This window comes from Bacillus sp. 1780r2a1, from assembly GCA_024134725.1.
Classification (GTDB): Bacteria; Bacillota; Bacilli; order Bacillales; family Bacillaceae_H; genus Priestia; species Priestia aryabhattai_A.
The window spans coordinates 3,907,107-3,964,777 of the sequence record CP099863.1 but is presented as its reverse complement, the minus strand read 5'-3'; the positions used below and the strand labels follow the sequence as shown (position 1 = coordinate 3,964,777).

Sequence of the window (57,671 nt, the reverse complement as noted above, 5' to 3'; positions counted from 1 at the left end):
GCTGGCACAGTTGTACATAGAAACGTAGAGCCTGGCTCTTTTGTTGGAGGAAATCCAATGAGGGTCATTTATACAAAAGAAGAAATGCAAAAGCGCACAGAAGAAAACAAATCAGCCACGACTTATCGCTAAGGAGTGGCTTTTTCTGTAAGAAAATAGCGCTATATGAGTTGACGATTACCTATAAGGGGTGTAAACTACTAATAACTTTAATTTATTATTTCGCTAATACATTAGTGTGGTAAAGTAAAAACCTTTTATGATTAAAAGTAGTGGTTTATATAGAGATAGATGCAAACAAGTTGAGAAAAGGAAGTGTCATAATGTCAAAGCTGTTTATGTTTGAAAAACCCTTAGGGATGAGAGATACATTACCATCTCTTTTTGAAAAGAAAAAGCAAGTTCGAAATCAGTTAGCAGAAGAAATTAGTAGCTGGGGCTATCAATATATGGCGACTCCTACTCTTGAATACTTTGAAACAGTTGGAAGCGCATCGGCCATTTTAGATCAACAATTATTTAAATTATTAGATAAAGAAGGTCATACGCTTGTTTTACGCCCTGATATGACGACGCCCTTTGCACGCGTGGCCGCTTCAAAACTTTTGAATAACTCACCGCTTCGCCTGGCGTATGAAGCAAATGTATTTCGAGCTCAGCAGCGTGAAGGTGGTCGACCGGCAGAGTTTGAGCAAATCGGTGTTGAGTTAATTGGTGATGCAACAATGAGTAGCGATGCAGAAGTGATTGCGCTGATGATTAATGCATTAAAACGTGCTGGGCTAAAATCGTTTAAAGTAGCCATCGGCCACATTGGATTTGTGAACTCATTGTTCTTAGAAATTGTCGGGAACGAAGAACGTGCCAATGTTTTACGCCGCTTTTTATATGAGAAAAATTATGTTGGTTATCGTAACCATGTGAAGAGTTTAAACCTTTCTTCCATTGACAAGCAGCGCCTTTTACAACTTTTAAATTTACGTGGCGGAGAAGAAAAAATTAAAGAAGCCATTGAGCTTGTTGAAAATAAAGAAGGTAAAAAGCTTGCTGAGGATCTTCAGAGCCTTTGGAACATGCTGGCTGCTTATGGCGTAACGGAAGAAATTAAAATTGACTTCAACCTTGTAAGTCACATGAGCTATTATACTGGCATTCTATTTGAAGTGTTTGCTGAGCACGTAGGTTTTCATATCGGAAACGGTGGGCGTTATGATCAATTATTAGAACAATTTTCAACGAAAACACCGGCAACTGGATTTGGCATTCAGCTTGACCGTTTAATTGAAGCACTAGATGAAGAAGTATACGAAGAAGTACCTGTTTACGGTGTTTTATATAGTCAAGAACGGTTATCAGAAGCGTTAGCACTTGCGGCTGAACAAAGACGTGCAGGCAAACGCGTCGTTGTGCAAGACATTGTAGGCGTTGATGATGTCGATGTGTTTACAGCTGGTTTTGAAGAAGTATCGTTTCTTATTGGTAAACGTGGCAAGGGGGGACAATAATGACTGAACTACTAACAATTGCGATGCCAAAAGGAAGAATATTTGAAGAAGCTGCCCAGCTTTTGCGTCAAGCAGGTTTTCAACTTCCGCCAGAGTTTGATGACTCACGTAAATTAATTGTTGATATTCCAGAAGAGAATATGCGCTTTATTTTAGCAAAGCCAATGGACGTAACGACTTATGTAGAATACGGCGTAGCTGATTTAGGTATTGCAGGAAAAGACGTAATGCTTGAAGAAGAAAGAGATGTCTATGAACTCTTAGACTTACAAATTAGCAAATGTCATCTTGCTGTGGCTGGCTTACCCAATACGAAAAATTCAGAGATTGCTCAAAAAGTAGCGACAAAATATCCGAACGTTGCTTCCACTTACTTTCGAGAGCAAGGAGAGCAGGTTGAAATTATTAAGCTAAATGGATCAATTGAGTTAGCACCGCTTATCGGCTTAGCTGATCGTATTGTTGATATCGTTTCAACAGGAAGAACGCTACAGGAAAACGGCTTGGTTGAACTAGAGCATATCGGTGATATTACGTCTCGATTAATTGTAAACCCAGTTAGCTACCGGTTAAAAGATGAACGAATTGATGATTTAGTCAACCGACTATCAAAAGTTGTCGAAGCATCATGAATGAGGTGAATTTGATGAAGATTACACGCGTGACGGAAAGCGTTAGTTTAAAACGTACGATTGATCAGGGGACAGGAGCACAGCGTGAAGCCGTGCTTACCATTCTTAAAGACGTTAAAGATACAGGAGATCAAGCTCTGTTTTCATATACAGAAAAATTTGACGGTGTATCGTTAGAAGCGTTGAAAGTGTCGGATGCAGAGCGTAAGCATGCGTACGAAGCTATTGATAATGAAACCATTCAGATTATTAACGAGGCTGCGGCTAATATCCGTGACTACCATGAGCGCATGATTACGCAATCTTGGATGGTAACAAAAGAAGATGGCACGATCCTGGGGCAGAAGGTGACCCCTTTAGATGCCGTTGGTGTCTACGTTCCGGGCGGTTTAGCTGCGTATCCATCATCCGTGTTGATGAACGTTATTCCTGCTCAGGTAGCGGGTGTTAAGCGTATTGTCATGGTATCACCTGTGCAAAAAGACGGTTCATTACCGGCTGGTGTTCTTGTTGCTGCTACGGAACTAGGTGTAGAAGAAATTTATAAAGTTGGCGGAGCACAAGCCATCGGAGCATTGGCATATGGAACAGAAACAATTGAAGCGGTCGATAAAATTGTGGGCCCAGGAAACATTTATGTGGCTTTAGCCAAAAGAGAAGTATACGGATTAGTTGATATTGATTCGATTGCTGGACCGAGTGAAATTGTTGTATTAGCAGACGATACAGCAAGACCAAATGAAGTGGCAGCTGATTTGTTATCACAAGCAGAACATGATCGGTTGGCATCTAGCGTTTTGGTAACACCTTCTTTAAATCTAGCAGAAGCCGTAGCACAAGAGGTTCAAAAACAGCTTGAAACGCTACCTCGAAAAGCAATTGCTGAAGCATCTATTCAAGAGTATGGTGCAATTTATGTCACAGAAGAGCTTAATCAAGCGATTGATGTAGTTAATAAATTGGCTCCGGAACATCTTGAAATTATGACAGATGAACCGATGACGATACTCGGGAAAATTCGTCATGCTGGAGCTATCTTTCTAGGTAGATATAGCTCAGAGCCCGTAGGAGATTATTTTGCTGGCCCAAACCATGTACTACCAACGAACGGAACGGCTAAGTTTTCAAGTCCGCTATCCGTTGATTCATTTGTAAAAAAATCAAGCATCATTTCATATAGCGAGCAGGCGCTCAAAGATAATAGTTCGAAAATTGCCGCTTTTGCAAGGTTAGAAGGATTAGAGGCACACGCTCGAGCAGTCGAAGAACGATTCAAAAAATAAAGCAAAGAGAGGGTTACATGATGAGAGAAGCTAGTATTAAACGCACAACAAATGAGACGGATATTTCACTGGCCATTGGCATTGATGGAGAAGGGGAAGCAGGAATTGATACGGGTGTTCCGTTTTTAAACCACATGCTGGATTTATTCACAAAGCATGGTCAGTTTAACTTAGATGTAAAAGCTGTAGGGGACATTGAAATTGATGATCACCACACAACAGAAGATATTGGCATCTGTTTAGGACATGCGTTTAAAGAAGCACTTGGTGATAAAAAAGGGATTAAGCGCTACGGAAATGCATTTGTTCCAATGGATGATGCGTTAGCACAAGTCGTAGTTGATTTAAGTAACCGACCTCATTTTGAATTTAAAGGCGATATTCCAGCATCACGCGTGGGTACCTTTGATACGGAACTAGTATATGAATTTTTATGGAAGTTTGCGCTTGAATCACGCATGAACCTGCACGTTATCGTTCACTATGGCCAAAATACACATCATATCATTGAAGCGGTATTCAAAGCATTGGCGAGAGCATTAGATGAAGCAACAACGGTTGATCCTCGCGTCAAAGGAGTACCATCAACGAAAGGAATGTTGTAAATGATTGGTATTATTGACTATGGGATGGGGAACTTGTATAGCGTAAGCAAAGCACTTGAACGTTTAGACTATGACTACTTTATTTCATCTGAGCCAAGCGAATTGCGTAAAGCAAAAGGGTATATCTTGCCTGGTGTTGGATCATTTAAAGATGCAATGGAACAGCTGAATGAAACAAACCTTACAGCTTTTATAAAAGAAGAAGTGAAAAGTGGCAAGCCACTCTTAGGGATTTGTTTGGGAATGCAGCTTCTGTTTGAGGAAAGTGATGAAAATGGTAAGACGACGGGCCTTGGTTTCTTAAAAGGACGTGTTGAACTGCTGCCTGGAGTGACTCCAGAAGGTGAAGCTTATAAAGTCCCTCATATGGGATGGAATTCCTTACATATGCATGTAAACTCACCTTTGCTAGCAGGCATTGAGGAAGGCCACGTATATTTCGTGCATTCTTATTATGTAAAGACAGATGATCAAGACGTGCTTCTAGCAACAAGCTCATATGATGTTGACGTTCCAGCAGTTGTTGGAAAAGAAAACGTATTTGGCACGCAGTTTCACCCTGAGAAGAGCAGTGAAATTGGCATGGCGATTTTACAAAACTATGCAAACTTTGTAGAAGGAAGAGGTTGAACTCATGAATAACTTTTCAATTTATCCAGCAATCGATATGCGTGGCGGAAAATGCGTTCGTCTTTTGCAAGGAGATTATGATAAAGAAACGGTATACGGAGATTCACCAGTCGATATGGCAGCACAATTTGCTGGTGAAGGTGCGAAGTGGATTCACATGGTGGACTTAGACGGTGCCAAAGCAGCAAAACGAGTAAACAATGAGTTTGTTCTTGAGGTTAAGAAAAAGCTTGGAGTCAATGTACAGATTGGTGGCGGGATTCGTTCTGAAGAAGACGTAGCGTACTACTTGGAAAACGGAATTGACCGAGTGATTTTAGGAAGCGCAGCGATTTCTAATCCTGAGTTTGTTAAAAAGATGCTTCGTCAATACGGTGAAAAAATTGCAATTGGAATTGATGCTCGTGATGGCTATGTAGCAACGGAAGGCTGGCTTGAAACGTCAACCGTAAAAGCAACGGAGCTTGGAAAAGAGCTTGCAGAAGCAGGTGCTGAAACGTTTATTTTCACGGATATTTCAACAGACGGTATGCTTTCAGGTCCAAACATTGAAGGTATTGTCAGCATGGCGAAAGCAACAGGTAAAAGCGTTATCGCATCAGGAGGCGTAAGTAAATTAGAAGATTTAAAAGCACTACAAGCGTATGAAAAAGACGGAGTGGTGGGTGCGATTGTTGGGAAAGCACTGTACACAAATCAATTTACGGTAAGCCAAGCGCTTGAAGAGGTGACATCATGATTACGAAGCGTATTATTCCTTGCTTAGACGTAAAGGAAGGGCGCGTAGTAAAGGGTGTTCAGTTTGTAGAGCTAAAAGATGCTGGTGATCCTGTAGAATTGGCAAAATTCTATGATGAAGAAGGCGCAGATGAGCTTGTTTTCTTAGATATTTCAGCATCTCACGAAGGGCGTAAAACGATGGTTCACGTAGTAGAAGAAGTAGCGGCACAGCTGGCCATTCCGTTTACAGTAGGTGGAGGGATTAATGCGGTTGAGGATATGAAGCGAATGCTGCGAGCAGGTGCAGATAAAGTATCGTTAAACACCGCTGCCGTCTTAAATCCAGACCTTATTACGGAAGGGTCAAACTTCTTTGGAGCACAGTGCATTGTAGTAGCTATTGATGCAAAATATGATGAAGAATTAGGCTCTTGGCGCGTGTATACGCACGGTGGACGCAACGCAACAGAATGGGAAGTGGTTGCTTGGGCGCAAGAAGTTGTCAAACGCGGTGCCGGTGAGATCCTGTTAACAAGTATGGACCAAGACGGTGCCAAGTCCGGCTTTAACTTAGCATTAACAAAAGCTGTAAGTGAAGCGGTAAGCATCCCTGTTATTGCTTCAGGAGGCGCAGGAAATGGTCAAGATTTCGTGGATGTATTTACGGAAGGGAAAGCGGATGCAGGCCTAGCAGCATCTATTTTTCACTATAAAGAAACGTCTGTTAAAGAAATTAAAACCTATGCAAAACAACAAGGAGTGAGCATTCGATGAAGGTGGAAAACGTTAAATTCAATGAAGATGGATTAGTCCCAGCAATTGTCCAGGACGCGGTTAGTAAAGAAGTGCTGACTCTAGCTTATATGAATGAAGAATCGCTAAAAAAATCTATTGAAACAAAAGAAACGTGGTTTTTCAGCCGCTCTCGTCAAGAACTTTGGCACAAGGGAGCAACATCTGGAAATACACAGCAAATCGTCGCGATGACATATGATTGTGATGCGGATTCGATTGTTGTAAAAGTAAATCCAAATGGGCCTGCTTGTCATACAGGTGCGTACAGCTGCTTTAATGAAAACTTGTTAGAAGATGAAAGTGCGTCTCCTCAATCAGGGCGTTTTGATATTATTAATGAATTGGAATCAGTAATCGCGAAGCGCGAAGCGGAAATGCCAGAAGGTGCATACACAACTTATTTATTTGATAAAGGTGTCGATAAAATCTTGAAAAAAGTCGGTGAGGAAGCAGGCGAAGTAATTATTGCTGCCAAAAACCGTGATCATGAAGAATTAAAATGGGAAGTAGCGGACTTGTTCTATCACGTATTGGTACTTCTTCGTGAGCAAAAGCTTCCGCTTGATGATGTCTTAGCAGTATTAAAAGAAAGACATGCGAAGTAATAGGAAAGCTGACCTTTCAGGTCAGCTTTCCTTTATTTATGTCCATGTTTTTGTTATAAGTGCTATATAGTAAATCCTATAAAATGTTTAATAGAACATAAAGTTTTAATCTAAGTATATATTTACTGATTTTTTAAAATTCTTACTATTGCATACGAAAGTGTAGAAAATAATTAAATATTCCTTAAATGCTTGGCGCTAAAGCCTTTGAATTTATAATTATTTTAGCATTTGTTTAAAACATGTTTCGTCTTTTTTTAGGAAATTTATTATTTAATTTATCAATTTAAACTCCGGCTTTAAATATTTAGTTCATTAGTAGAATGGTTTACTAATATTCTTTTAAATTATAGAAATTCCTCAACGATTATCCTTATTATGGATTAGGCTTAATTATTTATTTTTATTCTATTTATTCAAGATAACCAGTAAAACAGCTATAAATATAAGGTTTTATATTATAATTGCAAAGAAATATAACTGAATATTTTAAAAAATATTGACTGGATTTATCCGTAGGTAATATAATGAAAATAAGAAACCGGTATACTAAAAAATGAAATGTAAGGGATTACAATTTTTTATTCTAGAAGATGATTAACCAGAGGAGGTAGTTTCTATGCTTATGTATACTAAAGGAAATTGGAATGGCAGCAAGGATGGAAAGACGACAGAAGTTTTTAATCCAGCAACAAAAGAAGTAATTGGTACAATCCCTCAAGCAAGTTTACAAGACATTGAAGAGGTATTAGAAGCAGCGCAAAAAGCAAAAAAGGGTTGGGCTAGGACTCCTGTATGGAAAAGAACAGAAATATTACAAAGATTTGCAGATTTGGTAGAACAAAGACGTGATGAATTAGCTACTCTTTTAAGTAAAGAAATTGGAAAGCCAATTGAACAAGCAGGGTGGGAGATTGATACTGCAGCACGGTTATTCCGCTCTTTTTCAGAACATGCCAAGTCACTATATGGGCTTAATATTCCATTGGACCATCAAGCGGGAATTGAAAACGATGTTTACTTAACGAGAAAAGAGCCTTTGGGTGTTGTTGTAGGAATTATTCCTTTTAACTTTCCTGTAGATCTTTTCTCTCATAAAGTAGCCCCAGCATTAGCAACGGGAAATGTAATGATCGTGAAGCCAGCAAATACAGCTCCACTAACCATTTTATCTTTAACAGAATTACTTTATGAAGCGGGGCTTCCAGAAAATGTGTTACAAATTGTCACGGGATCAGGAAGGTTGATAGGTGATGTGTTAGCTCAAAGCCCTAAAATAGATGCTATAAGTTTAACGGGGAGCACAGAGACTGGTATTAAAGTAGCTACAGGAGCAGCCAAAAATTTAAATAGGGTAATGCTTGAATTAGGTGGTAATGACCCATTTATTGTATTTGAAGATGCGGATATTGATTTAGCAGTGGATGATGCAATTTTTGGAAGAACTCTTATGAATGGACAAGTTTGTTGTTCGAATAAAAGGATGCTTATACATCATTCGAAAAAAGAGGAGTTCACTTCTTTATTGATTAATAGATTAAGAGAACTTAAGTATGGAAATCCTTTAGATAGAAGTATAAATATTGGTCCGCTAATCGATGAATATGCACTGCAAACAGTAGACCAGCAAGTACGAAAGACAGTTGAGCAGGGAGCTAAAGTAGCTTTGGGAGGGGAGATTGTCGATAATACTTGGTATTTACCAACGGTTCTAACTGATGTTAAGCCTGAGTATGATATCGCTCGTGATATGGAGATATTTGGACCTGTATTCCCGATTATAACATTCCATTCCGAAGAGGAAGCTGTAGAGATTGCTAATAGTTCTATATATGGTTTAAATGCTGCCGTATTTACAAGAGATGTAAATCGTGCTATAAACATGAGTTATCAAATTGAGTCTGGAATCGTTTCGGTTAATGGCCCAGGTGTCTATAGACCAGATGTAGCATTCTTTGGTGGATATAAAATGAGTGGTCATGGTGGAAGAGAAGGCCTTATTGGTGCATTAGAGGAGCTAACACAAGTTAAGAGCATTGCCTTAAGGAATTGTTTAAACATATATAATTAATTATTAGGGGGAGGAATCATTGATGGTTGAACAAACTTTTACATTTCATCTAGGAACAAAAATCGTATTTGGAAAAAATGCTGCCAGTTTAGCTGGTGAGGAGTTAAGCTTTAGAGGGCATAAGAGAGTGCTGATAGTAACGGATAAAGGCATTATTAATGCCGGCCTTCTTAATGTGATTTTAAAATCTTTAGATAAACATAATATTGATTACGTTATTTTTGATGAAGTTCCGCCAAATCCACCTTCTGCTACAGTTGTAAAAGGCATAGAGGTTTTTAATTCAAATCACTGTGACTCCTTTATTGCAGTAGGGGGAGGCAGTGCTATGGATTGTTGTAAAGCTATTAGCATGATGATAGTTAATACCGGCGATATTAATGAGTATGATATCGGTGGTAAAGAATTTACTAAAAAAGGACCAGATGTAATTACTATCCCAACTACATCTGGGACAGGTAGTGAAGTCACTCAATGGGCAGTTATTACTAATGAGGAAACACACTGGAAGGCTAGTATAGGAAGCCCTCATATGGCACCAGCTGTAGCTTTAGTAGACCCACTTTTAACTATGGGATTACCACCTACTCTTACTGCTGCCACTGGAATTGATGCTCTTACTCATGCGATTGAAGCCTATACGACCAAAGGAGCATTGAATGGTACTTCGCCTATTACAGATGCTTTAAGTTTACAGGCTATTAAACTAATTGGTGAAAATCTTAGACAGGCTTATTCTCAAGGGGAGAATTATGAAGCAAGAAAAAATACTATGCTTGGAAGTATGATTGCTGGTATGGCCTTCCCGCAAATAGGATTAGGGAATGTACATGCCTTAGCACATCCGCTTGGCGGGTACTATGATGTTCCTCATGGAGTAGCAAATGCTATTTTGCTTCCTTACGTAATGAAATTTAACCTTGTTGCTTGTCCGGAACGATTTGCAGATATTGCGGTGGCAATGGGTGAAAATATTACTGGGTTATCTGTTATGAAGGCTGCAGAAAAAGCAGTAGAAGCAGTAGAAAGGCTAATAAAAGATACTAATATTCCTACATTAAGCAGCTTCAATATTAAAGATGCAGATCTTGAACGCTTAGCAGAAGATGCTTTAAAAGACGGTAATTGTAGTGCAAATCCAAGAAAAACAACACTACAAAATCTAATCGACATTTATAAACAAGCAAATAATATCAAACTAGAAAGTACAAGTGAGTTACAAACAGTCTAAAAGCAAATTAAAAAACACTATACCAATAAAGGTGTAATCCTTATTGGTATAGTGTTTTTTATTTCTTTAGATTGCGACATGATTCTCGAACTATGAGAGAAGGATGAAGCATAATTTGTTGTAAGGGTTGTTCCTTATTTTCAATTCTTTGAAGCAAGAGTTGGACAGCTTCTCTTCCTAGATCATTTAACTGTCCATCAATTGTAGTAAGCGGTACTCTAGCCAGGCGAGAAAAGAAAATATTATCAAACCCAATGACAGATAACTCTTCTGGGATTTGCCAACCATAATCTCGTGCAGCATCAAGAATGCCTAAAGCAAGCATATCACTAGTAGCAAAAATTGCTGTAGGAGGAACAGTACTAGTCATTAGTTTTTCTGCGGCTTGATAGCCACTTTCAAGATTTTGTCCTCCCATTATGGTTGTGAGTTCATTGTTTAGATTATGTTCTTCAAGAACAGCGGTAAAGCCTCGAATACGATCAAGATATGGATAAATTTTTTGAGGACCTGAAATAGCTGCAATCCTTCTGTGGCCCATACGTATTAGGTACTCTGCAGCAAGTCTGCCCCCAATATAATTATCAACAACTACGTAATCGACAATGTCGTTAGGAATATGACGATGAACTAATACTATATGCTCAAATGTTTTATTCAATTCCGATAAGTCAACGCCATCCTCTCTTATATTTGCCAGAATTAAGCCATCAACATGTTGATAACGTTCAGCTAGAATTTTGTTAAGATTTTGCTCTTTTTGCTCTTCATCATTAGTATTTACTAAAACTATATCGTACCCGTGCTGAGCTGCTGCGTTTTCAACGGATTTAATTAAATTAGAATTAATTAGTAGCTCCACATCTGAAATAACCAAGGCGATAAGCTTTATGGATTTACTCACCAATCCACGAGCTAAACTATTAGGATGATAATCAAGCTCTTTAATAGCCTCTTCTATCCGATTCTTAGTAACTGGTGAAACATAAGGTGTATTATTTAAATATTTGGATACGGTTGCTTTGGAAACTCCGGCTAGAGTCGCTACATCTTGAATAGTAGGGTTTCTTTTCATAGGACACTCCAAACTAACAGAATATTTTCAAATGATTGTATAAAAGTACGTTTGTATTTGTTAAATAATAAAATAAGATGGTAAATAAAGTAATTAAAAATTTAAAAAATTTTTAGGAAACCGGTATGTTAATTAGTTTAAATTAATTTATCAAAAATAACAATGCTTAAAAACATTAATTGACATATTACATATATTCATAAGAAAGGTGTATCATATTCTTCTTAGATCCTCACGATAAAAAGGCCAAAATGTTTTTAAATATTCTTTGAGATTAGAAATATTAATAATCAAAAAGGATAGGGATAGTATAAAAAAATATTTTATTGAAAAAATTATTAAATAAATATTTTTTTATCAATCGTAAAATAATAACTTTTACAGCGGAAGTTATTATAATAGTAGAAGCGTTTAATTTATATATTATTCATACAACAGGAGTATACTGCTCTAGGGTCATTATTATGGTCTTAAATTAGATCGGAAAATAGACGTTTGCTTTAACTAATATTGTTAAAGTGAAGAGAAGTATTTAAAAGGTAAAGTTCCATCTGTGTATTTTTGTTTATTTAGAGAGAAGAATTATTCATTTTTATTCAATAAAAATGAGGTTATGAGGCTACAAAATGCTGTTAAATTAAGGTTTGTAGTCTTTTCACATCGTGAAACCTTGTACTGTCACATTAAACTACCAACCACCCTACTTATTCTATGATAGTGGAAGGATAGAAGTGATGCGCAGTATAACAAGGACAACGTGTTTTAGAGGGCAATTCTGTCCAAAATTAATTGAATTAAATTGTATTAATTAATTATTAAGAGTTGGTACAATACTCTATTTAACTAAATGTAATTTTTACATAAGGAAAAAATATATATTGACTTTATATATAGACGATTAATATAATCATATTAGTAAACCGGTATCCTAAAGTTGGAAGGAGGAGTAGATTTTACTTTAAAATTTTCACAAATATGAAGGCTGAATCTGATTCTATTGTTAGAGCTCGTTCTTATTAATGAGTAGTTTAGTGAATTTAAATAGTAAGAAGGAGTAAATCTTCATTAGGAATGTAGTTAGTGACCCGGAATTAGCAATTTTTGAAGTGTGTTTTATAGTAATCATTAGAAAAAGGCAAAGAGTTGTAATCAATAAAATGCTGTTCTAGTGTTTAATCTCTTTTAACTAAAACTATTTTTGTAAGCGTTTTATAAATAGGTGAAAAAAAACGTTTGATTGCATGAGTATATCCTAGTTTTTAAATGAAATGTAAGGTTATATAAAAACGTAGTTTATCTAATAAAGGAGTGAAAGCTTTGCAGAATTCATTAATTGTTCCACGTCTTTCAACAATGATGTTTCTCCAATATTTTGTTCTTGGTACATGGTTTTCCACATTAGGTTACATTCTAAGCCAGTATGGATTAGGGTCTATAATTGGGACAGCTTATGCTGTAGGCGGGATTGCAGCAATTATTTCTCCGATTTTTTTAGGTATGCTTGCTGATCGCTTTTTTTCTTCACAAAAAGTTTTAGGGGTAGTGAATATTGTAGGTGGGATTATATTGTTTTTACTACCTGCACAAATCTATGCTGGTAATGGAATAGCCTTTTTATGGTTAATGTTTCTTTACATGCTTTGTTATAATCCTACGTATTCTTTAACAAATAATATAAGTTTTCATAATGTTCAAGATTCAATCAAGACTTTTCCTTTAATACGTTTATTTGGGACAATTGGATTTATGGTATCCGGAGTTTTGGTTGGAACATTGGGATTCTCAGGGAGTCCAGTTTCTATTCAAATTGGTGCGGTTGTTTCCATTCTTTTAGGTGCTTATTCATTTACATTACCTAATACACCTGCACCTGCAAAAGGAAGACCATTTTCTATTCGTGATCTTCTCTTTTTAGATGCGTTAGGTTTATTAAAAAATAGGTTTTTCTTAGTATTTATTATTTGTACTATCATCCTCTTCATAGACCATGCTGCTTATACCTCTTTTGCATCGGTATTTTTAGGAGACGCAGGAATAAATAACATTGCATCAATGTTAACAATTGGTCAACTTTCAGAGATGGTATTTATATTACTTATTCCTTTATTTTTCCGTTTGTTTGGATTTAAGTACATCTTTCTAATTGGCATGTTTGCTTGGATCATAAGAATGACTTTGTTTTCTCTATTTGGAATGAATCCTTCATCTACAACGTTCGTTATTATTGCCATAGCTTTACATGGTCTATGTTGGGACTTTTTCTTTGTGGGTGGATATATGTACACTAACAAAATGGCACCTAAGCATATAAAAGGTCAAGCGCAAGGTTTAATTATAATGGCAACACAAGGAATTGGAATGTTTTTAGGTTCTTTTGTAATGGGTTCTATATATAATCAAGTTGTTACAAGTAAAGGAGTACAGGCATTGCCACAATGGTCTGCTTTTTGGCTTTACCCAGCATTTATTGCTTTAGCTGTAGCAATTGTATTTATTTTATTCTTTAAAGATACCACTCGGAAATTAGAAAAAAAGAACAAAATGCAAAAGGAATCAGTTGCTAAGGAGGCACATGGGGAAATAAAGTACGATAGTTAATATTGATGATTTTAGCCCAAAGAAAGATTATTTTGCTTATGTATCTATTTCTGGCATTAAAAGTCAGAAAATTTAAAATAAAAACTTTCAATATTGTATGATGATTATTTTACTATAGAATGCAAATTTATAATCTTATGGTTAAATAATAGCTTGTTTCTTGATACGCTTAATAACTTTATCCAATGAGGTAAATCTATTAAGCAATAGAGGAGATTTTTATATAGGAAACCGATATACTATTTTTCTGAAATGATTTATTGAAAATTAAACTATTCAACAAAAATCATTGACAAAATAGTCTGTTATTTTTATTATATAAAATAAGATACCGGTTTACTATTGATCCCTTAGGAGGTTAAAAATGAACATTTTAGTACTAGTGAAACAGACGTTTGATACAGAGGAAAAAATTAACATAATAAATGAAAGAATCGTGGAAGAAGAAGCTGAATTTGTTGTTAATCCGTATGATGAATATGCAGTTGAAGAAGCAGTTAGGTTAAAAGAACAACACGGAGGTGAAGTCACTGTCATAACATTGGGTCCAGAGCGCGCAGAGAGTGCCCTTCGCACAGCTCTTGCAATGGGAGCTGACAAAGCAGTATTAGTAAACAGCGGCGACGTTGCGTTAGATGAATTCAGCGTTGGGAAAATCCTAGCAGCTGTAATAAAAGACCGTGAGTATGACATTATTCTTTGTGGGAATATGGCTGTTGATAATGGATCTGGTCAGATAGGTCCGCGTTTAGCAGAAGAACTTAAGATTGCCCAGGTGACTGCAATTACCAACTTGGAAATCAATGATAAAAAGGCATACATTAAACGTGATGTAGAAGGTGATATTGAAAGTATTGAAGTTTTATTGCCTTTACTTGTATCTACACAACAAGGGCTAAATGAACCCCGATACCCATCTTTGCCCGGTATCATGAAAGCCAAGAAAAAGCCATTGGAACACCTAGAGCTAGAAGACCTAAATTTCAATAACGAATTGCCAAGAACTGTTGTCACCACAACTTTTTTACCTCCTAAAAAAGAAGCTGGTTATATCCTGAGTGGAGAGATTGAAGAACAGGTTAAACAGATTGTAAATATTCTTAATAATAAAGAAAAAGTTATTTAATGTAAGGGGGAGAAAAATATGAGCAAAAAAGTATTAGCAATAGTAGAGACAAAAGACAACAAATTACGCAATGTATCTCTAGAAGTTTTAACTGCTGCAAACCGTATTACTGATAGACAAGAAGTAGTTACTGTCGCTTTTGGCAATGATATGGAAAAGCATACGGAAGAGCTTGGTAAGTATGGAGCAAGTGAAATATACACAGTAACCAATGAAGAATTAGATGTTTATACTACAGATGCCTATTTTCAGGCTTTATGTCAAGTAATTGAGGAGATAAAGCCTGATGTAATCTTAATGCCACATACTGCAATTGGTAAAGATCTTTCACCTCGTATCGCCTCTTTCTTTAGTCTGGGACTTGTATCTGATGTTATTGATGTGCAAAGGGAAGGTGAGGATATTACTTTTACACGGCCCATTTATGCTGGAAAAGCACTTGAGCGAAGAAAATTTGTAGAAGGTATTCAATTTGCAACCATTCGTCCTAATAACATCATTCCTTTACAAAACGAAGGGAGTATAAAAAAAGTAGATTTCAAGGTAGAGGTTAATAATCTTCGTACAGTTATAAAAGAAGTGATACGTAAAACCTCAGAAGGAGTAGACCTTACTGAAGCAAAAGTAGTAATTGCAGGAGGGCGTGGTTTAAAATCACCAGAAGGGTTTAATTTACTTCAAAATCTTGCAGATGTATTAGGCGGTGCGATAGGTGCATCAAGGGGAGCATGCGATGCTGAATATTGCGATTATTCTTTACAAATCGGGCAAACAGGTAAAGTAGTGACGCCAGACTTATATATCGCCTGTGGTATTTCTGGGGCTATTCAGCACTTAGCAGGTATGTCAAATTCTAAAATAATTGTAGCGATAAATAAAGACCCAGAAGCGCCAATTTTTGATATAGCTGACTATGGCATTGTAGGGGACTTATTCGATGTAGTTCCAATGTTAACCGAAGAATTCAAAAAGATTACAATAGCTGCAGTATAATAAATAGATAACGTTAATTATTAAAGATGTCTTAAATTATACTCAGATCCCAATGAAAAAAACGGCTAAGAATCAATAAGGAGGGATAAAAAGATGTTTTTATTATTAAATTTGCTTGTTTTTCTCGCTGTGACTGGGTATGTAATATATTTGTTTTTTAACCTCGTATACACTAGATATTTGTTTATAAAACTAGGAGAAAAAACAGAGTTTAAACCTAACCTTAAAGAGCGATTAAACACGGTATTAGTAAATATTTTTGGTCACAGAAAATTATTTAAAGATAAGAAAAGCGGTTATATGCATCTCATATTATTTTACGGCTTTTTTATTATCCAAATAGGACTCATAGAACTTATTATAAAGGGATTTATAAAAGGGTATGAGTTTCCTTTGGGAGAAGCACACAAGTATTTTAGCTTTCTTCAGGAATGGACGACATTCCTCATGATGTTAGCTGTCATATATGCTTTTTATCGTCGGTATGTTGAAAAATTAAAGCGATTACAATGGAAACGTGATGGAAAAGCAGCCTTTGTTATTATTGCTTTATTTGTTTTAACTATATCTATATTACTTTGCTTAGGTTTTGAAGCAATTATGCTAGGGCATCAACCAAATCTCGCTTATGCTCCATTTTCAGGGATTATCTTATTAACTTTTGCTGGAATTGGGGCAACCGCAGGAACTGTATTATTTCATATTTTTTGGTGGATTCACATGATAACCGTCTTCTCTTTTATGTTATTTGTTCCACAATCGAAACAGGCTCATGAACTATTCGCCATGCTTAATGTCTTTCTGAAGAAAAGTGGACCTGGTAGGAAATTAAAAAAAATTGATTTTGAAGCTACAAATATTGAAGAGTTTGGTGTTGGAAAGATTGAAAATTTTACTCAAAATCAATTAGTTGATTTATATGCGTGTGCTGAATGTGGACGTTGTACTAATATGTGCCCAGCCTCAGAAACTGGAAAAACATTATCTCCTATGCATCTTATACTGAAGATGAGAGATCATCTAACAGAAAAGGGAGCTGCTATTACATCTCGGGATCCATGGGTACCAGCCTTTGCTTTTAATAAATCGATGAAAAGCCCATTAAATTCTAAAGGGCATAGTTTCCTAGAGGTAGCTGCAACTAAAGAGAATGTTAGCTTAATAGGCGATATTATTACAGAAGAAGAAATTTGGGCATGTACTACTTGTCGCAATTGTGAGGATCAATGCCCTGTAATGAATGAGCACGTTGACAAAATTATTGACTTGCGTCGTTACCTTGTTCTAACAGAAGGGAAAATGAACTCTGATGCCCAGCGTGCAATGACTAATATTGAACGTCAAGGAAATCCATGGGGGATTAATCGTAATGAAAGAATGAATTGGCGTGAAAGCATAGCTAATTCAATAAAGATTCCAACCGTAAGCGAATTGAAAAAGAATGGAGAAGAGTTTGATTATTTATTCTTTGTTGGATCGATGGGGTCTTATGATAAACGTAGTCAAAACATTACAAAATCTTTCGCTCGCGTTCTAAATAAAGCTAATGTTAAGGTAGCCATTCTTGGAAATGAAGAAAAAAATTCTGGAGATACGCCTCGTCGTCTAGGAAATGAATTTTTATATCAAGAATTAGCAGTTGCAAATATTGAATCCTTTAAAAAGTATCAAGTAAAGAAAATTGTTACAACTGACCCACATGCTTTTAACACATTTAAAAATGAATATCCCGAGTTTGGTCTGGAAGCAGAAGTATATCATCATACCGAATTATTGGCTAAATTAATCGAATCAGGAAAATTAACACCGAAGAATAAAGTAAATGAAGTGGTTACTTATCATGATTCTTGTTACTTAGGGCGCTACAACAATGTGTATGATGCGCCACGCAAAATTTTAAAATCGATTCCAGGTTTAAAGGTCATTGAACCTGAGAGGAACAGAGAAAATTCAATGTGCTGCGGTGCAGGTGGGGGACTCATGTGGATGGAGGAAGATAAAGGGACTCGTATCAATATAGCGAGAACTGAACAACTTCTTGAAATTAACCCGACACTTATTAGTACAGGCTGTTCTTACTGCTCAACGATGATCAATGACGGTATAAAAGCAAAAGAAATGGAACATCAGGTTCAAACGCTCGACTTAGTTGAGATTTTAGAAAGGTCCTTATAAATTTAAGTAATACTTGCTACAAGTACGTTATATGCAAAACTTTAGTATAGTGAATGTCAATATCTATGATAACTATTAAATATCCCATAAAAGAGGTGCTAATAATGGATTTTCAACTTACAGATTCCATGAAAGAAATTCGTCAACTAGTAAAAACATTTGCAACGGAAGTGGTAGCTCCTAGAGCTAAAGAAATTGAAGAGAAAGATGAATTTTTCCCTGATATTATTCAAAAAGCTGGTGAACTTGGAATATTAGGAATGGAACTACCGGAAGAAGTAGGAGGAATTAATAGTGGTACTTTAACGGCTGTTATGAGTAATGAAGAGATTGCAAAAGTCAGTGCAGCTGTATGTAATGTAATTGGTGCTGTTCGACTCCATCTTGCTTTAATTCATCAATTTGGAACAGAAGAGCAAAAGGATAAGTGGTTACCAACCTTAAGTAGTGGTAGAAAAATTGGATCGTTTTCTATTACAGAACCAGGAGCAGGTTCAGATGCAGCAAATATTAAAACAACTGCTGTAAAGAAAGGTGATAATTGGATTTTGAATGGTACAAAATCTTTTATTACTCTGGGTCCTGTTGCAGATATGACGATTGTTTTAACCGTAACGGATAAGTCAAAAGGTGTGCATGGATTAACGTGTTTCATCGTTGAAAAAGATATGCCTGGTTTTTCAGCTGGCCCAAAAGATTATATGATGGGACAGCATGGAGTTCCTATTAGTCAGCTATTCTTTGATAATTGTGTTGTACCAGAAGAAAACATGCTTGGTGAAGAAGGACAGGGCTTTAAAATTATGATGGCAGGGTTAGATGGAACCCGCTTAGACATTGCAGCTTTATCTTTGGGGCTTTCACGGGCTGCGTTTGAGGCTGCTGCATCTTATGCAGCAAACAGGGAGCAATTTGGAAAGCCAATTGGTAACTTTCAAGGGGTAGGTTTTATGCTTGCAGAAATGGAAACTGAAATTGATGCTGGACGTCTACTGCTTTATCGTGCTGCGCAGCTAAGAGATTCAGGGTTACCTTTTACAAAACAATCTTCTATGGCTAAATATTTCTGCTCTGATAACGCAATGCGTCATACAACGAATGCTGTCCAAATTTTTGGCGGATATGGATACAGCAAGGAATACTCAGTAGAAAGGTTTATGAGAGATGCTAAAATATGTCAAATTTATGACGGTACGTCTCAAATTCATAGAATGATTGTTAGTCGAAGCATTATGAAAGAATATAAAGAGAAAGCGATGATAATGAATTAAAACATGGTTTAGAATAGCAGTAATAGATCGTCTCATTTCAAAGAGATACCGATATACTATTTTAAATAATAATTATTAAAATATATAAGTGAATAAAGATTAAAATAATAGTAAAACGGTTTCAGTTTATAAGATATAAGCTTCATTTTAAGGCTATAACAAGAAGATGGAAGTGAATGAGGGAGATATAATGTCGAAAATTGTAAATGTTGGAGTAATAGGGTGCGGTACAATTTCAAAAGCACACTTTGAAGCAATTCAAGCTAATCATCTTATGAAGTTAATTGGTGTAGCAGACCATGATTCTAAAAAAGCCAAAAGTGTGTCTCAACAATATGGATGTAAGGTATATAGTAACAATCTAGAGCTAATTTCTGACCCGGACATACAAGTTGTAGTTTTACTAACACCGCCTGGGTATCATAATGATTTAATACAATTATGTGTGCGATATAAAAAAAATATTTTGGCAGAAAAACCAATTGGTACAAGTTTAGAAAAAATTGATACTTACATTAAATTATGTGAGCAAAGTGGAATACTTTTTTCAGTTATATCCCAACATCGTTTTGATCAAGCTACTACTTTTTTAAGAGATAAAATTAAAGGTGGGAAACTTGGAAGAGTTATTGGTACTAATTGTATCGTAAACTGGTACCGAGATCCTAATTACTATGATTCGTGGAGAGGGTTTAGAGAATTAGCAGGCGGAGGAGTACTTGCTATCCAAGCTATTCATACAATTGATCTTATGCTTTGGATAATGGGGGAAGTAGACTCAGTAAAAGCCTATACTGACCGAATTTTTCATCAAACGATTGATGTAGAGGATACGGCAATGGCTTGTCTTAAGTTTCAGAGTGGGAGCTTAGGAGTTATTAGTGCCACTACAAGTGCTTTCCCTGGTTACCCAGCAAGATTGGATATCCTTGGTACAGAAGGGTCATTAACAATTGAAGGTGATGAAGTAGTGTTTTATCAATCAAAGTTAGACAAACATGAGAAGGTATTAGTTACAGATAAAAAAGAAACAGTTGCTGATCCTGGACAGGTTTCTATTCAATCGATTGGAGCTCAATATCAAGATTTTCTAGAAGCTCTTGACCAAGGAAGAAAGCCCCTTGTGACAAGTGAAGAAGCAAGAAAAGCATTTCAGCTTCTTCATGCAATTAATAAGTCTTCCGAATCTGGAGAGGAAGTCAAATTGCATGAGTTGATAAAGGGAGTATAGGGAGGTTCTGCTAGTGGCAGAAATATCGTTCTCATTCAACTTGGAAAATAAGGGAGATGAGGATATGAAAACAATGAAGGCTGCGAAGGTAATAGCACCACATTCAATAAAAATGACTGAAATGCCAATCCCAATTCCAACTGAAAATGAGGTGCTCATTAAGGTTAAATATGCTGGAATATGTGGAACAGACTTGAAAATTTATGATGGCAGCATCTCCTATATAAAAGAAGGAAATCTATCTTTTCCTATTATTCCTGGGCACGAATGGTCTGGAGAAGTAGTAAGAGTAGGCGGAAAAGTTAAAAAGGTAAAGGTTGGAGATCGTGTTACAGGAGAATGTCATATCGGATGTGGTGTATGTAACTTTTGCTTACAGGGAAAGAATAACTTGTGCCCTGATCGTATTAGAGTGGGGATTATAGGGAAGTCAGGGGCGTTTGCGGAGTACTTGACTATACCTGAAAGGGGAGTTCATCTTCTTCCCTCCTCTATGTCTTATAGAGAAGGGGCTTTAGTGGAACCACTCACTATTGCGCTTTACTCTCTGGATAAGATTGAGAATATTACGGGTGCAAGTGTTCTTGTCTTTGGATTAGGACCTATCGGATTAATGGTATGCCAATTAGCAAAAAGCATGGGAGCCACAACCATTATTGGAGTAGATACAAACCATGGCCGTCTGCGTGAAGGAATTATCGGAGGGTGTGACGATGTTACTTCCTTAACAGGTGAGGATTTAGAGAAATATATCTTTAATAAGACTAAAGGGAAAGGTGTGAATGCTGTAATTGAAGCTGCAGGTGTACCATCACTACTTAACCTCTCTATTAAGTTAGCTAGTTTAGGTGGGCAAATTTCTCTTTTAGGATTATATCACGAGAATGCAGAAGTACCTACCTCTCAGATTATTGCAAAGGATTTAAGGATTTACGGAAATATAGCAAGTGCAAGAGTCTGGGAGCGCGCTATTAATCTAATTGCGACTAAAAGGTTTAAACTAGACTCAATAACTAACCATATTGTACCTTTCAAAGAGATTCAAGAAGCAATGAAGATAGCTTACAGCAAAGAAAGTAAAGCCAACAAAATTACGATAGAGTTTTAATTTCGAGCATTTAATAGATAGTTAAATAAGTAGAAATGGAGAGTAAATAACGTGCATTTAATTAAGTTAGAAGATATTGAAGGTGAAATTTTCCCAGCGGGACGTCATTCAAAGGTACTTGTAGGGAAGGGTGATTTAAAAGCACAGCACTTTGTTACGGGTCACTCAGTTATTTTTCCTGATGGGAAAATCCCGTTGCACTCACATTCGAATGAAGAAATTTATATTATCTTATCAGGAAAAGGTATCATAACGGTTGGGCAAGAAACAAAAAATGTGGAAGGCTTTAGTGTAGTATATATCCCGCCCAATATTGAACACAGTCTTGTAAATATAGGAACAGAAGATTTAACTATTCTCTATGTATATGCTCCTGCTGGTATCGTAGATCATTGGGAACAAGAGCGTACAGGGAAGTTAAAGTAAAACATACAAAGAGATATTGGAAATAATAAGAGAGTGAAACTAATAATAAAATATGCGTCAGTAAAAAAATCCATTAGCAATGTCGCACAATAGCAAAGAAGACCAATATTGAGGGGGCAACTATGATTAAGTTAATGTTACCAGATGAAAATGGACAAGTTTATAATTACCAGACTAGTGAACCTAAATTTTATCCAAAGCCAACTAGTCCATTAAAGAGTAGAGTTGTGTATTCAGCTGCACACGTAGTATGTGATCCGTTTATTGATAATAGTCCTATGGAAGAAGCAGCGATTGATTGGGAAGGAACTCTTAATTATCGTAGATACCTTTGGTCACTTGGTTTAGGAGTAGCAGAGGCCATGGATACAGCACAACGTGGAATGGGTCTTGGCTGGAATAATACAAGAGAATTAATTACTCGTTCTCTTCAAGAGGCAAAGTCAGTTAGAGGGGGAATTGCTTGCGGCGCGGGAACAGATCAGCTTCAAAATATTTCAAGGATTACATTGTCTCAAGTAAAGGAAGCATATCTAGAACAATGTGAGTTTATTGAAAAGTATGAGGGACAAGTTATATTAATGGCGAGTCGAGCTCTTGCTGCATGTGCAACTAGCCCAGATGATTATTATGATGTATATAGTGATATCTTAAAACAAGTTAAAAAACCAGTAATTCTTCATTGGTTGGGAGAGGCATTTGATCCTTCACTTTCAGGCTATTGGGGCTATAAGAATTTAAATAGTGCGATGGAGGTGTGCCTAAATGTCATTAGAGATAATAAAGAAAAAGTGGACGGTATTAAAATATCTCTACTTGATGCCCAGCGTGAAATTGAAATGCGTCGTATCTTGCCTAAAGGAGTTAAAATGTATACAGGAGACGACTTTAATTATCCAGAGTTAATCCAGGGAGATGAAACTGGATATAGTCATGCATTGTTAGGTATTTTTGATGCGATTGCTCCGGCAGCATCGACCGCAATTCAGGCTCTGGATCGAGGTAATAAACAAGAGTATAGAGCTATTTTGGATAGTACATTACCTTTATCACGCCACATTTTCCAAGCGCCTACCTACTACTATAAGACCGGCATTGTGTTTTTAGCCTATTTGAACGGGCACCAGAAACATTTCCGTATGTTGGGAGGACTGGAGAGTGCCAGATCTGTACCACATTTAGCAAAATTATTTGTTCTTGCAGATCAAGCTGGATTATTAATGGATCCAGAATTTGCTGTATACCGAATGAATTCATTCCTTAACCTTGCTGGTGTGTCGAATTCTGTATAAAGGTTTCTGTTGAACAACAGAATATATTCTCTTTCATAATTAAACATATTAAATAGAGTAAAAAGGTGATGAGTTAATGATTATAAAGAGAGCATTAGATTTAATGGAGAGTATAGATGAGTGCCGTCAAAATATGTATGAATTAGCGAAGAAAAGAGATTTATCTGACCCAGAAATGATTGATATTAGTCAACAACTGGATATAAAAATCGCAATATTCCAAAATATAATTTATGAAATTCCTATTTTTTCCTCTAGAAATAAATGAACTTTTTCCTTATAAGTGAGGCAAATGCGGTTATATTAGTTACATTTATTTCTAGAGTGTAACTAACATAAACTTTGTACAGATTTAGTGGAACCATGATATGTATCAAGCTAGTCGGCGAGACGCTCATTATTTAAATGTCGGTGATATAGCTATATCACCAATTCTCCAAGTATAACTATTTATATTCAGACTCAAACCCTAGTTACATTTTTAAACATTAGTATCAATACCTTATGACTAATTCACAAATTAGGCTGCTAGGCATTATTTTTGTTAGATATTTTATTAATATAATGTTTTATTTTGAGATTTTATTCGAATGAAAAGTCAATGAAATGTTTGTTAATGAAAATATATTTTGAGGGGATAACAATATGTTGCAAAATGTTAAAGTTTTAAGCTTTACGCATTTCTTACAGGGGCCGTCTGCAGTACAATTCTTAGCTGATATGGGAGCAGATGTTATTAAAATAGAATCACCTAAAGGAGCTTATGAACGACATTGGTCAGGAATTAATGCTTTTCTGAATGAAGAAAGTGTATTTTATTTATTAGCGGGTAGGAATCAACGTAGTTTAAGCCTTGATATTCGTACGGATGAAGGTAAGGAAATTATTTTTAAGATGATACGTGAGGCTGATGTAATTGTAGAAAATTTTCGACCGGGTGTTATGGAAAGGCTAGGGTTTGGGTATGAAGATGTTTTAAAAATAAATCCTTCCATAATTTATGCTTCGTTCTCAGGTTTTGGTTCTACCGGTCCTTATCGAGATCGTCCAGGCCAAGATCTTCTTCTTCAGGCAATGAGTGGTTTAGCTCAATTGAATGGTGGAAAAGATCAGCCTCCTACTTTGGTTGGTAGTGCTATTATTGATCAACATGCAGCAGTTCTAGGAGCATTGGGAATAGTTGGTGCACTCTACGAGCGTACCTTTACAAGCAAAGGAAAAAAAGTAGAGAGCAACCTTTTAAATGCTGCATTAGATCTACAGATTGAACCATTTAATTATCATTTAAACGGCTTTAATCTATACGATAGAAGTCAGTCAGGAATTTCATCGAGGTTTCATCAAGCACCTTATGGTATTTTTGAGACTCAAAATGGTTATATTTGCTTGTCTTTAACACCAACAGATAAACTAGCTAAAGTGTTTAATGATGAAAAGTTTTTAGAATGGGACAGGAATGACCAATTTGATAAACGTGAAGAAATTAATGCTAGAACAGCTCAACATATAAAGAAACATACAACAGAATATTGGTATGAATTGTTTCAAATAAATGAAATTTGGTGTTCATTAGTTAATGATTATGAACAGGTTGAGTCTGATCCACAATTACAATGGAATAAGAGTATTATTGATTTTAATCATCCTACCGCAGGGAAAGTAAGGTTACTTGCGCATCCAGTGAGATATAATGGCGAAACTTTAGAGTTAAGAAAATTACCACCACGACTTGGCGAACATACAGAAGAAATTTTAAAGGAACTTGGTTACGATCAAGAAACAATTGAAGAATACAGTAAAAAAGGGTTTATACGAGAATGTGAAAAATTACAGAGCAAGTTCTAAAAATACAAATTCATCTGAAAATATTAGTATTTAATTTTTAGTAAACTTAAACGAAAAAGACGACAAATATTTTAGATTAACCAAAAATATTAGACTTTTGTATAAATCAAAATAACGTAAAGAAGCAAAAGGAAGTAACAGTTAAATTAATGTATTTGGATACTAATAAAATCAATTATTATCTGAAGGAATAACTTGTCAAATTCTTAATTTTAAGACTTTGGTGTAGCTTAACGAATCCATCAAGTCATAAAATTTATAAAATGGCAAGTTATTCGAGTTTAAAATCCTTTTAAATTAGAGGTTTCTATATGTATTTTATAGTTCAATTGTTTTATAGGGAGGGATTTTATGAAAAAAATTTTTTTGTTAATTCTCATTATGATAGCGCTTACAGGTTGCGGTGAAAAAAACCTTAAGGATTCAGATGTCACAGTCCTAAAGTTAGCTCATGCTCATAATGAAGATCACCCTGTGCATAGAGCGTTGATTGAATTCTCAAAAGATCTAGAAGAGAAAACAAACGGATCTCTAAAAGTTCAAATATATCCAAATAGTCAGCTTGGTTCAGAGCGTGAGGTTATTGAATTAACGCAATCTGGTGCCATTGACATAGTTAAAATAGGAGGAGGTTCGTTAGAAAGTTTCGCAGAAGCGTATTCTATTTTTAGCCTACCCTATTTATTTGATAATAAAGAACACTTTTTTAGAGTAATGGATAGCAATATTGCCAAAGAATTGTATCAAGTTACTAAAAAAGTTGGGTTCATAGGCTTAACTTATTATGATGCTGGCGCAAGAAGTATATATACAAGCAATAAACCTATTATGCATCCAAACGATTTAAAAGGTTTAAAAATACGGGTACAATCAAGTGCCACTCAAATTAAAATGCTTGAATTACTAAAAGGTTCACCTACTCCTATTGCTTACGGTGAGGTGTACGCAGCACTCCAACAAGGTGTTATTGATGGTGCAGAAAATAGTGAATTAAATTTAATAAGTACCAATCATAGTGAAGTAGCAAAAGAGTTCACTTATACTGAGCATACAATTGTACCAGATATTTTAATTATTAGTTTAAACACATGGGAAAAGTTAAATCAAGAACAGAAAGAGGCAATAAGTGAGGCTGCAAAACAATCTACAGAATTTCAAAAGAAAATCTGGGCTAAAGAAACTGAAAAAGCTATTGAACAAGCCAGAAAAGATGGTGTTCACTTTAATAAACCTGACCTAACTTCTTTCCGAAAAGCTGTTCAACCCTTGCATATAGAATTTCAGAGAAAAGAATCTACAAGAAAATACTATAAGAAGATAAGGGAAGTTGCTGAGAAGTAGAAGATTGATTTTTGTCTTTGAATCAACTTACGTTATCCATTCTTCAATATAGTTTTTAAATTCTTTGATTTAGGGGGATAAAATGCAAAAAATAAAGAAAATATTGGATGGATCAATCACATTTTTTACATGTTCCTTAATGTTAATAATGGTTCTTTTAGTGATATGGCAAGTTTTTTCAAGGTATATTTTAAATTCACCTAGTACATTTTCGGAAGAATTGTTGCGTTATTTGTTAATATGGGTATCTATGTTGGGAACAGCATATGTTTTTGGAAGAAAAGGACATCTAGCAATTGGGTTCTTTGTGAAGAGACTCCCAAATAAAGCTCATTATGCAGTCAATGTTTTTATAGAACTTGTTTTAATATTATTTGCTGCCATAGTTATGGTTTTAGGAGGTACAAAAGTAGTCATGATGACATTGGGGCAAATTTCTCCAGTATTAGGGATTTCTATGGGGTATGTATACCTTTCATTACCTTTATCGGGAGCGTTGACAATTGTATATAGCATTATAAGTTTGTACGAGTTCATTAATAAACAGAAATCAAAAGATATACAGAAGGATAAAATTAATAATCTGAATATTTAAAAAGTATTTTATATTTTCTTTCAATTTAAAAAGGAGTGAATGGATATGGCTTTAGAAGTAGGCGTTATATTATTAGTAACTTCCTTTCTTCTCATATTTTTAGGGGTCCCCATTTCAATTAGCATTGCAGCTTCCTCAATTATAACAATGTTAGTAATCTTTCCTTTTGAAGTAACCATTTTTACAGCTGCTCAAAAAATGGTTACGGGACTTGATATCTTTTCATTATTAGCTATTCCTTTTTTTGTATTATCAGGTATTATTATGAATTCAGGAGGTATTGCTCTACGGTTAATTAATTTTGCAAAGTTGCTTAGTGGTCGATTACCTGGTTCATTAGCTCATACAAATATTTTTGGTAATATGTTATTCGGTGCAATTTCAGGATCCTCTACCGCTTCTGCCGCCGCTATTGGCAGGGTTATGACGCCGTTACAAGAAAAGGAAGGGTATAATCGAGCATATTCGGCAGCTGTAAATATTGCTTCCTCTGGAACAGGCATGATTATTCCACCAAGCAGCCTCATGATTATTTACTCTTTAGTTAGTGGTGGAACATCGATAGCAGCATTATTTATGGCAGGTTACATACCAGGGATTTTATGGGGATTATCTTTAATACTTGTTGCCTACTTTATTGCCAAAAAGAATAACTATCCAATTGCTTCAAAAGTAAAATTTAGTGAAAAGTTTAAAGTGTTTCTTGACGCAATACCAAGTTTATTACTGGTTATTATTGTACTTGGCGGTATTACTGCAGGTGTATTTACAGCAACTGAAGGAGCAGCGATAGCAGTAGCATATGCTTGGTTTTTATCTGTGTGTTATAAAAATTTTCAAATTAAACAGCTTCCTAAAATGCTAATAGAAACGGTAGAAATAACAGCTGTTATTATGTTAATGATAGGAACTTCTGCAGTCTTGTCTATAGTACTTACTTTTGCAGGTATTCCATCAGCAATTACTGATGGAATTTTACAAATTACCGATAACCCTATTCTTGTCTTACTTATTATAAACTTAATCTTGATAATTGTGGGAACTGGAATAGATGTTACACCAGCAATTTTAATTTTCACCCCAATTCTATTACCGGTTGTAGAGAACATTGGTATGGATCCTGTTCATTTTGGAATTGTGATGGTGTTTAATCTTTGTATTGGGAGTATTACTCCTCCGGTGGGAAGTCCACTCTTTGTAGGATGTAAGGTCGCCAAAGTAGAAATCGAAGAAGTGATAAAACCACTTATGCCATTTTATGCATCAATATTTATTATTCTTTTGTTAGTTACTTACTTTCCACAAATCAGCTTGTTTTTGCCTAGATTTTTCAATTTATAATATTAAAGAATTTAACATGATGCGCTAAAATTAGAATAAGGACTAATCTAATTAATGAGATAAATAATAATTAACATAAACACTAGGGAAAGAAAAATTCTCTATTATCTATTCAGTAGCTTAAAACGTTAGAGAATAGGTAAAATTAGTAATTAGAAAGCCTCTCAACTTTATACAATAATAGCCATTCACTTTATGTCAGCAATGATTAAGTTAATTTCTTTTAATGCATTAAATAAAAAATGACGAAAAATATAGATAAGTAAGAAGAGACATTAAGAAATAAGCGCTACATGATATTACTTTATTTTAGAAGATAGCTTTTTTGCTATCTTCTTTTGAGCTTTTAGAGGTGTAATAAACTGTTGATCTTTTATTAAAGTTTGTAATAGTGCCTTTAAAAGTTTGAGAATACAGGTGTTACCGTAAGCTCCAAACTATGATATACTACCAACGTTGAAATCATGGACTTATCGGAGGACTTAATGAGAAAAAACTCAAAAGTGCACGAGAAGAAAGCAAAGGTAATTCCGTTTTTCAAAACGGGAGAAGAATATTTTGAAAAAGCACTTAAAGCATATCAATACAAAGATTTATATAAAGCAAAACGATACCTTCAACGAGCATCAGAGTTGGACCGAGATGAGCCGTTAATTTTATATCAGCTAGCCACTATTTTAAATGAGTTAGGTGACTATAAAGAATCAAATGAATTATTACTTCATATTATCAACGATTTGGATTCTACAATGGTCAATTGTTACTATGTAATTGCGAACAATTTTGCGCATCTTGGATTATTTCAAGAAGCCTATAAATACGTTCAATGTTATTTACAAGAAGATGAAACTGGGGAGCTCCTAGAGGAAGCGGAAGAGCTTGAAGACCTCCTTTCCATTGACTTAGAATCAGATGAAGAATATGAGGAAGATGCGCTTATTTTAAAACAGGAGCAGGCAAAACAGTTGCTGCAAGATGCTCAGTTTGAAAAAGCCATTCATCTACTAGAAGAAATTATTCGGGACTATCCTGAGTTTTGGTCAGCTTACAATAATTTAGCATTAGCTCATTTTTATCTTAATCAAACAAATAAAGCTATTAGCTTATTAGATGAAGTGTTAGAAAGAAATCCTGGAAATCTACATGCTTTGTGTAATCAATTGGTGTTTCATTATTACGGACATAATCAGGCCGCTGTGAATCATTTGATTAAACAATTAAGCTGCGTGTACCCTTTATCTCTTGAGCATCAATATAAACTAGGATCGACGTTTGCTCTTGTTGGAGAATACAAGTTGGCATATAGGTGGTTAAAGGGGCTATATAAAAAAGGGTTTCAAGCAGACTCTTCTTTTCACTATTGGCTTTCTTACGCTGCTTATCATGTAGGATTTGAACAGTTTGCTAAGGATATATGGAAAAATGTTGGAGATTCAGGTTCGACAGTAAAGTTGGAAGCTCCTTGGCAATTTAACGAGAAGAATAATCGTCGTTTTTATTCTGAAATCGATGTTGTTGCTCAAGAGAAATGTGAAAGTACACATATTCATGATCAGCTGTATAGCCTGTACATGGCCAAGAAACTTCCCGATAAAGAACGGCTGCTTCTATTAGAAAAAATTAAACCATACATACATACAAGTTCGTTACTTGATGAAGTATATACGTATGTATGGCAGAACAAGCAGCATGTCATGTTTGAAATTGCAGATTTAATCCAAGCTGAAATTGAATCCGAAGTAGAGGCAGCTGGTATCATTCAGTTTTGGTTTAACATATATGTAGAGTTGAACAATACAAAGGCTGCTAAATGGGACCATGTTAATGTAAATGGATGGGCATCTGCAGCGACTTATTGTTACCAAAAGCAAGAGCAACAAGCTGTTTCTCAGGCAAAGATAGCTCACCTATATAGTATTTCTTTATCAACGGTACGCAAATACGTTAAAATCGTAAATAACCTGCTGAGTTGAGCAAAAAAATAGACGGTAGTGTCGTTAGCGTATTAGGATAAAATTAATCAAAAAAATATGAATAGATTCCTAAAAGGAGTGTTACTCAATGACAGAAGAAAAAATCTATGATGTCATTATTATTGGAGCTGGTCCAGCAGGAATGACTGCTGCTGTATATACGTCTCGTGCGGATTTATCAACATTAATGATTGAACGAGGAATTCCTGGTGGTCAAATGGCAAATACAGAAGACGTAGAAAACTACCCTGGATATGACCATATTCTAGGTCCAGATCTTTCAAATAAAATGTTTGAACATGCGAAAAAATTCGGTGCTGAATATGCATATGGTGACATTAAAGAAATTATTGAAGGTGAAGAATATAAGACGGTTGTAGCTGGCAAAAAAGAATACAAAGCGCGCGCTATTATTATCGCAACAGGTGCAGAGTACAAAAAATTAGGTGCTCCTGGTGAAAAAGAATTAGGCGGACGCGGTGTTTCTTACTGTGCAGTATGTGACGGAGCTTTCTTTAAAGGAAAAGAGCTTGTCGTTGTTGGTGGAGGAGACTCTGCTGTTGAAGAGGGCGTTTATTTAACACGCTTTGCAACAAAAGTAACGATTGTTCACCGTCGCGAGGAGCTTCGTGCTCAAAAAATCTTACAACAGCGTGCATTTGATAATGAGAAAGTAGACTTTATCTGGAATCACACTGTAAAAGAAGTGAACGAAAAAGACGGTAAAGTAGGCAGCGTAACGCTTGTGAATACCCAAACTGGTGAAGAACAAGAATTTGGAGCTGACGGCGTATTCATTTATATTGGCATGGTTCCTTTAACAAAGCCGTTTGAAGGCTTAAACATCACAAATGCTGAAGGTTATATTGAAACGAACGAGCAAATGGAAACGCGTGTCCCAGGAATTTTTGCTGCTGGTGATGTTCGTGAAAAAGCACTTCGTCAAATCGTTACAGCAACAGGTGATGGAAGTATTGCTGCCCAAGCAGCTCAACACTATATTGAAGAACTGAAAGAAAAGTTAAAAGCCGTTAACTAATTTGTTACGTGCATCTTTACAAAAAGTTATTCTGTTTTAAAGTATTTGTAACGTACGTGCAATGTTTATGGGGTATTATATAAATAGTAATTGACCCCCTTTTATAAAAAAGTAAATTTGACGGGCGTAGGACTTGTTCCTAGGCCTTTTTTTTTGGACTATTTTTTGCACTATCGACATATATTTTCAGAAAATTTAGTATTAAATAAGTGTCTTCGTTGTGAGGGTTGTTTGTTTCGTAGTATAATGATAGACAGAAAAGTGAAGAGAAGAAGAGGTGGAAAGATGCAACGAGTTACGAATTGTGTATTAGTGAAAGATGGAAAAGTGCTATTACTTCAAAAGCCAAGGCGGAATTGGTGGGTAGCTCCCGGTGGAAAAATGGAACAAGGGGAATCTGTAAAGGATTCTGTTGTTCGAGAATTTCGTGAAGAAACAGGCATCTACCTGAAGAATCCAACTGTAAAAGGTATTTTTACATTTACAATGAAAGAAAATGATAAAATTGCATCCGAGTGGATGATGTTTACTTTTTTTGCTACCGACTTTGATGGGACAAATGTGCTAGAATCAGAAGAAGGAAAGCTAGGTTGGCATAATTTAAATGATGTTAGTGAATTACCAATGGCACCAGGAGATCACCATATTATTGATTACGTGGCAAAAGGGTCTGGTGTAATCTATGGTAATTTTACATACACGACTGATTTTGAATTATTGTCTTATCGAATCGATCCTTGCTAATGATTTATTTGGATAAACAATGAAAAATTTCGGTTTTAATAGGGGGTAAACAAATGAGTACTGGATCTGTAAGCGATATTCAATTAGTTATTATTACTGGAATGTCAGGTGCAGGAAAAACAGTGGCGATTCAAAGTTTTGAAGATTTAGGTTTTTTTTGCGTGGACAATCTTCCCCCAACGCTATTACCTAAGTTCCTTGAACTTATGAAAGAATCTGGAAATAAGATGAACAAAGTAGCGCTTGTTATGGATTTAAGAGGACGAGAATTCTTTGATAGCTTATTTGAAGCTCTAGATAATATGAGTGAAACAACATGGGTTATGCCTCAAATCCTCTTTTTAGATGCCAAAGACTCTGTTCTTGTAACAAGATACAAAGAAACAAGGCGTTCACATCCTCTTGCTCCTTCTGGATTACCGTTAGAAGGTATTAGTATGGAACGTGAGCTATTAGAGGAGCTAAAAGGACGTGCTCAGTTAATTTATGAAACCTCTGACTTAAAACCAAGAGAACTGCGAGAGAAAATTCTTACGCAGTTTGCTTCACATGCTTCACCTGTTTTTACAGTGAACGTTATGTCATTTGGATTTAAGTATGGGGTGCCAATCGATGCGGACCTTGTTTTTGATGTTCGCTTTCTGCCAAACCCGCACTATATTGATCATATGAGGCCAAAAACAGGACTTGAAGAAGAAGTTTCTTCTTATGTGTTGAAATGGAGCGAAACGCAGAAGTTTGTTGAAAAAGTGCTTGATCTTTTAACATTTATGCTACCGCAGTATAAACGTGAAGGGAAAAGTCAACTTGTCATCGCGATTGGCTGTACGGGTGGTCAACACCGCTCGGTTACTTTGGCTGAACATATCGGCCATCACTTTGAAAAAGACTATAAAACACATATTTCTCATCGAGACATCGAGAAGAGGAAGGAAAAATATAGATGAATAGTGAACAGCCTGCAAAAGTCGTTGTCATTGGAGGAGGAACAGGGTTGCCTGTATTATTAAGGGGATTGAAAGAATATCCTCTTGATATTACAGCAATTGTAACGGTTGCTGACGACGGCGGAAGTTCTGGGAGGCTTCGAGATGAGCTAGAGATTCCCGCTCCTGGTGATATTCGAAATGTGTTAGCGGCATTATCTGATGTTGAGCCGTTGGTAGAAGAGCTGTTTCAACATCGTTTTGAAACTGGAAATGAATTGATTGGTCACTCACTGGGGAATTTGCTTTTAGCTGCAATGACATCTATTACAGGTGATTTTGTGCATGCGATTCGTGAGATGAGCAAAGTGCTAAATGTTCGTGGTAAAGTATTACCTTCAGCTAATCGGAGCGTAGTGCTACATGCAGAAATGGAAGACGGAGTAATTGTCACAGGAGAGTCTAAGATTCCGGAGTATGGAAAAAGAATTAAGCGCGTATTTTTATCTCCAGAAGATATCAAGCCTTCTGCTGAAGCGTTAAAAGCAATTCGTAAAGCTGACTTAATTATATTAGGTCCAGGTAGCTTATATACAAGCATCTTACCTAATTTACTTGTTCCAGATATCCGAGATGAGCTGTGTACGACAAAAGCGAGAAAAGTGTATGTGTGTAATGTGATGACGCAGCAAGGCGAAACATTAGGCTTTAAAGCAAGTGATCACGTAAAGGCTTTATATGATCATATGCCTTGTGCATTCTTAGACGCAATTATTGTCAATAATGCGCCAATTCCTGCGCCGTTAAAAAAGCGCTATGAAGTTGAACAGGCACAGCCTGTAGAGTATGACAGAGAAGTGCTGACTGAATTAGGGCTAGAAGTGTTGGAAGAACAAATTATTCAATACGATGGTAGCGTTATTCGTCATGATACGAAAAAAGTAGCACGCCTTATCTTTAATATGTTGGCGTAACATCAATTGATCCAGCTTATTATGACAAAAGAACGGAGGTGAGAACGGTGTCGTTTGCTTCAGAAACAAAAAAAGAACTTACTAATTTAGAAGTGAAAGACTGCTGTGCAAAAGCAGAGCTTTCAGCTTTAATTCGAATGAATGGATCTTTAGCATTTTCCAATCGTAACTTGACAGTGGATGTGCAAACCGAAAATGCAGCCATTGCTAGAAGAATTTATGTCCTTTTAAAAAAATCGTATAACGTAACGGTGGAGCTATTAGTTCGTAAAAAAATGAGACTAAAAAAGAACAATGTTTATATTGTTCGCCTTGTAGAAAAAGCTCGATTTCTATTGGAGGACTTAAAAATTCTAAATGAAGGCTTCACATTTACTCATAATATCTCAGAGGAGCTCGTCAAAAAGAAGTGTTGTAAGCGTTCATATTTAAGAGGAGCATTCTTAGCTGGAGGATCGATTAATAATCCAGAGACATCCTCTTATCATTTAGAAATCTTTTCTCTTTATAAAGAGCATAACGAAGCGCTTTGTGAATTAATGAATACGTTTGGCCTAAACAGTAAAACACTTGAGCGGAAAAAAGGATATATTAATTATTTAAAAGAAGCAGAGAAAATTACAGAATTCTTAAGTATTGTTGGTGCACATAGCGCCTTGTTACGCTTTGAAGACGTTCGTATTGTACGAGATATGCGTAACTCTGTTAATCGACTCGTCAATTGTGAAACAGCGAACTTAAACAAAACCATTGGTGCTGCGATTCGGCAGGTAGAAAATATTCGTTATATTCAAGAGACGGTCGGGCTTGAAGTGCTGCCTGAAAAACTTCGAGAAATTGCGCGCTTACGAGTAGAATATCAAGATGTAACGTTAAAAGAGCTAGGGGAAATGGTATCTGGCGGGCAAATTAGCAAATCTGGAATTAATCATCGTCTACGCAAGATTGATGAAATTGCTGATAAACTGCGTGCTGGACAACCGGTTACGTAAAGCAAGGGACATGGGAGGGAAACGTAGTGGAAAAACAAGTAGAAATCAAATTGAGAACAGGCTTACAAGCAAGAGTGGCAGCCATGTTTGTTCAAGAGGCTAATCGTTTTACATCGGACGTATTTTTAAAGAAAGATGAAAAAGTAGTAAATGCTAAGAGTATTATGGGGTTGATGAGCTTAGCACTAAACCGTGGCACCGTTATTACGTTAATTGCTGAAGGTAGCGATGAAGAGGAAGCAGTTGAAGCTCTTTGTGCTTACGTAGAAAATGATGCATAAAAAAACCGTCCCTACTCGGGGACGGTTTTTCCTATTACTTCGGATCATTTGTTAAAATTTTATCAATTAATCCGTATTCAAGAGCACGTTCAGCAGTCATAAAGTTATCGCGATCTGTATCACGTTGAAGAACTTCTAATGGTTGACCAGTGCGCTCAGCTAAAATGTGATTTAATTTCTCACGTAAGAAAAGAATACGTTTAGCAGCAATTTCAATTTCTGTTGCTTGACCTTGCGCTCCACCTAAAGGTTGGTGAATCATTACTTCACTATTTGGTAATGCAAAACGTTTGCCTTTTTCACCTGCAGCAAGTAAGAAAGCACCCATTGAAGCAGCCATTCCGATACAAATTGTTGATACTTTTGGCTTGATAAATTGCATTGTATCGTAAATCGCCATACCTGCTGTAATTGATCCACCAGGACTGTTAATGTAAAGTGAAATATCTTTTTCTGGGTCTTCTGCTGCTAAGAATAGAAGCTGTGATACAATTGAGTTTGCAACGTTATCATCAATTGCACTTCCAAGCATAATGATACGGTCTTTTAACAGACGTGAATAAATGTCGTATGCACGCTCGCCGCGGTTTGTTTGTTCAATAACTGTAGGAATTAGATTCATATAAAATTCCTCCTTAACAAGAATAATTTGTTATGTACCTTATAATACATGTAAGGTCAATAAAGGTCAAACAAAAGAACTGTTCTTTACACATATTCGCTTTATCTCGTATGTATTCCTCTTCTGTACTCTATAAATTTTTCCCGATTGCTCTAAAAATAAACGTTGTATACTTGAAAAGATTGGTTTTCTTTCCTATAATAAAAGCAGTCATCATAGGAATAATGATTTATTTTATGCCCTCGTAGTGTAGTGGATAGCACAAGAGATTCCGGTTCTCTTAGGGTGGGTTCGAATCCTGTCGAGGGCGTCTTAAAGCGTTGCAAACTTGCAACGCTTTTTTGTTTGTTCTGTAAAAACTGTATATTTTATATGTGGATAGACCTAATAATTCCTAAGTTAATTCGTTTGTCACGGTTGCCAATTTTGGCAGAATACTATAAAACAAGTATATAAGGAAAAGTAAAACTAAGGAGGAAAAATTGTGAAATCCCTTAACAAGTTTTTTATTGTCAGTGCATCTCTTGCGTTGTTGCTTTCCGCATGTGGTTCGAATGAAGAAGCATCAACACAAGAAAAGTCTCAGCAAGTTCAACAAGAAGATGAAGCATCAGTGTCAGAGGAGCAGTCTGACAGTAAAGATTCTCAGGCGAATAAAGAGCCAGAAGAGACTGAAAGTAATGACGTGGAGTCAAAAGGCGAAGTAACACCAGATAAAGAAGAGCCAGTAGTCGAAGAGAAAACAAATGAGAATGTAAAAGAAAAGCCTTCCAACGAAAAGTCTTCAACCGAGTCACCTGAAGATAAGGAACAAACAGAAGTAACGAAAGAAGAGCAAGAAGCAAAGCCAGCAGAAGAACAAAAGGATGCTGTATCAAATGAAAAGCCAAAAGAAGAGCAACCGGTAGAAAATCCTGAAGTTCAAGACAAAGAATTAGTTCAAAGTGATAATCAAGAGTATGCAATTAAAGTACTGGAAGGCTACGAACTAGCTGGAGAAGAGCCTGGTCGTGATACGGTAATGTATAAAGAAGATGGCTCTCAATTTATGCGTATTGAACTTTTATCAGATATCTCCGAAAAACAAGCAGTAGAAGTAGTAAAGCAAACCGCAATGGCAGTTGACCCTAACGCTTCACAAAAAGCAAGCGTTCCAGCTGAAGGAAAGCTTGCGAATGCAGAGTGGTATGAAGCAAAGTCTAATGACATGAATGTACAAGTTATTGTAACGAAAGGAACAAAGCCTGTTAAGATTACAATCTTTTCTAAATCAGCTGAGCAAACGGATAAATTTATTGAAATGGCAAATACGATTCAATAAACCGTTAGAAAAAGGCTGAAGGGTAAGCGTTTCAGCTAATTATACATCCGAACCATCAGCAGTAGTAGCTGTTGATAGTTGGGGTGTTTTTTGTTAGTTCGGAAAGCAAACAAAAAATAACGGAGCGCAATGAAACGAACTTATTCTTACACCCTAACTACTGTAGAAAAGTCAGTATTTGTCTTTAGGGAAGAAACCATTTAGTAATTTTTCAGCCTCTCTTTGTTTCGAGATATTTCTTCTTCTAACTCTTCTTGTAAGCGTTGCTAAGTGACAAAGTTCAAAGTAGAATAAACAGTGGGAGGGAGAAACAATGGAGGTAGGTTTATTTCAACAGCAGTCTTTAAAGCTTTCCATGTCGAAAGAGTTATCGCAGGCAATTTCTCTTTTACAATATTCATCGCTGGATATTGCATCATTTATACAAGAGCAAGCGATGCAAAACCCACTTATTGATTTTGGTGATGCCCCGTTATTTACAAGTAGACCTTCAGTTTATAAGCAAAGTGTTAATGATGATAAAGACTTACTAAACTCAATTGCTTCTAAGCAAGAAACATTAACTGAGCATTTGCTAAGTCAACTTGTTTTTTTGGAATTAACGATGAAGGAACAAGATATCATTTGCTATATGATTGAGAACTTGGATGAGCATGGGTACCTAAAGGAGGACTTAGTGCTTGTAGCACAAGCATGTAGTTGCACCTTGGAAGAAGTGGAAATAGTGCTAAATTCCCTTCAACAGCTAGATCCTATAGGGGTAGGAGCAAGAAATCTTCAGGAATGTTTACTGATACAGCTAGAGCAAAGCGGACAGCTTTCTGATGACTTAGAAATAATTTTGACAGAATATTTTCAAGAGTTTGCGTATAAAAAGTGGAATAAAATTTCAAAAGAGTGCGGCATATCGCTTGAGCAAGTTCAGAAATACCATGATCAAATTAAGCGTTTGAATCCTCGTCCAGGATTACTATATGCCACTCAAGCAGAGCGCTTTATCATTCCCGATTATATTATAAAGAAAGAGGGCGATGAGCTAGTCGCTTACGCCAATGAAGAGCTGGACTTCCGGTTATCGGTTAATGATGCGTATAGACAAAGTTTAACGCTTCAAGATAATCATGCGGTTAAGCCATACTTGCAAGAAAAATACCGAGAGTTTCAATGGATTTTAAAAGGACTTCAGACCCGGAAACAGACGCTAAACGCAATTGTTCATGGACTACTAGAAAAGCAGCAAAGGTTTTTTCAACATGGGCCATCTTTTTTACAACCATTAACGATGAAGGAACTAGCAGACTATATTAACGTTCACGAGTCAACGGTGAGTCGAGCGACAACGCATAAGTATATTCAAACACCTTTTGGAACTTTTTCTATGAAGTCGTTTTTTACAGCGAGCTTAAAACAGGGTAACACTGAAGAAACCTCCGTCGTGACGGTAAAAGAGCTTATTAAACAGTTAGTAGAAAAAGAAGATAAAAAGAAGCCTTTATCTGATCAACAGCTCACGAATCAGTTATTAACACAGTATGATGTGAAAATATCAAGAAGAACGGTAGCTAAATACCGTGAACAGCTAAACATTGCTTCATCTAGTCAAAGAAAGGTTTATGTATAATCCGATTAAAAAGAAGGTGATGTCGATGCAGGTTGTTTTATATACAAGAAAAACATGTCCTTTATGTGAAGAAGCTAAAGAAATGTTAACTGCTTTACAGCATGACCTTGATTTTAGGGTGATTGAAAAGGATATTTACTTAGATGAACGTTTGCTAGAACAATTTCACCTTATGATTCCGGTTATAGAAATTGATGGTGAGGTTGTTATGTATGGCAAAATTCAAAGAGAAAATATAAGAAAGCGTTTACTTTTGAAAAAGGCCATCAGATGAGTTGAATAAAGGATTCACTCCTGTTAGAATAAAAAATGTAACAGGGTGAATTTTTTTTTGCGTAGGTGGGACAAAATATGTCTATGTGGGACTTTGATTGTCCAACGAGCTTGCACCTTAAGGAGATTTAAACATGCGTTCATTAATAGAAGTACAACGAAAATTATTGCCTGAACTTCTATCTGTTATGCAAAAGCGATATCAAATCTTGCAGTACATACGTCTAATGCAACCAATCGGTAGACGCAACTTAGCTGTTAGTTTAGGATTAACAGAGCGTGTGTTACGCAGTGAGGTTACATTCTTGAAAGAGCAAGATTTAATCGATGTGCAGACAACTGGAATGACACTTACCACAGAAGGTGAGCTACTGCTACACGATTTAGAAATCGTAATGAAAGAAGTTTCAGGACTTCGATTATTGGAAACAACATTAAAAGAGACTTTTTCTTTAGCAGAAGTCGTTGTTGTTTCTGGAGATAGCGATTCTTCACTTTTTGTTAAAAACGAAATGGGTAGAGCTGCTGTGTCGTGCATCAAAGAGCGCCTTGTTGATTCCAAAAAGATTGTCGCTGTTACAGGTGGTACAACGCTTGCCGCTGTTGCTAATATGATGACACCCGATATTAAGCACCCTGATGTTCTATTTGTGCCAGCTCGTGGTGGGCTTGGTGAAAATGTTCAAAACCAAGCGAACACTATTTGCGCAAAAATGGCTGAAAAATCGATAGGTCAGTATCGTCTTCTTCATGTGCCAGACCAGCTAAGTGACGAAGCCTACAAGTCAATTGTAGGTGAACCTTCCATTCGGGAGATGATTCAATTAATTAAGTCAGCAAGTATGGTTGTTCATGGAATAGGAGACGCTATGACAATGGCGGAGCGTCGAAGGACATCTTCAGAAGACTTAGAAAAAGTCAAAAAAGGACATGCTGTTGGTGAAGCTTTTGGATACTACTTCAATCAAAAAGGAGAAGTTGTTCATAAAGTGAAAACAGTTGGCATACAACTCGATGATTTAAAGAACAATAAATGTGTCATCGCAGTAGCAGGTGGTTCTTCGAAGGCAAAGGCAATTCGAGCATTTATGCAACAAGCACATCATTCGATTCTCATTACAGATGAAGGTGCTGCAAAAGAGTTAGTAAGGGATTTTAATTAATCCCTGATTATAAAAAATACTTTTTACATTCAAGGAGGAAATACCCATGGTAGTAAAAATTGGTATTAACGGATTTGGTCGTATCGGCCGTAACGTATTCCGCGCAGCTTTAAAAAACGATAACGTTGAGGTAGTAGCAATTAACGACTTAACTGACGCTAACATGCTTGCTCATCTTTTAAAATATGATTCTGTACACGGTAAATTAGATGCAGAAGTAGTAGTAGATGGCAACAATTTAGTAGTAAATGGTAAAACAATCGAAATCTCTGCTGAGCGTGACCCAGCTCAATTATCTTGGGGTAAACAAGGCGTAGATATCGTTGTTGAATCTACTGGATTCTTCACTAAACGCGCTGACGCTGCTAAGCACTTAGAAGCAGGAGCTAAAAAAGTAATCATCTCTGCTCCAGCAAGCGATGAAGACATCACAATCGTAATGGGTGTTAACGAAGACAAATACGATGCAGCTAACCATAACGTAATTTCAAACGCTTCTTGTACAACTAACTGCTTAGCGCCATTCGCTAAAGTATTAAACGACAAGTTCGGTCTTAAACGTGGAATGATGACAACAGTTCACTCTTACACAAATGACCAACAAATCTTAGACTTACCACATAAAGATTACCGTCGTGCTCGTGCAGCAGCTGAGAACATCATCCCAACTTCAACTGGTGCTGCTAAAGCTGTATCTCTAGTGTTACCTGAATTAAAAGGTAAATTAAACGGTGGAGCTATGCGTGTTCCAACTCCAAACGTTTCTCTAGTAGACCTAGTTGCTGAACTTGACAAAGAAGTAACTGTTGAAGATGTAAACAACGCTCTTAAAGAAGCTGCTGAAGGCGATCTTAAAGGTATCCTTGGTTACAGCGAAGAGCCACTAGTATCTGGTGACTACAACGGTAACATCAACTCTTCTACAATCGACGCATTATCTACAATGGTAATGGAAGGTAACATGGTAAAAGTTATCTCTTGGTACGATAACGAGAGCGGATACTCTAACCGTGTAGTAGACTTAGCTCAATACATCGCTGCTAAAGGACTATAAGAAAAGCGAAAGCGACTCTTTAGTCATAGTTGGATAGATATCCCATAAGGTACTATTTTGTTTTTTATTGGATATCTTAAATGAGAAATACTATAATAAGACTTGCTAAGGAAGAGAGGGGAACCCCCCCTCTTCCTTGATTTATGTATCGGCTTCTAAAGCATAAACATCATCTTATTGCTAGTTGCGGAATTTTTCATATTGTAAGGCGCCAATGTATGAAAAATTACTGCAGCCAGCTATATTATGATTTACATAGAAGCCTACTTGCTTAGTACCCATAATACTTAAGGAGGCCTTTTGACGATGAACAAAAAAACGTTGAAAGACATCGATGTAAAAGGAAAGCGAGTATTTTGTCGCGTAGACTTTAACGTACCAATGAAAGACGGAAAAGTAACAGATGAAACTCGTATTCGTGCAGCTCTTCCTACTATTCAACACCTAGTAGAACAAGGTGCAAAAGTAATTTTAGCTAGCCATCTTGGACGTCCAAAAGGCGAAGTAGTTGAAGAATTACGTTTAACTGCTGTTGCAGAGCGTTTACAGGCTCTTTTAGGTAAAGACGTAGCAAAAGCTGACGAAGCTTTTGGCGAAAATGTACAAAAAACAATCGACGGCATGAACGAAGGCGATGTTTTAGTACTTGAAAACGTACGTTTCTACCCAGGTGAAGAGAAAAATGATGCTGAGTTAGCAAAAGCATTTGCTGAATTAGCAGACGTTTACGTAAATGATGCATTCGGTGCTGCTCACCGTGCACATGCTTCAACTGAAGGAATTGCTCACCATATCCCAGCAGTAGCAGGTTTCTTAATGGAAAAAGAACTTGATGTGCTTTCTAAAGCATTATCAAATCCAGAACGTCCATTCACTGCAATTGTTGGTGGAGCAAAAGTTAAAGACAAAATCGATGTAATTGATAATCTGCTTGATAAAGTAGATAACCTAATTATCGGTGGAGGACTTTCTTACACATTTATTAAGGCACTAGGCCATGAAGTAGGTAAATCTCTTCTTGAAGAAGATAAGATTGATCTTGCAAAATCGTTCATGGATAAAGCAAAGAAAAATGGTGTTAACTTCTACATGCCAGTAGACGTGGTAGTAGCAGATGACTTCTCAAATGATGCAAACACTCAAGTGGTATCAATTGAGAACATTCCAAGCGATTGGGAAGGTTTAGATGCGGGACCAAAAACGCGTGAAATCTATGCTGACGTAATCAAAAATTCTAAGCTAGTTATCTGGAATGGACCAATGGGTGTATTTGAACTAGATGCATTCGCTAATGGTACAAAAGCAGTAGCGGAAGCTTTAGCTGAAGCAACTGACACATATTCAGTAATCGGTGGAGGAGACTCTGCTGCAGCTGTTGAGAAATTTGGTTTAGCTGATAAAATGAGCCATATTTCTACAGGTGGCGGTGCGTCACTAGAGTTTATGGAAGGTAAAGAACTTCCAGGCGTAGTTGCTCTAAACGATAAGTAAGTTGAACGTAACAGTTGGATGGAGGACCGACCTGAAAACTGATGCTAAAAACGAACATCAAAAGAGTAACGAGTAGGAAATAAAAGAGATAAAAAGAGTGTGGACCGACCTCTTTTTAACAGCACCCTCTTTTTGATCCAACGTGAGTGAAGGGAAACCAACAATAAACAAAGGACGGTGTTACACATGCGTAAACCAATCATTGCAGGAAACTGGAAAATGAACAAAGTGCTTTCAGAAGCAACAAGCTTTGTAGAAGAAGTAAAAGGAGCAGTACCATCTCCTGAGAGCGTAGAATCAGTAGTATGTGCTCCAGCATTATTTTTAGATCGCTTAGTAGAAGCAACTAAAGGTACAGACTTAAAAATTGGTGCACAAAACATGCACTTTGAAGAAAGCGGAGCATTCACTGGAGAAGTAAGCCCAGTTGCACTAGCTGACTTAGGCGTGAACTATGTAATCTTAGGTCACTCTGAGCGTCGCGAAATGTTCGCTGAAACTGACGAAACAGTAAATCAAAAAACGATCGCTTCATTCAAACATGGTTTAACACCAATCGTTTGTTGCGGTGAAACAAATGAAGAGTATGAGCAAGATCAAACAAAAACAGTTGTAGCTAACCAAGTACAAAAAGCGTTAGCTGGTTTAACTGACGAGCAAGCGAAACAAGTTGTTATTGCTTATGAGCCAATCTGGGCAATCGGTACAGGGAAATCTTCAACTGCAGAAGGTGCAAACGAAGTTTGTGCTTATATCCGCAGCGTAGTAGCAGAGCAATTCTCTCAAGACGTAGCAGATGCAGTTCGTATTCAATACGGCGGAAGCGTAAAGCCTGCTAATATTAAAGAATACATGTCTCAATCAGACATCGACGGTGCTTTAGTAGGTGGAGCAAGCTTAGAAGCTTCTTCATTCTTACAGCTTTTGGAGGCTGGTAAGTAATGAGCAAGAAACCAACAGCATTAATCATCTTAGATGGTTTTGCATTACGTGATGAAGAAAAAGGTAATGCAGTTAAACATGCAAAAAAACCAAACTTCGATCGTTACTGGAACGAGTTTCCACATGCGACGCTTCAAGCATCAGGTGAAGCTGTAGGTCTACCAGAAGGCCAAATGGGTAACTCGGAAGTAGGACACTTAAATATCGGTGCAGGTCGTATTGTTTATCAAAGCTTAACACGCGTGAATGTAGCAATTCGCGAAGGTGAGTTTGAGAAAAACGAAACGCTTGTAGCTGCGGTGAAGCACGCAAAAGAAAAAGGTACAAGCCTTCATCTTTTCGGACTTTTATCGGACGGTGGTGTTCACAGTCACATCGAGCATCTATATGCTCTTCTTCGCTTAGCGAAAAAAGAAGGTCTAGAGAAAGTGTATATCCACGGTTTCTTAGATGGTCGTGACGTAGCACCTCAATCTGCCGAGCAGTATTTAAAAGAATTAAATGAAAAAATTGAAGAGTACGGCGTTGGGGAAATTGCAACACTTTCAGGACGTTACTACTCAATGGACCGTGACAAACGCTGGGAGCGCGTTGAAAAAGCTTATCGCGCAATGGTTTACGGTGAAGGTCCATCTTATACAAGCCCAGAAGAGTGCGTAAAAGACTCTTACGAAAACGGCGTATACGACGAATTCGTCTTACCTTCTGTTATTACAAAAGAAGACGGTTCACCTGTTGCGACAATCAAAGACGAAGATGCAGTTATTTTCTATAACTTCCGTCCTGATCGTGCAATTCAAATTTCAAATACGTTTGCAAACGAAGACTTCCGCTCGTTTGATCGCGGTGAAAAACATCCGAAAAACTTACATTTCGTATGCTTAACTCACTTTAGTGAAACAGTTAACGGATATGTAGCTTTCAAGCCTGTTAACTTGGATAATACGCTTGGTGAAGTATTATCTCAAAACAACTTAAAGCAGCTTCGTATTGCAGAAACAGAAAAATACCCACACGTAACGTTCTTTATGAGCGGTGGACGTGAAGCAGAGTTTCCTGGTGAAAAGCGAATCTTAATCGATTCACCAAAAGTAGCAACATACGATTTAAAACCTGAGATGAGTGCTTATGAGGTGACGGACGCGTTGCTTGCAGAAATCGAAGGGGACAAGCAAGATGCTATTATTTTAAACTTTGCAAACCCAGATATGGTTGGACACTCTGGTATGTTAGAGCCAACAGTTAAAGCAATTGAGACAGTCGATGAATGCCTAGGTAAAATTGTGGATGCGATTTTAGCTAAAGGTGGTACAGCAATCATCACAGCAGACCATGGTAACTCTGATGAAGTTGTAACGCTTGAAGGTAACCCAATGACGGCTCATACAACAAATCCAGTTCCAGTTATCGTAACAAAGCAAGGCGTAGAGCTTCGTGAAGATGGTATTCTAGGTGACTTAGCTCCTACAATGCTTAACCTTTTAGATGTAGCTCAGCCAAAAGAAATGACAGGTAAAACATTAATTAAATAATTGATTTTTAAAGGAGAGTTTTAAAATGCCAACAATTCTTGACATTTATGCACGCGAAGTATTAGATTCTCGCGGTAACCCAACAGTTGAAGTTGAAGTATACACTGAGTCAGGCGCTTTCGGACGCGCAATCGTACCAAGTGGTGCTTCTACTGGTGAACACGAAGCAGTAGAACTACGTGATGGTGACAAATCTCGTTACCTAGGTAAAGGTGTATTAAAAGCAGTTGAAAACGTAAACGAAATCATCGCTCCTGAATTAGTAGGTATGGACGCAACTGACCAAATCGGTATCGACCGCCTTATGATCGAGCTAGATGGTACTGAAAATAAAGGTAAACTAGGTGCTAACGCTATCCTTGGTGTATCTATGGCAGTAGCTCATGCAGCAGCTGACTTCGTAGGTCTTCCATTATACCGTTACCTTGGTGGATTCAACGCTAAGCAATTACCAACTCCAATGATGAACATCATCAACGGCGGTTCTCATGCTGATAACAACGTTGACTTCCAAGAATTCATGATCTTACCTGTAGGAGCTCCTACATTTAAAGAAGCAATCCGTATGGGTGCTGAAGTATTCCACGCGTTAAAAGCTGTATTATCTGCAAAAGGCTTAAACACAGCTGTAGGTGACGAAGGTGGATTCGCTCCAAACCTTGGTTCTAACCGTGAAGCATTAGAAGTAATCGTTGAAGCAATCGAAAAAGCTGGCTACAAAGCTGGTCAAGACATCCAATTAGGTATGGACGTTGCTTCTTCTGAATTCTTCAACAAAGAAACTGGTAAATACGATTTAGCTGGAGAAGGCCGCAACGGTTTAACTTCTGCTGAAATGGTAGACTTCTACGAAGAATTAGTTAACGAATTCCCAATCGTTTCAATCGAAGACGGTTTAGACGAAAATGACTGGGATGGTCACAAACTTTTAACTGATCGTATCGGTGGTAAAGTACAACTTGTTGGTGACGATTTATTCGTAACAAATACGAAGAAGCTTGCTCAAGGTATCGAACAAGGTGTAGGTAACTCTATCCTTATCAAAGTTAACCAAATCGGTACATTAACTGAAACATTTGAAGCAATTGAAATGGCTAAACGCGCTGGTTACACAGCTGTAGTTTCTCACCGTTCTGGTGAAACTGAAGATGCAACAATCGCTGATATCGCTGTTGCAACAAACGCTGGCCAAATCAAAACTGGTTCTATGTCTCGTACAGACCGTATTGCGAAATACAACCAATTACTACGTATTGAAGACGAGTTAGGTGCTCTAGCTGTATACGATGGTGCTAAATCTTTCTATAACTTAAAGAAATAAGTTATATGATTGATAAAAAAGATGGATGAAAGCTTTCATCCATCTTTTTTTATTGTACTGACTTGTACCAATAGTCATTTTATGATAAATTTACTTTAAAGTAGTCTGATTTTTAGCATATAAAAATATTTTGTATAGATAGCAACAATTTATTTTCCTTATCTACAGGAGGTAGCATATGCATCCATTTCTTATCACGCTGCTAGTTATTGTTTCAATTGCGCTAATCGTGGTTGTTGTTCTTCAAACAAGCAAATCCACTGGCTTATCTGGAGCAATTTCAGGTGGTGCTGAAACATTATTCGGTAAGCAAAAAGCGCGTGGACTTGATTTAGTACTGCACCGTTTAACGGTTGTATTATCCGTGCTGTTTTTCTTATTAACGCTTGCGGTATCATATTTTCAACTGTAAGTTCGTTTGTAAATACCACCTGATGTATACGAATTTGGTATGTGCCAAGTTGTATACATCAGGTGGTATTTTTCATAAGTGTTCAATTCTTTAACTTTAAATTCATGTAATGATATAATGGATGTTTAATGAAAAAGATTCCATTTTGCTTGAGCAAATGGCATTACATAGACAAGCACAATGATTAGGTCACGTTGTGTGAGACATATCACATAAAAAAATGACTGATTCCTTCCTAGTTGTAGACATTATAGAAAAAAGGAGTTAATTGAAATGAAAATTGCACAACCAAAACCATTTACTTTTGAAGGTGGAGAGAAAGCCGTATTGTTACTGCACGGCTTTACAGGTAATTCAGCAGATGTTCGTATGCTTGGACGTTTCTTGGAAAAGAAAGGATATACGTGCCATGCACCTCATTATAAAGGACATGGAGTAGCACCTGAAGAATTAGTACATACAGGCCCTGAAGATTGGTGGAAAGACGTAATGGATGGCTACCAGTTCTTAAAAGATCGTGGTCATGAAAGCATTGCAGCGGTTGGGTTATCACTTGGTGGCGTATTTTCGCTTAAATTAGGTTACACTGTACCTATAAAGGGTATTGTTCCAATGTGTGCGCCTATGTATATCAAAAGTGAAGAAATTATGTATGAAGGTGTTTTAGAGTACGCTCGCGAATATAAAAAGCGTGAAGGGAAATCTGAAGATCAAATCCAGCAAGAGATGGAAGAATTCAAGAAAACACCAATGAATACGTTAAACGCACTACAAGGACTAATTTCCGAAGTTAGGGACTCTGTTGATATGATTTATGCACCAACATTTGTTGTACAAGCGCGTAATGATCATATGATTAATACAGATAGTGCAAATATTATTTATAATAATGTTGAGTCACCTGTGAAAAATATTAAATGGTATGAAGAATCAGGTCATGCTATTACGTTAGATAAGGAAAGAGATCAGCTGCATGAAGATGTTTATCAATTCTTAGAAGCATTAGATTGGTAAAAGGCTAATTAAAAAATGAAGATGCATAAATGCTATTTTCAATAAATGGTGTTATTGATAAGCACAACGAAAAGGAGGGAAAGACATGGAACAAGAAATCCAACAGTACATTGACCGTTTGTTGACGTTCATGAAAGAAGAAACGTATAAACCTTTAACGGTCCAAGAATTAGAGAAAGAATTTGGGATTGAAGATTCGGCTGAGTTTAAAGATTTTGTAAAAGCTCTTGTGATTATGGAAGAACAAGGTCTTATAATTCGAGCAAGAAACAATCGATATGGTGTACCCGAAAGAATGAATTTCGTTAAAGGAAAAGTAACGGGGCATGCCAAAGGGTTTGCGTTTGTTGTTCCAGAAGAGCAAGGAGCAGATGATATTTTCATTCCACCCACGGAGACAAATAATGCAATGCATGGAGACATTGTATTGGCTCGTGTGCTGTCAGAGTCCTCTGGTAATCGCCGTGAAGGAACCATTGTTAAAATTATTGAACGTGGTACACAACAGATTGTTGGAACGTACACAGAAAGTAAAAACTTTGGGTTTGTTATTGCAGATGATAAAAAGGTTGCCGGAGATATCTTTATTCCTAAGGGTGCACGCAACGGAGCGGCAGAAGGACACAAAGTTGTGGTAGAGCTAACAAGCTATCCTGAGGGCCGCATGAATGCTGAAGGGAAAATTGTACAGATTTTAGGTCATAAAAATGATCCTGGTGTCGACATTATCTCAGTTATTCATAAATATGGTCTTCCACAAGAATTTCCTGGAGATGCTTTAGAACAAGCAATTAGTACACCTGAAACGATTTCAGAAGACGAAATAAAAGGTCGTCGAGATCTACGAGATCAAGTGATTGTTACCATTGATGGCGCAGATGCTAAAGACTTAGATGACGCCGTAACGGTGACAGAGCTTGAAAACGGCAACTATAAGTTAGGTGTTCATATTGCAGACGTTAGTCACTATGTAACAGAAGGTTCACCCATTGATGTAGAAGCAGCTGAACGTGGAACAAGTATCTACTTAGTGGACCGCGTAATTCCAATGATTCCACACCGATTATCAAACGGAATTTGTTCCTTGAATCCAAAAGTAAATCGGTTAACACTTTCCTGTGAAATGGAAATCACGCCAGCCGGAGAAGTTGTTAATCATGAAATTTTTGAAAGTGTAATCAAAACAACTGAGCGAATGACGTACTCCGATGTTAATAAAATTTTAACAGACAAAGATGAAGCTGTTCGTGCTCGCTATGAAGAACTGATTCCAATGTTTGAACGAATGGAAAAATTGGCAGAAATTCTTCGTAAAAAGCGTATGGACCGAGGGGCCATCGACTTTGACTTTAAAGAGGCAAAAGTATTAGTTGATGATGATGGTCACCCAACTGATGTGGTATTGCGTGAGCGCTCTGTATCAGAAAGATTGATTGAAGAGTTTATGTTAGCAGCAAATGAAACAGTGGCTGAGCATTTTCACTGGATGAACGTTCCATTTATGTATCGTATTCATGAAGATCCAAAAGAAGAAAAGCTTAATCGATTTTTAGAATTTGTTACGAATTTTGGATATGCTGTAAAAGGAACTGGAAATGACATTCATCCTCGTGCGCTACAGGACATTTTAGAAGCCGTGGCGGGAACACCAGAAGAGATGGTCGTCTCTAAAGTAATGTTACGCTCGATGCAGCAAGCCAAATATCAAGCTGATAATCTTGGTCACTTTGGACTATCAGCCGAGTTCTACACGCATTTTACGTCTCCAATTCGTCGTTATCCAGATTTAATTGTTCATCGCTTAATTCGTACGTATTTAATCAACAATCAAGTCGATGAAGCAACGCAAGAAAAATGGAGCGAAAAGCTTCCTGAAATTGCGGATCATTCTTCAAGTATGGAAAGAAGATCAGTTGACGCAGAGCGTGAAACAGATGATATGAAAAAAGCCGAGTTTATGGCAGATAAAATTGGTGAAACGTTTGACGGAATTATCAGCTCAGTAACAAACTTTGGAATGTTCGTTGAGCTATCAAATACAATTGAAGGTCTTGTGCATGTTAGCGATTTAACGGATGACTATTACCGCTACGATGAACGCCATTATGCAATGATTGGTGAGAGAACAGGAAAAGTGTTCCGTATCGGGGACGAGATCGAAATTAAAGTTGCTGATGTAAATAAAGACGAGCGTGCGATTGACTTTGTTATTGTCGGCATGAAGACTAGTCAAAAGCGTTTGTCCAAAGACCGTCCAAAAGTGATTAACATGAAACAAAAATCACGTAAGGACGATAAAGGAAACCGTAGAGGTCGTCGTAAAGATAAAGCGGACGATTCAAAGGGCGAATGGACAACACAAAAGCCGAAAAAGAAGAAAAAGAAAAGATTCTTTGAAGGCGCACCAAATCTTAAAAAGAAAAAGAAGAAGCGTAAATAAGTGAATGGAAGCAGCCTTAACGGCTGCTTCTAAACACGCGCAGAGTGATTAAAGGGGGAAGAAGTTAGGATGCCAAAAGGTGAAGGGAAAGTAGTTGCTCAAAATAAAAAAGCAAGGCATGACTATTTTATTGAAGAAACGTACGAAACAGGGATTGTCCTACAAGGAACGGAAATAAAATCGATTCGTAACGGACGCGTAAACTTAAAAGATTCATTTGCACGCGTTCAAAATGGTGAAGTATTCTTACATAATATGCACGTTAGTCCATATGAACAAGGAAACCGTTACAATCACGAGCCGTTGCGTACGCGTAAGCTTTTACTTCATAAGCGTGAAATCAATAAATTAATTGGCTATACTAAAGAAACAGGGTATTCACTCGTACCTTTAAAAATTTATTTGAAAAATGGCTTTGCTAAAGTTTTGCTAGGTCTTGGTAAGGGTAAAAAGAAATATGACAAGCGTGAAGATTTAAAGCGCAAAGAAGCAAAGCGCGATATAGAGCGAGCTTTCCGCGATCGTCAAAAAGAATAGTTACATTATTTTACAATTGCAAAATACTTGTTTTGTGCTATAATAAAAATAGTTATTCGTTAGATGACTTTTTGCAAACACAAGTCGCTATCTGCTGTAAGTGAAAAATCTTACGCATTCCGACTCCCTTTTCATAATGGGGACGTTACGGATTCGACAGGGATAGTTCGAGCTTAGGTTGCGAGTCGAGGAGATGGCCTCGTTAAAACATCAACGCCAATAATAACTGGCAAATCTAACAATAACTTCGCTTTAGCTGCCTAATAACAGCTTAGCGGTTCCTCCCTCCATCGCCCATGTGGTAGGGTAAGGGACTCACTTGAAGTGGGCTACGCCGGAGTTCGCCGTCTGAGGACGAAGGAAGAGATTAATCAGACTAGCTCTTTGGGCGCCTGTCAGCAGGCAGATAAATGAGCGAAATGCGAATATGCTGACTACACTCGTAGACGCTTAAGTGGCGATATTTCTGGACGTGGGTTCGACTCCCACCGTCTCCACCAAATACATAATTTTGGTGGCTAACCTTACTTATAACAAGAACCATAAAGCTGCACTTGCTGCAACTTTATGGTTCTTTTTTATTTTAGATTTAGTTAACTGGCTTCGTGTTACAAATTAAATTTTTTTATCATTACGCTATTAGAAACGCATTTAATTTTTATTTAACAATGCAATATCTATATTAAGCGCAACATCATACAAGAAAAATATAAAAGTAAATGTTATTTTAAAACTTTCATTACACTATAGGAGGGTAGCTACATGTCAAATGAGATTCGAACTGCTTATCTTGATCCGGATTTAAATATTGAAGCCTATCAGTTTAAAGGAATTATGCAAAAGTTTCCGGCGCACTTTCATGAGTATTATGTCATCGGCTTTATTGAAAAAGGACAGCGTCACCTGGAGTGTAGAGGGAATGAATATACCATTAATCCTGGAGACTTATTGTTATTCAATCCTTATGACACACATAGCTGCGAACAAATAGATAACAAAACGTTGGACTATCGCTGTATTAATGTAAAGTCAGAAGTTATGAGCAAAGCAATGCTCGAGATTACTGGTAGCGAGCGTCTTCCAATCTTCAATCAAAGCGTTTTATTTCAAAGCGAGATTGTACACAGTTTAAAAGAGTTACACCTGAAGATTCTAGAGGGAGAAACGGAATTTAAAAAAGAAGAGTTACTTTTTCATTTATTAGAAGAAATAATCCAAGCATATTCTGACCTTGAAGTTGTTGCACCTAATCATGAAATCTCTCATGAAATTAAAGATGTATGTGACTATTTAGAGGAAAATTATGAAAAGGCAATAACTCTTAATGATTTAAGTGCGTTAATAGGTTGGAGCAAATATCACTTACTGAGATCTTTCATTAAACAAAAGAAAATTTCTCCTTATAGATATCTAGAAACTATTCGAGTAAATGAAGCAAAGCACATGTTAGAACAAGGCATTAAGCCCATTGAGACTGCTGTTTTAACTGGCTTTAGTGATCAGAGTCATTTAACAAAGTGTTTTAAAAAGCTAATTGGCCTTACGCCAAAGCAGTATATGAAAATCTTTAGAAGTAGAGGAGACAGGTAATGAGTCATTGTGAAAAAAAGTGTGTGCTTGTCATTGATGAGAATTTACCCTTAGGTTTAATTGCTAATACCGCAGCAATATTAGGGGTCACACTGGGAGCTAAAGTAGCGGATATGATAGGGGATAATGTGGTAGATGGCTCGGGTATTGAACATTTAGGTATTGTGAAGGCGCCTATTCCCATTTTAAAAGGAACTACAGAACTCCTCAGTAACCTAAAAGATAAGACAATGACAGAGCCATTCTTAGACTTAATAGTGGTAGATTTCTCGGATGCTGCGCAACGTTGTAAAACATATGAAGATTATATTACTAAGCTACAAACAATGTCTAAAGTCGATTATCGCTATTTTGGTTTAGGCATATACGGAGATAAAAAAAAGGTAAACAGCCTAACAGGGGATATTGCTCTACTAAGATAGTAAGCAATGAAGAAAGTAAGGAGGAGTAAAATGGATAATTTAGTTGCTTATATCTTAATGGCGCTTGTTATGTCTATGATTCCAGGTGCAGATACAATTCTTATTATGAAAAATACGCTTAATCACGGAGCAAAAGCTGGACGCTATACAATATTAGGAATGGCAACAGGACTTACTTTCTGGACGACTGTTGCAGTTCTAGGTTTGTCAGTTGTTATTGCCCAATCCGTATTTCTATTCAATGCAATTAAATATTTAGGAGCGGCATATTTATTTTATTTAGGCGTGAAGGCGTTTGTAGATAAAGATATTGTCTCACTAAAATCAATTCAGGTTGAAGATGATGCTCAAACTCATCATTCATTACACCGTTATTATAGAGATTCCTATTTGCAAGGAGCAATTAGCAATATTCTTAATCCAAAGACGATCTTAGTCTATATAACATTTATGCCTCAGTTCATTAACATTAATGAAAATGTAAATCAGCAACTAATAGTTTTAGGTCTAATTCTGACTGGAATAGCGGTGATTTGGTTTTTAGTTGTCGTTTATATCATAGAGTATGTGAAAAGGTGGTTAGAAAAACCACGAGTTCAAAAGGTATTTCAAAAATCTACAGGATTAATGCTGATTGGTGTAGGAATAAAAACGATTATATGATGTTCATAAACTACTGCTGTTTGAACATATGAAAAAGAACCATAAACTTACTTTATGGTTCTTTTTCGATGCTTTCATGTGCAACTAAATCATGCACCAGACCAAACATCTTGGTTATAGCGGCCGTTTACCTGTAAGTTACTCAGCCATTCTCTAGCATTTTGCTCGCTTACGTTATGAACGCTTTGATAAGCCTCGCAAAGTGTTTGTTCAACGTCAGGAGCCATCTTGCTTCCATCTCCACAAACGTAGAGGTAAGCACCTTGGTCAAGCAGTGAAATTAAGTAATCTCCATCTTTCTTGATAAGGTCCTGTACATATGTTTTCTTTTGATTCTCTAAGCGAGAAAATGCTGTATGGACCGATACAAGATGTTCTTGTTCAGATTGTTCCAGCTCTTCTTGATAAAGATAGTCAAGCTCTGGATGACGGCATCCGAAGTAAAGGTGAGCTTCCCCAAGGTTCGTTCCTTGTTGTTTCAACATGCGACGTTGCTGTAAGAATCCTCTAAATGGTGCAATGCCAGTTCCAGGACCGACCATAATAACAGGCGTTTCTTTGTTTTCTGGCAGCTGGAAGTTCGATTGAGGTGTACGGATAAAGCATGTAATTTCTTTACCTTCTCTACATTCAGCTAAATAAGTTGAAGCAATACCTTTATAGTAGCCGTTACCACTCCAAGCAGGTGAATCAACAACACCAACCGTAATACTAAGCGTATCTTTTTTTACAAGTGGCGAACTTGAAATAGAGTAGTAGCGTGGTTTGAGCGCTGGGAGTTGTTCTAAAAAACGTTCAAACGGCATTTCGCACGCTTCATACTTCTCTAAAAAGTCTAACATTGAAATGCGCTTTGCCAATACTTCTGTTTGATAGGTCCCTTCCTCAAGCAGAGCTTCAAGCTCATGTTTATGCGGTGGACAAACAGTGAAAGAAGCAAGCTCACGAATTTGTGCACGAGTAGCGACGCTTTGGAGCTCAACACTATATTTAAGTAAATCCTCTAAGCATACGGGACGATCTACCGGTAAGTGAACTGCAGAGCGTCCGGTAGCTGTTAGCAATACTTGGTCACTTCCGTTTAGACGGAATCTTCTTAGTACACGATCTACGAGAGCTGGGCTGTTTTTTGGTAAGACCCCTAAATGATCACCTTCTTTATACGTCATTCCATCAGGTAACTGCACCTCAACAGCACGCGTGCTTCGATCACTAGCAGGCGATTGCAGTTCACGATTTTCTATAACAGTTGCTTGGATTGCTTCGTATGAAGGTGCCAACGGTGAAACATTTAGACCACTTACGAACTGTAAGCGAAGGGAATCCTGTTTTTTCTCTAAATTTTCCGTTACCTTTAATCCAAATGTGCTTATTGTTGACTTCCACATTGTGGATTTCCAAGTACTAAACTCTTCTTCAAAATCGCCGCTAACATCACCTTCTCCTCGTTCTGAAAAACGCGTTGCGCCTTTTTTTGCAAGCAGTTCGTCAATTGCTCTTGGAACTGCTTGATAAGTGCTGGCCCAGTTGCGGTCTCCGCAGCCAAATATAGCATATGTAACGCCTTCAAGTTCATTTGCTCCTGCTTCATCTAACCATTTCAAAAACTGAACTGCATTGCTAGGTGGTTGTCCGTTATAAGAAGCAGTGACAATTAAAACAGCACCTTCTTTTGGTAAAGATCGAGAGTGGTCATTCAAACTCGCTGTCTCTACTTTCACACCGTGAATGCTTGCTTCTTCTGCAAGCTCTTCGGCTACACCTTTGGCTGTGCCCGTATCGGATCCGTAAAGCACAAGTAGAGGTAGTTTATTTGCCCCGATAATTTTTGCTTGTTTTTGCTCTTGCTTTTCTTCTTTTTGGTCTTGTTCTTTTATTATAGCCGGTTGTAAATTTACTGCTCGCTTTTGCACTCCAATTTTAAAATCATTAGGCTTTAGTGTTAGTGATTGTTTAATGTCTAGCTGGTAATGATTATGGTCAATAAATGTAAATTTCTTTAATAGCATTCCAAGTACAAGTGCGGCTTCATGAAGCGCAAACTGCATACCAATACATGCTCGTTGCCCATTTCCAAAAGGTTTAAAGGCATGGTGTGGCACTTTTTCAGGATCTTCAAAGCGCTCTGGAATAAATTCTTCTACATCGTCTCCCCAAGCATCCTTATCGCGGTGCAAAGACGGAAGTAGCACCGTTATTCGCTCTCCTTCTTTTTGCACAGGGTACTTACCACCTATTAGAGTATCCTCTTTTGCAAACAGATTAAAAGCTGGAGCGGTTGGCCATAATCGAAGGGATTCATTTAACACCATTTTTATATATTTGAGTTTTACTACTTGCTCGTATGAAGGTACTTCATCTGTCAAAATAGCATCGACTTCTTTGTAAGCTTTCTCCAACTTATCAGGGTTGTTCATTAAGTAGTAAATCGCAAATGAAAGTAACCCACTTGTTGTTTCGTGACCTGCAATTAAAAACGTAATAATTTGATAGCGAATGTTTTCATCATCCAGTAGTTCACCTGTTTCTGGATCTTTAACAGTTAGCATGCGAGCCAATAAATCTTTGGATGTTTGACCATTTTGGTTTTTGCGTTCTGAGATGATATTATCAACCAATGAAAACATCGCTTGGATATCTTGTTGAAACTGTTTTTTTGTTCGTACCATTAGCTTGTCTTGAATATCAAGTCTCTGCGTTTGATGCATTGACTCTTCTAATGCACGGGCCATATTTGTTACAAACGGGTGATAACTCTCTCGATAGAAGCTGTTAAAACGATAGTTGAATCCACATAGACCAATTGTATCTAAGGTGAGTCTCGTCATATCCTCTGGAACGTCAACTTCGTCATTTGGGTTTAAACGTTCCCACTTTTGAATAAGCTGAACTGCAATATCAATCATCATAGAATGGTAATCTTTCATTGCACGTTGACTAAAGGTTGGAGCTAAAATATTGTGTGCCTTTTGCCAGTTCGGTTCATGCGTCCAACTCGTAAACAAACCGTCCCCCCCAAAAGCTCTAACTTTAGCTAAAGCACCTTCAGCACTTTTATCAAACCTGGATTGATCACAAACTTCCTTTACAAGTTCATGCCCTGAAATAACAAGAGAAGAACCCATCGGACCTTGTAGTCGAAAAATTGGACCATACTCTTCGGCTAATTTCATTAGTGATAAGATGGGAGTATTCTTATCGAGCAAAGGTACATTGCCGAGTGGACCGTATGTTTTAGGCTGAGGTATTTCTGTTTTCATGAAAATCATCCTTCCTAAATGTAATAAATAGGGAAATATTCAGTTGTCAAAAAAGCATCTTTTTCAAAATGCTATAGACAAATAATATTATCACTTAATTATTTTTAATACCAATGATATCCTTTTTTGAAGTAGGAAATCAGGCGGCTTCTAGCTTAATATATGAGCTGATTCCTTATAGTAGTAGCTTTTATTTCTTACCATGTAAAGATGAATGATGATGGTGCTGAAAGAATTGCCGAATAAATTAATTGCGGTATAATAGAAGATGGCAGATTGATGTTTTAACATAGATATACATTCGAAAGAGAGTGAAAAATATGGGTCGTAAGTGGAATAATATTAAAGAAAAGAAAGCGTCAAAAGATGCTCAAACAAGTCGAATTTATGCTAAGTTTGGTCGTGAAATTTATGTAGTAGCAAAACAAGGTGAGCCAGATCCAGAAGCAAACCAAGCGCTAAAAGTTGTTTTAGAGCGAGCAAAAACATATAACGTACCAAAAGCTATCATTGACCGTGCAATTGAAAAAGCAAAAGGCGGCGGCGAAGAAAGTTATGATGAGCTTCGTT

General features: G+C 37.0%; 52 protein-coding genes, 1 tRNA gene and 1 other RNA gene (2 of these 54 cut by a window edge). 51 read left to right on the top strand and 3 right to left on the bottom strand.

All coding sequences use genetic code 11. The annotated features are described in order from the left end of the window. The 11 genes from NIZ91_20065 to NIZ91_20015 form a co-directional block, all read left to right on the top strand. On the top strand, positions 1–132 hold the 3' portion of the coding sequence (locus NIZ91_20065; protein USY54965.1) for an acyltransferase. 402 nt of this gene lie to the left of the window's left edge; only the last 132 of its 534 coding nucleotides appear in the window; the start codon falls outside the window, past its left edge; its stop codon occupies positions 130–132. Positions 133–323: 191 nt separating this feature from the next. After that, positions 324–1,505, top strand: coding sequence for an ATP phosphoribosyltransferase regulatory subunit (locus tag NIZ91_20060; GenBank protein ID USY54964.1), 1,182 nt, complete (start codon positions 324–326; stop codon positions 1,503–1,505). Beyond that, complete coding sequence (gene hisG / locus NIZ91_20055; GenBank protein USY54963.1) at positions 1,505–2,137, top strand: ATP phosphoribosyltransferase; 633 nt, start codon at positions 1,505–1,507, stop codon at positions 2,135–2,137. Before NIZ91_20060 ends, hisG begins: the two co-directional genes overlap by 1 nt. A gap of 14 nt (positions 2,138–2,151) precedes the next feature. After that, positions 2,152–3,420 carry a histidinol dehydrogenase gene (gene hisD / locus NIZ91_20050; GenBank protein USY54962.1) on the top strand — a complete coding sequence of 423 codons (1,269 nt, stop codon included), beginning with the start codon at positions 2,152–2,154 and terminating at the stop codon, positions 3,418–3,420. A gap of 20 nt (positions 3,421–3,440) precedes the next feature. After that, positions 3,441–4,025: an imidazoleglycerol-phosphate dehydratase HisB gene (gene hisB / locus NIZ91_20045; GenBank protein USY57246.1), complete on the top strand. Its 585-nt coding sequence runs from the start codon at positions 3,441–3,443 to the stop codon at positions 4,023–4,025. Further along, the gene (gene hisH, locus NIZ91_20040; GenBank protein ID USY54961.1) at positions 4,026–4,655 is read left to right on the top strand and encodes an imidazole glycerol phosphate synthase subunit HisH; all 630 of its coding nucleotides are present in this window, start codon (positions 4,026–4,028) and stop codon (positions 4,653–4,655) included. Positions 4,656–4,659: 4 nt separating this feature from the next. Continuing rightward, entirely contained in the window at positions 4,660–5,394 is a 735-nt protein-coding gene (gene hisA / locus NIZ91_20035; GenBank protein USY54960.1) for a 1-(5-phosphoribosyl)-5-[(5-phosphoribosylamino)methylideneamino]imidazole-4-carboxamide isomerase, read from the top strand. Beyond that, entirely contained in the window at positions 5,391–6,149 is a 759-nt protein-coding gene (gene hisF, locus NIZ91_20030) for an imidazole glycerol phosphate synthase subunit HisF (GenBank protein ID USY54959.1), read from the top strand. The genes hisA and hisF overlap by 4 nt, the downstream gene beginning before the upstream one ends. Further along, positions 6,146–6,775, top strand: a complete 630-nt coding sequence (hisIE, locus tag NIZ91_20025; protein USY54958.1) for a bifunctional phosphoribosyl-AMP cyclohydrolase/phosphoribosyl-ATP diphosphatase HisIE — start codon at positions 6,146–6,148, stop codon at positions 6,773–6,775. The genes hisF and hisIE overlap by 4 nt, the downstream gene beginning before the upstream one ends. A gap of 619 nt (positions 6,776–7,394) precedes the next feature. After that, positions 7,395–8,846 (top strand): aldehyde dehydrogenase family protein, encoded by a 1,452-nt coding sequence (locus tag NIZ91_20020; protein USY54957.1) that lies wholly within the window; start codon positions 7,395–7,397, stop codon positions 8,844–8,846. A gap of 22 nt (positions 8,847–8,868) precedes the next feature. Further along, a complete protein-coding gene (locus tag NIZ91_20015) occupies positions 8,869–10,077 on the top strand; it encodes an iron-containing alcohol dehydrogenase (protein USY54956.1) in 1,209 nt (402 codons plus the stop codon). Positions 10,078–10,135: 58 nt separating this feature from the next. Here NIZ91_20015 and NIZ91_20010 read toward each other — a convergent pair whose 3' ends face one another. After that, positions 10,136–11,152: a LacI family transcriptional regulator gene (locus NIZ91_20010; protein USY54955.1), complete on the bottom strand. Its 1,017-nt coding sequence runs from the start codon at positions 11,150–11,152 to the stop codon at positions 10,136–10,138. A gap of 1,317 nt (positions 11,153–12,469) precedes the next feature. Between NIZ91_20010 and NIZ91_20005 the strand changes: the two genes are divergently transcribed. The 21 genes from NIZ91_20005 to NIZ91_19905 all read left to right on the top strand — a co-directional run bounded on the left by NIZ91_20005 (position 12,470) and on the right by NIZ91_19905 (position 35,423). Further along, complete coding sequence (locus NIZ91_20005; GenBank protein ID USY54954.1) at positions 12,470–13,750, top strand: MFS transporter; 1,281 nt, start codon at positions 12,470–12,472, stop codon at positions 13,748–13,750. Positions 13,751–14,114: 364 nt separating this feature from the next. Continuing rightward, the gene (locus tag NIZ91_20000) at positions 14,115–14,876 is read left to right on the top strand and encodes an electron transfer flavoprotein subunit beta/FixA family protein (protein ID USY54953.1); all 762 of its coding nucleotides are present in this window, start codon (positions 14,115–14,117) and stop codon (positions 14,874–14,876) included. An 18-nt stretch (positions 14,877–14,894) separates the two neighbouring features. Further along, entirely contained in the window at positions 14,895–15,869 is a 975-nt protein-coding gene (locus NIZ91_19995) for an electron transfer flavoprotein subunit alpha/FixB family protein (protein ID USY54952.1), read from the top strand. Positions 15,870–15,962: 93 nt separating this feature from the next. Next, entirely contained in the window at positions 15,963–18,044 is a 2,082-nt protein-coding gene (locus NIZ91_19990) for a heterodisulfide reductase-related iron-sulfur binding cluster (GenBank protein ID USY54951.1), read from the top strand. 104 nt (positions 18,045–18,148) lie between these two features. Continuing rightward, a complete protein-coding gene (locus tag NIZ91_19985) occupies positions 18,149–19,315 on the top strand; it encodes an acyl-CoA dehydrogenase family protein (GenBank protein ID USY54950.1) in 1,167 nt (388 codons plus the stop codon). 190 nt (positions 19,316–19,505) lie between these two features. Beyond that, positions 19,506–20,546, top strand: coding sequence for a Gfo/Idh/MocA family oxidoreductase (locus tag NIZ91_19980; protein ID USY54949.1), 1,041 nt, complete (start codon positions 19,506–19,508; stop codon positions 20,544–20,546). Positions 20,547–20,610: 64 nt separating this feature from the next. Continuing rightward, the gene (locus tag NIZ91_19975; GenBank protein USY54948.1) at positions 20,611–21,654 is read left to right on the top strand and encodes an alcohol dehydrogenase catalytic domain-containing protein; all 1,044 of its coding nucleotides are present in this window, start codon (positions 20,611–20,613) and stop codon (positions 21,652–21,654) included. A 51-nt stretch (positions 21,655–21,705) separates the two neighbouring features. After that, complete coding sequence (locus NIZ91_19970) at positions 21,706–22,080, top strand: dimethylsulfonioproprionate lyase family protein (GenBank protein ID USY54947.1); 375 nt, start codon at positions 21,706–21,708, stop codon at positions 22,078–22,080. 122 nt (positions 22,081–22,202) lie between these two features. Next, positions 22,203–23,372, top strand: coding sequence for a dihydrodipicolinate synthase family protein (locus tag NIZ91_19965; protein USY54946.1), 1,170 nt, complete (start codon positions 22,203–22,205; stop codon positions 23,370–23,372). 76 nt (positions 23,373–23,448) lie between these two features. Then, entirely contained in the window at positions 23,449–23,640 is a 192-nt protein-coding gene (locus NIZ91_19960) for an aspartyl-phosphate phosphatase Spo0E family protein (GenBank protein ID USY54945.1), read from the top strand. Positions 23,641–24,017: 377 nt separating this feature from the next. Further along, a complete protein-coding gene (locus tag NIZ91_19955; GenBank protein USY54944.1) occupies positions 24,018–25,217 on the top strand; it encodes a CoA transferase in 1,200 nt (399 codons plus the stop codon). Between the two features lie 351 nt (positions 25,218–25,568). Then, a complete protein-coding gene (gene dctP, locus NIZ91_19950) occupies positions 25,569–26,558 on the top strand; it encodes a TRAP transporter substrate-binding protein DctP (GenBank protein ID USY54943.1) in 990 nt (329 codons plus the stop codon). Between the two features lie 82 nt (positions 26,559–26,640). Further along, positions 26,641–27,153 (top strand): TRAP transporter small permease, encoded by a 513-nt coding sequence (locus NIZ91_19945; GenBank protein ID USY54942.1) that lies wholly within the window; start codon positions 26,641–26,643, stop codon positions 27,151–27,153. A gap of 45 nt (positions 27,154–27,198) precedes the next feature. Beyond that, on the top strand, positions 27,199–28,494 hold the full coding sequence (locus tag NIZ91_19940; protein ID USY54941.1) for a TRAP transporter large permease: 1,296 nt from the start codon (positions 27,199–27,201) through the stop codon (positions 28,492–28,494). A gap of 485 nt (positions 28,495–28,979) precedes the next feature. Further along, the gene (locus tag NIZ91_19935; GenBank protein USY54940.1) at positions 28,980–30,467 is read left to right on the top strand and encodes a tetratricopeptide repeat protein; all 1,488 of its coding nucleotides are present in this window, start codon (positions 28,980–28,982) and stop codon (positions 30,465–30,467) included. A gap of 88 nt (positions 30,468–30,555) precedes the next feature. Then, on the top strand, positions 30,556–31,506 hold the full coding sequence (trxB, locus tag NIZ91_19930; protein ID USY54939.1) for a thioredoxin-disulfide reductase: 951 nt from the start codon (positions 30,556–30,558) through the stop codon (positions 31,504–31,506). A 285-nt stretch (positions 31,507–31,791) separates the two neighbouring features. Beyond that, positions 31,792–32,250, top strand: a complete 459-nt coding sequence (locus NIZ91_19925) for an 8-oxo-dGTP diphosphatase (GenBank protein USY54938.1) — start codon at positions 31,792–31,794, stop codon at positions 32,248–32,250. Positions 32,251–32,303: 53 nt separating this feature from the next. After that, positions 32,304–33,197: an RNase adapter RapZ gene (gene rapZ / locus NIZ91_19920; protein USY54937.1), complete on the top strand. Its 894-nt coding sequence runs from the start codon at positions 32,304–32,306 to the stop codon at positions 33,195–33,197. After that, positions 33,194–34,150, top strand: coding sequence for a YvcK family protein (locus tag NIZ91_19915; GenBank protein ID USY54936.1), 957 nt, complete (start codon positions 33,194–33,196; stop codon positions 34,148–34,150). Before rapZ ends, NIZ91_19915 begins: the two co-directional genes overlap by 4 nt. Positions 34,151–34,197: 47 nt before the next feature. Continuing rightward, a complete protein-coding gene (gene whiA / locus NIZ91_19910; GenBank protein ID USY54935.1) occupies positions 34,198–35,142 on the top strand; it encodes a DNA-binding protein WhiA in 945 nt (314 codons plus the stop codon). 83 nt (positions 35,143–35,225) lie between these two features. Then, positions 35,226–35,423: an HPr family phosphocarrier protein gene (locus tag NIZ91_19905; protein USY57245.1), complete on the top strand. Its 198-nt coding sequence runs from the start codon at positions 35,226–35,228 to the stop codon at positions 35,421–35,423. Between the two features lie 34 nt (positions 35,424–35,457). Here NIZ91_19905 and clpP read toward each other — a convergent pair whose 3' ends face one another. After that, positions 35,458–36,045, bottom strand: coding sequence for an ATP-dependent Clp endopeptidase proteolytic subunit ClpP (clpP, locus tag NIZ91_19900; GenBank protein USY54934.1), 588 nt, complete (start codon positions 36,043–36,045; stop codon positions 35,458–35,460). A gap of 238 nt (positions 36,046–36,283) precedes the next feature. On the opposite strand from clpP, the gene NIZ91_19895 reads away from it, so the two are divergent. From NIZ91_19895 to NIZ91_19810, 18 genes are all read left to right on the top strand, one after another. Then, positions 36,284–36,355 (top strand) — tRNA-Arg (locus tag NIZ91_19895). Positions 36,356–36,529: 174 nt separating this feature from the next. Continuing rightward, on the top strand, positions 36,530–37,366 hold the full coding sequence (locus NIZ91_19890; protein USY54933.1) for a hypothetical protein: 837 nt from the start codon (positions 36,530–36,532) through the stop codon (positions 37,364–37,366). Between the two features lie 313 nt (positions 37,367–37,679). Continuing rightward, positions 37,680–38,987 carry an RNA polymerase factor sigma-54 gene (rpoN, locus tag NIZ91_19885; protein ID USY54932.1) on the top strand — a complete coding sequence of 436 codons (1,308 nt, stop codon included), beginning with the start codon at positions 37,680–37,682 and terminating at the stop codon, positions 38,985–38,987. Between the two features lie 25 nt (positions 38,988–39,012). Further along, positions 39,013–39,261 carry a glutaredoxin family protein gene (locus tag NIZ91_19880; protein ID USY54931.1) on the top strand — a complete coding sequence of 83 codons (249 nt, stop codon included), beginning with the start codon at positions 39,013–39,015 and terminating at the stop codon, positions 39,259–39,261. Between the two features lie 133 nt (positions 39,262–39,394). Beyond that, positions 39,395–40,423, top strand: a complete 1,029-nt coding sequence (locus NIZ91_19875) for a hypothetical protein (GenBank protein ID USY54930.1) — start codon at positions 39,395–39,397, stop codon at positions 40,421–40,423. Positions 40,424–40,469: 46 nt separating this feature from the next. Next, entirely contained in the window at positions 40,470–41,477 is a 1,008-nt protein-coding gene (gap, locus tag NIZ91_19870; protein ID USY54929.1) for a type I glyceraldehyde-3-phosphate dehydrogenase, read from the top strand. Positions 41,478–41,783: 306 nt separating this feature from the next. Further along, a complete protein-coding gene (locus tag NIZ91_19865) occupies positions 41,784–42,968 on the top strand; it encodes a phosphoglycerate kinase (GenBank protein USY54928.1) in 1,185 nt (394 codons plus the stop codon). Positions 42,969–43,154: 186 nt separating this feature from the next. After that, positions 43,155–43,910 carry a triose-phosphate isomerase gene (tpiA, locus tag NIZ91_19860; protein USY54927.1) on the top strand — a complete coding sequence of 252 codons (756 nt, stop codon included), beginning with the start codon at positions 43,155–43,157 and terminating at the stop codon, positions 43,908–43,910. Beyond that, positions 43,910–45,442 (top strand): 2,3-bisphosphoglycerate-independent phosphoglycerate mutase, encoded by a 1,533-nt coding sequence (gene gpmI, locus NIZ91_19855; protein ID USY54926.1) that lies wholly within the window; start codon positions 43,910–43,912, stop codon positions 45,440–45,442. The genes tpiA and gpmI overlap by 1 nt, the downstream gene beginning before the upstream one ends. A 25-nt stretch (positions 45,443–45,467) precedes the next feature. After that, complete coding sequence (eno, locus tag NIZ91_19850; protein ID USY54925.1) at positions 45,468–46,763, top strand: phosphopyruvate hydratase; 1,296 nt, start codon at positions 45,468–45,470, stop codon at positions 46,761–46,763. 178 nt (positions 46,764–46,941) lie between these two features. After that, positions 46,942–47,175, top strand: coding sequence for a preprotein translocase subunit SecG (gene secG, locus NIZ91_19845; GenBank protein ID USY54924.1), 234 nt, complete (start codon positions 46,942–46,944; stop codon positions 47,173–47,175). A gap of 273 nt (positions 47,176–47,448) precedes the next feature. Beyond that, positions 47,449–48,189, top strand: a complete 741-nt coding sequence (locus NIZ91_19840) for a carboxylesterase (protein USY54923.1) — start codon at positions 47,449–47,451, stop codon at positions 48,187–48,189. 85 nt (positions 48,190–48,274) lie between these two features. Beyond that, entirely contained in the window at positions 48,275–50,629 is a 2,355-nt protein-coding gene (rnr, locus tag NIZ91_19835) for a ribonuclease R (GenBank protein USY54922.1), read from the top strand. Between the two features lie 69 nt (positions 50,630–50,698). Then, a complete protein-coding gene (gene smpB / locus NIZ91_19830) occupies positions 50,699–51,166 on the top strand; it encodes an SsrA-binding protein SmpB (protein USY54921.1) in 468 nt (155 codons plus the stop codon). Positions 51,167–51,304: 138 nt separating this feature from the next. Continuing rightward, positions 51,305–51,666: a transfer-messenger RNA gene (ssrA, locus tag NIZ91_19825) on the top strand. Between the two features lie 262 nt (positions 51,667–51,928). Continuing rightward, positions 51,929–52,756: an AraC family transcriptional regulator gene (locus NIZ91_19820; protein USY54920.1), complete on the top strand. Its 828-nt coding sequence runs from the start codon at positions 51,929–51,931 to the stop codon at positions 52,754–52,756. Next, positions 52,756–53,178 (top strand): DUF2000 domain-containing protein, encoded by a 423-nt coding sequence (locus tag NIZ91_19815; GenBank protein USY54919.1) that lies wholly within the window; start codon positions 52,756–52,758, stop codon positions 53,176–53,178. The genes NIZ91_19820 and NIZ91_19815 overlap by 1 nt, the downstream gene beginning before the upstream one ends. A gap of 30 nt (positions 53,179–53,208) precedes the next feature. Beyond that, the gene (locus NIZ91_19810; protein ID USY54918.1) at positions 53,209–53,841 is read left to right on the top strand and encodes a homoserine/threonine efflux transporter; all 633 of its coding nucleotides are present in this window, start codon (positions 53,209–53,211) and stop codon (positions 53,839–53,841) included. An 89-nt stretch (positions 53,842–53,930) separates the two neighbouring features. On the opposite strand, the gene NIZ91_19805 is transcribed toward NIZ91_19810, so the two are convergent. Continuing rightward, positions 53,931–57,101 carry a bifunctional cytochrome P450/NADPH--P450 reductase gene (locus tag NIZ91_19805; protein ID USY54917.1) on the bottom strand — a complete coding sequence of 1,057 codons (3,171 nt, stop codon included), beginning with the start codon at positions 57,099–57,101 and terminating at the stop codon, positions 53,931–53,933. A gap of 320 nt (positions 57,102–57,421) precedes the next feature. On the opposite strand from NIZ91_19805, the gene NIZ91_19800 reads away from it, so the two are divergent. Beyond that, positions 57,422–57,671 carry the beginning of a YebC/PmpR family DNA-binding transcriptional regulator gene (locus NIZ91_19800; GenBank protein ID USY54916.1) on the top strand. It continues 470 nt past the right edge of the window, so the window shows 250 of its 720 coding nt (coding positions 1–250); the start codon lies at positions 57,422–57,424; the stop codon falls past the right edge of the window.

Excerpts from the sequence above, each read along its gene's own strand:
- NIZ91_19935 (USY54940.1), top strand. The coding sequence starts at position 28,980 with ATGAGAAAAAACTCAAAAGTGCACGAGAAGAAAGCAAAGGTAATTCCG.
- hisG (USY54963.1), top strand. The coding sequence starts at position 1,505 with ATGACTGAACTACTAACAATTGCGATGCCAAAAGGAAGAATATTTGAA.
- NIZ91_19840 (USY54923.1), top strand. The coding sequence starts at position 47,449 with ATGAAAATTGCACAACCAAAACCATTTACTTTTGAAGGTGGAGAGAAA.
- NIZ91_19985 (USY54950.1), top strand. The coding sequence starts at position 18,149 with ATGGATTTTCAACTTACAGATTCCATGAAAGAAATTCGTCAACTAGTA.
- rnr (USY54922.1), top strand. The coding sequence starts at position 48,275 with ATGGAACAAGAAATCCAACAGTACATTGACCGTTTGTTGACGTTCATG.
- NIZ91_19975 (USY54948.1), top strand. The coding sequence starts at position 20,611 with ATGAAAACAATGAAGGCTGCGAAGGTAATAGCACCACATTCAATAAAA.
- hisH (USY54961.1), top strand. The coding sequence starts at position 4,026 with ATGATTGGTATTATTGACTATGGGATGGGGAACTTGTATAGCGTAAGC.
- rapZ (USY54937.1), top strand. The coding sequence starts at position 32,304 with ATGAGTACTGGATCTGTAAGCGATATTCAATTAGTTATTATTACTGGA.
- hisD (USY54962.1), top strand. The coding sequence starts at position 2,152 with ATGAAGATTACACGCGTGACGGAAAGCGTTAGTTTAAAACGTACGATT.
- NIZ91_19905 (USY57245.1), top strand. The coding sequence starts at position 35,226 with ATGTTTGTTCAAGAGGCTAATCGTTTTACATCGGACGTATTTTTAAAG.
- hisA (USY54960.1), top strand. The coding sequence starts at position 4,660 with ATGAATAACTTTTCAATTTATCCAGCAATCGATATGCGTGGCGGAAAA.
- NIZ91_19865 (USY54928.1), top strand. The coding sequence starts at position 41,784 with ATGAACAAAAAAACGTTGAAAGACATCGATGTAAAAGGAAAGCGAGTA.
- NIZ91_19815 (USY54919.1), top strand. The coding sequence starts at position 52,756 with ATGAGTCATTGTGAAAAAAAGTGTGTGCTTGTCATTGATGAGAATTTA.
- NIZ91_20060 (USY54964.1), top strand. The coding sequence starts at position 324 with ATGTCAAAGCTGTTTATGTTTGAAAAACCCTTAGGGATGAGAGATACA.
- clpP (USY54934.1), bottom strand. The coding sequence starts at position 36,045 with ATGAATCTAATTCCTACAGTTATTGAACAAACAAACCGCGGCGAGCGT.
- hisB (USY57246.1), top strand. The coding sequence starts at position 3,441 with ATGAGAGAAGCTAGTATTAAACGCACAACAAATGAGACGGATATTTCA.
- NIZ91_20020 (USY54957.1), top strand. The coding sequence starts at position 7,395 with ATGCTTATGTATACTAAAGGAAATTGGAATGGCAGCAAGGATGGAAAG.
- gpmI (USY54926.1), top strand. The coding sequence starts at position 43,910 with ATGAGCAAGAAACCAACAGCATTAATCATCTTAGATGGTTTTGCATTA.
- NIZ91_19990 (USY54951.1), top strand. The coding sequence starts at position 15,963 with ATGTTTTTATTATTAAATTTGCTTGTTTTTCTCGCTGTGACTGGGTAT.
- dctP (USY54943.1), top strand. The coding sequence starts at position 25,569 with ATGAAAAAAATTTTTTTGTTAATTCTCATTATGATAGCGCTTACAGGT.
- NIZ91_19960 (USY54945.1), top strand. The coding sequence starts at position 23,449 with ATGATTATAAAGAGAGCATTAGATTTAATGGAGAGTATAGATGAGTGC.
- hisIE (USY54958.1), top strand. The coding sequence starts at position 6,146 with ATGAAGGTGGAAAACGTTAAATTCAATGAAGATGGATTAGTCCCAGCA.
- NIZ91_19940 (USY54941.1), top strand. The coding sequence starts at position 27,199 with ATGGCTTTAGAAGTAGGCGTTATATTATTAGTAACTTCCTTTCTTCTC.
- NIZ91_19810 (USY54918.1), top strand. The coding sequence starts at position 53,209 with ATGGATAATTTAGTTGCTTATATCTTAATGGCGCTTGTTATGTCTATG.
- NIZ91_19945 (USY54942.1), top strand. The coding sequence starts at position 26,641 with ATGCAAAAAATAAAGAAAATATTGGATGGATCAATCACATTTTTTACA.
- NIZ91_20010 (USY54955.1), bottom strand. The coding sequence starts at position 11,152 with ATGAAAAGAAACCCTACTATTCAAGATGTAGCGACTCTAGCCGGAGTT.
- gap (USY54929.1), top strand. The coding sequence starts at position 40,470 with ATGGTAGTAAAAATTGGTATTAACGGATTTGGTCGTATCGGCCGTAAC.
- NIZ91_19965 (USY54946.1), top strand. The coding sequence starts at position 22,203 with ATGATTAAGTTAATGTTACCAGATGAAAATGGACAAGTTTATAATTAC.
- eno (USY54925.1), top strand. The coding sequence starts at position 45,468 with ATGCCAACAATTCTTGACATTTATGCACGCGAAGTATTAGATTCTCGC.
- tpiA (USY54927.1), top strand. The coding sequence starts at position 43,155 with ATGCGTAAACCAATCATTGCAGGAAACTGGAAAATGAACAAAGTGCTT.
- trxB (USY54939.1), top strand. The coding sequence starts at position 30,556 with ATGACAGAAGAAAAAATCTATGATGTCATTATTATTGGAGCTGGTCCA.
- NIZ91_19955 (USY54944.1), top strand. The coding sequence starts at position 24,018 with ATGTTGCAAAATGTTAAAGTTTTAAGCTTTACGCATTTCTTACAGGGG.
- NIZ91_20015 (USY54956.1), top strand. The coding sequence starts at position 8,869 with ATGGTTGAACAAACTTTTACATTTCATCTAGGAACAAAAATCGTATTT.
- hisF (USY54959.1), top strand. The coding sequence starts at position 5,391 with ATGATTACGAAGCGTATTATTCCTTGCTTAGACGTAAAGGAAGGGCGC.
- rpoN (USY54932.1), top strand. The coding sequence starts at position 37,680 with ATGGAGGTAGGTTTATTTCAACAGCAGTCTTTAAAGCTTTCCATGTCG.
- NIZ91_19980 (USY54949.1), top strand. The coding sequence starts at position 19,506 with ATGTCGAAAATTGTAAATGTTGGAGTAATAGGGTGCGGTACAATTTCA.
- NIZ91_20000 (USY54953.1), top strand. The coding sequence starts at position 14,115 with ATGAACATTTTAGTACTAGTGAAACAGACGTTTGATACAGAGGAAAAA.
- NIZ91_19915 (USY54936.1), top strand. The coding sequence starts at position 33,194 with ATGAATAGTGAACAGCCTGCAAAAGTCGTTGTCATTGGAGGAGGAACA.
- NIZ91_19880 (USY54931.1), top strand. The coding sequence starts at position 39,013 with ATGCAGGTTGTTTTATATACAAGAAAAACATGTCCTTTATGTGAAGAA.
- NIZ91_19805 (USY54917.1), bottom strand. The coding sequence starts at position 57,101 with ATGAAAACAGAAATACCTCAGCCTAAAACATACGGTCCACTCGGCAAT.
- NIZ91_19995 (USY54952.1), top strand. The coding sequence starts at position 14,895 with ATGAGCAAAAAAGTATTAGCAATAGTAGAGACAAAAGACAACAAATTA.
- secG (USY54924.1), top strand. The coding sequence starts at position 46,942 with ATGCATCCATTTCTTATCACGCTGCTAGTTATTGTTTCAATTGCGCTA.
- NIZ91_19925 (USY54938.1), top strand. The coding sequence starts at position 31,792 with ATGCAACGAGTTACGAATTGTGTATTAGTGAAAGATGGAAAAGTGCTA.
- smpB (USY54921.1), top strand. The coding sequence starts at position 50,699 with ATGCCAAAAGGTGAAGGGAAAGTAGTTGCTCAAAATAAAAAAGCAAGG.
- NIZ91_19875 (USY54930.1), top strand. The coding sequence starts at position 39,395 with ATGCGTTCATTAATAGAAGTACAACGAAAATTATTGCCTGAACTTCTA.
- NIZ91_19820 (USY54920.1), top strand. The coding sequence starts at position 51,929 with ATGTCAAATGAGATTCGAACTGCTTATCTTGATCCGGATTTAAATATT.